Annotated in this window: 55 protein-coding genes and 2 pseudogenes (2 of these 57 only partly in view); 33 read left to right on the top strand and 24 right to left on the bottom strand. The window is 62.1% G+C overall.

Features of this window, described 5'->3' with window-relative positions:
* Positions 1–1,536, bottom strand: the 5' portion of a protein-coding gene (locus V8P77_RS05310; protein WP_335911128.1) for a methyl-accepting chemotaxis protein. It extends 462 nt beyond the left edge of the window; only the first 1,536 of its 1,998 coding nucleotides appear in the window; it begins with the start codon at positions 1,534–1,536; its stop codon lies off the left edge, out of view.
* Positions 1,537–1,957: 421 nt separating this feature from the next.
* On the opposite strand from V8P77_RS05310, the gene rpmH reads away from it, so the two are divergent.
* From rpmH to V8P77_RS05270, 8 genes are all read left to right on the top strand, one after another.
* Positions 1,958–2,092 carry a 50S ribosomal protein L34 gene (gene rpmH, locus V8P77_RS05305; RefSeq protein WP_003545006.1) on the top strand — a complete coding sequence of 45 codons (135 nt, stop codon included), beginning with the start codon at positions 1,958–1,960 and terminating at the stop codon, positions 2,090–2,092.
* A 31-nt stretch (positions 2,093–2,123) separates the two neighbouring features.
* The gene (gene rnpA, locus V8P77_RS05300; protein WP_335911127.1) at positions 2,124–2,513 is read left to right on the top strand and encodes a ribonuclease P protein component; all 390 of its coding nucleotides are present in this window, start codon (positions 2,124–2,126) and stop codon (positions 2,511–2,513) included.
* Entirely contained in the window at positions 2,513–4,303 is a 1,791-nt protein-coding gene (yidC, locus tag V8P77_RS05295; protein ID WP_335911126.1) for a membrane protein insertase YidC, read from the top strand. Before rnpA ends, yidC begins: the two co-directional genes overlap by 1 nt.
* A 154-nt stretch (positions 4,304–4,457) precedes the next feature.
* Complete coding sequence (yihA, locus tag V8P77_RS05290; protein WP_335911125.1) at positions 4,458–5,111, top strand: ribosome biogenesis GTP-binding protein YihA/YsxC; 654 nt, start codon at positions 4,458–4,460, stop codon at positions 5,109–5,111.
* 267 nt (positions 5,112–5,378) lie between these two features.
* Entirely contained in the window at positions 5,379–5,588 is a 210-nt protein-coding gene (locus V8P77_RS05285) for a cold-shock protein (protein WP_335911124.1), read from the top strand.
* Positions 5,589–5,721: 133 nt separating this feature from the next.
* Positions 5,722–5,946, top strand: coding sequence for a hypothetical protein (locus tag V8P77_RS05280; RefSeq protein ID WP_335911123.1), 225 nt, complete (start codon positions 5,722–5,724; stop codon positions 5,944–5,946).
* A gap of 120 nt (positions 5,947–6,066) precedes the next feature.
* Entirely contained in the window at positions 6,067–6,342 is a 276-nt protein-coding gene (locus V8P77_RS05275; protein WP_168275629.1) for a hypothetical protein, read from the top strand.
* Positions 6,343–6,576: 234 nt separating this feature from the next.
* Positions 6,577–7,653 carry a sensor histidine kinase gene (locus V8P77_RS05270; protein ID WP_335911122.1) on the top strand — a complete coding sequence of 359 codons (1,077 nt, stop codon included), beginning with the start codon at positions 6,577–6,579 and terminating at the stop codon, positions 7,651–7,653.
* A gap of 164 nt (positions 7,654–7,817) precedes the next feature.
* On the opposite strand, the gene V8P77_RS05265 is transcribed toward V8P77_RS05270, so the two are convergent.
* From V8P77_RS05265 to V8P77_RS05255, 3 genes are all read right to left on the bottom strand, one after another.
* Positions 7,818–8,372, bottom strand: coding sequence for a fasciclin domain-containing protein (locus V8P77_RS05265; protein WP_335911121.1), 555 nt, complete (start codon positions 8,370–8,372; stop codon positions 7,818–7,820).
* 121 nt (positions 8,373–8,493) lie between these two features.
* Positions 8,494–9,213, bottom strand: coding sequence for an anti-sigma factor (locus V8P77_RS05260; protein WP_335911120.1), 720 nt, complete (start codon positions 9,211–9,213; stop codon positions 8,494–8,496).
* Entirely contained in the window at positions 9,210–9,749 is a 540-nt protein-coding gene (locus tag V8P77_RS05255; RefSeq protein WP_335911119.1) for a sigma-70 family RNA polymerase sigma factor, read from the bottom strand. The genes V8P77_RS05260 and V8P77_RS05255 overlap by 4 nt, the downstream gene beginning before the upstream one ends.
* A gap of 143 nt (positions 9,750–9,892) precedes the next feature.
* On the opposite strand from V8P77_RS05255, the gene argB reads away from it, so the two are divergent.
* Both argB and V8P77_RS05245 read left to right on the top strand, forming a co-directional pair.
* A complete protein-coding gene (gene argB, locus V8P77_RS05250) occupies positions 9,893–10,780 on the top strand; it encodes an acetylglutamate kinase (RefSeq protein ID WP_221949524.1) in 888 nt (295 codons plus the stop codon).
* A gap of 69 nt (positions 10,781–10,849) precedes the next feature.
* Complete coding sequence (locus V8P77_RS05245; protein ID WP_335911118.1) at positions 10,850–11,998, top strand: alpha-hydroxy acid oxidase; 1,149 nt, start codon at positions 10,850–10,852, stop codon at positions 11,996–11,998.
* A 67-nt stretch (positions 11,999–12,065) separates the two neighbouring features.
* Here the strand turns inward: V8P77_RS05245 and V8P77_RS05240 are convergent, their stop codons facing one another.
* Both V8P77_RS05240 and V8P77_RS05235 read right to left on the bottom strand, forming a co-directional pair.
* Positions 12,066–12,836, bottom strand: a complete 771-nt coding sequence (locus tag V8P77_RS05240; RefSeq protein ID WP_335911117.1) for an isocitrate lyase/PEP mutase family protein — start codon at positions 12,834–12,836, stop codon at positions 12,066–12,068.
* On the bottom strand, positions 12,833–13,909 hold the full coding sequence (locus tag V8P77_RS05235; RefSeq protein WP_335911116.1) for a bifunctional transcriptional activator/DNA repair enzyme AdaA: 1,077 nt from the start codon (positions 13,907–13,909) through the stop codon (positions 12,833–12,835). The genes V8P77_RS05240 and V8P77_RS05235 overlap by 4 nt, the downstream gene beginning before the upstream one ends.
* 102 nt (positions 13,910–14,011) lie before the next feature.
* Here V8P77_RS05235 and V8P77_RS05230 point away from each other — a divergent pair, with 102 nt between their 5' ends.
* Together V8P77_RS05230 and V8P77_RS05225 are read left to right on the top strand one after the other, a co-directional pair.
* Positions 14,012–14,737 (top strand): pyrimidine 5'-nucleotidase, encoded by a 726-nt coding sequence (locus V8P77_RS05230; RefSeq protein WP_335911115.1) that lies wholly within the window; start codon positions 14,012–14,014, stop codon positions 14,735–14,737.
* Positions 14,738–14,841: 104 nt separating this feature from the next.
* On the top strand, positions 14,842–15,474 hold the full coding sequence (locus V8P77_RS05225) for an EF-hand domain-containing protein (protein WP_335911114.1): 633 nt from the start codon (positions 14,842–14,844) through the stop codon (positions 15,472–15,474).
* 73 nt (positions 15,475–15,547) lie between these two features.
* Here V8P77_RS05225 and V8P77_RS05220 read toward each other — a convergent pair whose 3' ends face one another.
* Positions 15,548–16,414 carry an LOG family protein gene (locus V8P77_RS05220; protein ID WP_335911113.1) on the bottom strand — a complete coding sequence of 289 codons (867 nt, stop codon included), beginning with the start codon at positions 16,412–16,414 and terminating at the stop codon, positions 15,548–15,550.
* Positions 16,415–16,605: 191 nt separating this feature from the next.
* Here V8P77_RS05220 and dapD point away from each other — a divergent pair, with 191 nt between their 5' ends.
* From dapD to V8P77_RS05205, 3 genes are all read left to right on the top strand, one after another.
* Positions 16,606–17,466, top strand: a complete 861-nt coding sequence (gene dapD, locus V8P77_RS05215) for a 2,3,4,5-tetrahydropyridine-2,6-dicarboxylate N-succinyltransferase (RefSeq protein ID WP_221994963.1) — start codon at positions 16,606–16,608, stop codon at positions 17,464–17,466.
* Between the two features lie 101 nt (positions 17,467–17,567).
* On the top strand, positions 17,568–18,761 hold the full coding sequence (gene dapE / locus V8P77_RS05210) for a succinyl-diaminopimelate desuccinylase (RefSeq protein WP_335911112.1): 1,194 nt from the start codon (positions 17,568–17,570) through the stop codon (positions 18,759–18,761).
* Positions 18,748–19,344: a hypothetical protein gene (locus V8P77_RS05205; protein WP_335911111.1), complete on the top strand. Its 597-nt coding sequence runs from the start codon at positions 18,748–18,750 to the stop codon at positions 19,342–19,344. The genes dapE and V8P77_RS05205 overlap by 14 nt, the downstream gene beginning before the upstream one ends.
* Before the next feature lie 6 nt (positions 19,345–19,350).
* On the opposite strand, the gene truA is transcribed toward V8P77_RS05205, so the two are convergent.
* From truA to V8P77_RS05175, 6 genes and pseudogenes are all read right to left on the bottom strand, one after another.
* Positions 19,351–20,169, bottom strand: coding sequence for a tRNA pseudouridine(38-40) synthase TruA (gene truA / locus V8P77_RS05200; protein WP_335911110.1), 819 nt, complete (start codon positions 20,167–20,169; stop codon positions 19,351–19,353).
* Entirely contained in the window at positions 20,169–21,104 is a 936-nt protein-coding gene (gene fmt, locus V8P77_RS05195; protein WP_335911109.1) for a methionyl-tRNA formyltransferase, read from the bottom strand. The genes truA and fmt overlap by 1 nt, the downstream gene beginning before the upstream one ends.
* Positions 21,105–21,124: 20 nt before the next feature.
* Positions 21,125–21,547: a type II toxin-antitoxin system VapC family toxin gene (locus V8P77_RS05190; protein WP_029873885.1), complete on the bottom strand. Its 423-nt coding sequence runs from the start codon at positions 21,545–21,547 to the stop codon at positions 21,125–21,127.
* Positions 21,544–21,828, bottom strand: coding sequence for a plasmid stabilization protein (locus V8P77_RS05185; RefSeq protein WP_164055352.1), 285 nt, complete (start codon positions 21,826–21,828; stop codon positions 21,544–21,546). Before V8P77_RS05185 ends, V8P77_RS05190 begins: the two co-directional genes overlap by 4 nt.
* A gap of 64 nt (positions 21,829–21,892) precedes the next feature.
* Positions 21,893–22,408, bottom strand: a complete 516-nt coding sequence (gene def, locus V8P77_RS05180) for a peptide deformylase (protein ID WP_335911108.1) — start codon at positions 22,406–22,408, stop codon at positions 21,893–21,895.
* 98 nt (positions 22,409–22,506) lie between these two features.
* A pseudogene (locus tag V8P77_RS05175) lies at positions 22,507–22,674 on the bottom strand (globin-coupled sensor protein); the annotation flags it as partial.
* A gap of 106 nt (positions 22,675–22,780) precedes the next feature.
* Between V8P77_RS05175 and V8P77_RS05170 the strand changes: the two are divergent.
* The 3 genes from V8P77_RS05170 to V8P77_RS05160 all read left to right on the top strand — a co-directional run bounded on the left by V8P77_RS05170 (position 22,781) and on the right by V8P77_RS05160 (position 27,674).
* Complete coding sequence (locus V8P77_RS05170) at positions 22,781–24,007, top strand: DNA recombination protein RmuC (protein ID WP_335911107.1); 1,227 nt, start codon at positions 22,781–22,783, stop codon at positions 24,005–24,007.
* A gap of 80 nt (positions 24,008–24,087) precedes the next feature.
* On the top strand, positions 24,088–24,987 hold the full coding sequence (locus V8P77_RS05165; RefSeq protein ID WP_335911106.1) for a ribokinase: 900 nt from the start codon (positions 24,088–24,090) through the stop codon (positions 24,985–24,987).
* 347 nt (positions 24,988–25,334) lie between these two features.
* Positions 25,335–27,674: a methyl-accepting chemotaxis protein gene (locus tag V8P77_RS05160; RefSeq protein ID WP_335911105.1), complete on the top strand. Its 2,340-nt coding sequence runs from the start codon at positions 25,335–25,337 to the stop codon at positions 27,672–27,674.
* A 73-nt stretch (positions 27,675–27,747) separates the two neighbouring features.
* Here V8P77_RS05160 and ptsN read toward each other — a convergent pair whose 3' ends face one another.
* The 7 genes from ptsN to lptC form a co-directional block, all read right to left on the bottom strand.
* Positions 27,748–28,212, bottom strand: coding sequence for a PTS IIA-like nitrogen regulatory protein PtsN (ptsN, locus tag V8P77_RS05155; protein ID WP_011650215.1), 465 nt, complete (start codon positions 28,210–28,212; stop codon positions 27,748–27,750).
* Positions 28,213–28,282: 70 nt separating this feature from the next.
* Positions 28,283–28,858 (bottom strand): ribosome hibernation-promoting factor, HPF/YfiA family, encoded by a 576-nt coding sequence (gene hpf / locus V8P77_RS05150; protein ID WP_017958734.1) that lies wholly within the window; start codon positions 28,856–28,858, stop codon positions 28,283–28,285.
* Between the two features lie 292 nt (positions 28,859–29,150).
* Entirely contained in the window at positions 29,151–30,065 is a 915-nt protein-coding gene (locus V8P77_RS05145) for a DMT family transporter (RefSeq protein ID WP_335911199.1), read from the bottom strand.
* Between the two features lie 136 nt (positions 30,066–30,201).
* Positions 30,202–31,761, bottom strand: coding sequence for an RNA polymerase factor sigma-54 (rpoN, locus tag V8P77_RS05140; protein WP_335911104.1), 1,560 nt, complete (start codon positions 31,759–31,761; stop codon positions 30,202–30,204).
* Positions 31,762–31,934: 173 nt separating this feature from the next.
* Positions 31,935–32,711, bottom strand: coding sequence for an LPS export ABC transporter ATP-binding protein (gene lptB, locus V8P77_RS05135; protein ID WP_003556077.1), 777 nt, complete (start codon positions 32,709–32,711; stop codon positions 31,935–31,937).
* A 40-nt stretch (positions 32,712–32,751) separates the two neighbouring features.
* Positions 32,752–33,393, bottom strand: a complete 642-nt coding sequence (locus V8P77_RS05130) for an LptA/OstA family protein (RefSeq protein WP_335911103.1) — start codon at positions 33,391–33,393, stop codon at positions 32,752–32,754.
* Between the two features lie 14 nt (positions 33,394–33,407).
* Positions 33,408–34,073 carry an LPS export ABC transporter periplasmic protein LptC gene (gene lptC, locus V8P77_RS05125; protein WP_335911102.1) on the bottom strand — a complete coding sequence of 222 codons (666 nt, stop codon included), beginning with the start codon at positions 34,071–34,073 and terminating at the stop codon, positions 33,408–33,410.
* A gap of 225 nt (positions 34,074–34,298) precedes the next feature.
* Between lptC and sppA the strand changes: the two genes are divergently transcribed.
* The 3 genes from sppA (at position 34,299) to V8P77_RS05110 (ending at position 36,071) form a co-directional block, all read left to right on the top strand.
* Positions 34,299–35,249, top strand: a complete 951-nt coding sequence (sppA, locus tag V8P77_RS05120; protein WP_335911101.1) for a signal peptide peptidase SppA — start codon at positions 34,299–34,301, stop codon at positions 35,247–35,249.
* A gap of 29 nt (positions 35,250–35,278) precedes the next feature.
* On the top strand, positions 35,279–35,578 hold the full coding sequence (locus tag V8P77_RS05115) for an integration host factor subunit beta (RefSeq protein ID WP_003544934.1): 300 nt from the start codon (positions 35,279–35,281) through the stop codon (positions 35,576–35,578).
* Between the two features lie 160 nt (positions 35,579–35,738).
* Positions 35,739–36,071: a LapA family protein gene (locus V8P77_RS05110; RefSeq protein ID WP_003544923.1), complete on the top strand. Its 333-nt coding sequence runs from the start codon at positions 35,739–35,741 to the stop codon at positions 36,069–36,071.
* Between the two features lie 34 nt (positions 36,072–36,105).
* Here V8P77_RS05110 and V8P77_RS05105 read toward each other — a convergent pair whose 3' ends face one another.
* Together V8P77_RS05105 and V8P77_RS05100 are read right to left on the bottom strand one after the other, a co-directional pair.
* Complete coding sequence (locus V8P77_RS05105; protein ID WP_335911099.1) at positions 36,106–36,540, bottom strand: GNAT family N-acetyltransferase; 435 nt, start codon at positions 36,538–36,540, stop codon at positions 36,106–36,108.
* 17 nt (positions 36,541–36,557) lie between these two features.
* Complete coding sequence (locus V8P77_RS05100; protein ID WP_335911098.1) at positions 36,558–37,013, bottom strand: SRPBCC family protein; 456 nt, start codon at positions 37,011–37,013, stop codon at positions 36,558–36,560.
* A gap of 109 nt (positions 37,014–37,122) precedes the next feature.
* On the opposite strand from V8P77_RS05100, the pseudogene V8P77_RS05095 reads away from it, so the two are divergent.
* The 6 genes and pseudogenes from V8P77_RS05095 to olsB all read left to right on the top strand — a co-directional run bounded on the left by V8P77_RS05095 (position 37,123) and on the right by olsB (position 43,679).
* Positions 37,123–37,714, top strand: a pseudogene (locus tag V8P77_RS05095) (NUDIX hydrolase).
* Positions 37,715–37,899: 185 nt separating this feature from the next.
* Positions 37,900–38,997: a class I SAM-dependent methyltransferase gene (locus tag V8P77_RS05090; RefSeq protein ID WP_335911097.1), complete on the top strand. Its 1,098-nt coding sequence runs from the start codon at positions 37,900–37,902 to the stop codon at positions 38,995–38,997.
* A complete protein-coding gene (locus tag V8P77_RS05085; RefSeq protein WP_335911096.1) occupies positions 38,994–39,854 on the top strand; it encodes a TrmH family RNA methyltransferase in 861 nt (286 codons plus the stop codon). The genes V8P77_RS05090 and V8P77_RS05085 overlap by 4 nt, the downstream gene beginning before the upstream one ends.
* The gene (gene lspA, locus V8P77_RS05080; protein ID WP_003544911.1) at positions 39,851–40,354 is read left to right on the top strand and encodes a signal peptidase II; all 504 of its coding nucleotides are present in this window, start codon (positions 39,851–39,853) and stop codon (positions 40,352–40,354) included. The genes V8P77_RS05085 and lspA overlap by 4 nt, the downstream gene beginning before the upstream one ends.
* Positions 40,355–40,409: 55 nt before the next feature.
* Positions 40,410–42,692, top strand: a complete 2,283-nt coding sequence (locus V8P77_RS05075) for a PAS domain-containing hybrid sensor histidine kinase/response regulator (RefSeq protein ID WP_335911095.1) — start codon at positions 40,410–40,412, stop codon at positions 42,690–42,692.
* Between the two features lie 108 nt (positions 42,693–42,800).
* Positions 42,801–43,679 (top strand): l-ornithine N(alpha)-acyltransferase, encoded by an 879-nt coding sequence (gene olsB / locus V8P77_RS05070; protein ID WP_017958720.1) that lies wholly within the window; start codon positions 42,801–42,803, stop codon positions 43,677–43,679.
* A gap of 149 nt (positions 43,680–43,828) precedes the next feature.
* Here olsB and V8P77_RS05065 read toward each other — a convergent pair whose 3' ends face one another.
* The gene (locus V8P77_RS05065) at positions 43,829–46,111 is read right to left on the bottom strand and encodes an NADP-dependent malic enzyme (RefSeq protein WP_168343490.1); all 2,283 of its coding nucleotides are present in this window, start codon (positions 46,109–46,111) and stop codon (positions 43,829–43,831) included.
* 113 nt (positions 46,112–46,224) lie between these two features.
* Between V8P77_RS05065 and mutS the strand changes: the two genes are divergently transcribed.
* The 4 genes from mutS (at position 46,225) to murJ (ending at position 53,893) form a co-directional block, all read left to right on the top strand.
* A complete protein-coding gene (gene mutS / locus V8P77_RS05060; RefSeq protein ID WP_335911094.1) occupies positions 46,225–48,951 on the top strand; it encodes a DNA mismatch repair protein MutS in 2,727 nt (908 codons plus the stop codon).
* Between the two features lie 12 nt (positions 48,952–48,963).
* Complete coding sequence (locus tag V8P77_RS05055) at positions 48,964–49,239, top strand: hypothetical protein (protein ID WP_003544896.1); 276 nt, start codon at positions 48,964–48,966, stop codon at positions 49,237–49,239.
* Between the two features lie 134 nt (positions 49,240–49,373).
* A complete protein-coding gene (locus V8P77_RS05050) occupies positions 49,374–52,280 on the top strand; it encodes a [protein-PII] uridylyltransferase (RefSeq protein ID WP_335911093.1) in 2,907 nt (968 codons plus the stop codon).
* A gap of 38 nt (positions 52,281–52,318) precedes the next feature.
* Positions 52,319–53,893 (top strand): murein biosynthesis integral membrane protein MurJ, encoded by a 1,575-nt coding sequence (gene murJ / locus V8P77_RS05045; protein WP_335911092.1) that lies wholly within the window; start codon positions 52,319–52,321, stop codon positions 53,891–53,893.
* 224 nt (positions 53,894–54,117) lie between these two features.
* Here the strand turns inward: murJ and V8P77_RS05040 are convergent, their stop codons facing one another.
* Complete coding sequence (locus V8P77_RS05040) at positions 54,118–54,546, bottom strand: YcbK family protein (protein WP_025392900.1); 429 nt, start codon at positions 54,544–54,546, stop codon at positions 54,118–54,120.
* Between the two features lie 188 nt (positions 54,547–54,734).
* Between V8P77_RS05040 and V8P77_RS05035 the strand changes: the two genes are divergently transcribed.
* Positions 54,735–55,133, top strand: coding sequence for a VOC family protein (locus V8P77_RS05035; RefSeq protein ID WP_335911091.1), 399 nt, complete (start codon positions 54,735–54,737; stop codon positions 55,131–55,133).
* A 130-nt stretch (positions 55,134–55,263) separates the two neighbouring features.
* Positions 55,264–56,244, top strand: the 5' portion of a protein-coding gene (gene trpS, locus V8P77_RS05030; RefSeq protein WP_335911090.1) for a tryptophan--tRNA ligase. Its footprint extends 84 nt past the window's final position; the window shows 981 of its 1,065 coding nt (coding positions 1–981); it begins with the start codon at positions 55,264–55,266; its stop codon lies beyond the right edge, outside the window.

The following is a 56,244-nucleotide window of genomic DNA, read 5'->3' as shown; positions in this document are numbered from 1 at the left end:
CGTTGCCGAACGCTGGGCGAGTTCGCGCACTTCCTGCGCCACTACCGCGAAGCCCTTTCCGGCATCACCGGCGCGGGCCGCCTCGACGCCGGCATTCAGCGCAAGCAAGTTGGTCTGGAAGGCAATCTCATCGATGACGTTGATGATCTGGCTGATTTCGCGTGAGGCCTGTTCGATGCGGCCCATGGCCTCGACGGCATTGCGCACGACGACGCCGGAGCGGCCGGCATTCTCCTTGGCTTCGGACACCATGATGGTGGCCTCATGCGCCCGCTCGGTGGAATTCTGGACGACGGCGGTGATCTCATCGAGTGCCGCCGAGGTCTCTTCGAGGGCGGCCGCCTGCTGTTCGGTGCGCTTCGACAGGTCGTCGCTGGCATTGCGCAGCTCGGCGGTGTTGCCGTTCATCGCTTCCGTCGTCTCGCGCACTTCGCGCATCGTCGCCTGCAGGGTGACGAAGGTATTGTTGACGTTCTGCTGCAGCTCGGCGAAGGCGCCCTGGAAGTTGCCGCTCATCGTCTGGGTGAGGTCGCCTTCGGCAAGGCTTGCGATGACGCGGCGGGTCTCGCCGATGCCGGCATCGACGCTCGCCAGCAGCGTATTGATGTTGCCGGCGAACTGGTTGAGGTTGTCGTCCTCGTAGTCCTTGCTGATGCGGTGGCCGAAATCGCCGGCCGCAGCCGCCGCCACGACGACGGACATGCTCGACTGCAGGTCGTCGCTCTTGGCGCGCATCGCCGCCTCCTGGGCGTTCAGGCGCTTGACGGCGAGGCCGTTCGCCTTGAAGACTGCAACCGCTGCGGCCATCTCGCCGATTTCGTCCGGACGACCGGCAAAGGGCACCTCGGCGTCGAAATTGCCGTCGGCGACTTCCTTGATGGCATGGGTGACGCGCTTGATCGGGCGGCTGAGATGGCTGGTGCCGATATAGAAGCCCATGCCGATGCCGACCGCGATGCCGATGCCGGTAATGCTGAGCACGAGCATCAGCACCCAGGAGCGGAAGCTCTCGATCTCGGCATTCACGGTCTCCAGCGCTGCCTTGTCGGTGGCGACGACGGCGTCGATTTCCGCCTGGAACGCCTTGCGGTTGGCGCGGTTGGCATCGTTGTTGCCTTGTTGGCCGGCGGCTTCGGGGCCGACTTCCGTGCCGAGGCGGGCCGTTTCCGTGCGGAAGGTGCGGAATTCCGCGGCGCGGGCGACGAGCTTGGCAAAATCGGCCTTCTGGCTCTCGGGAACGAGCGGCGCCCAGCCCGAGATGACCTTGTCGATCTCATCGAGCCCGGCCAGCAAGCCCTTGGCGAAGTTCGGCGTATCCTTGATCGTTTTGGCGGCATAGATGCCGCGCGATTCCATGACCACCGCCGTGACGAAACGATTGAGGCGTTCGCCGGCATAGGCGCGGGCGGCGGCATGCTCGTAGGCCGTAAGGTTGCGACTGTATTCGTGCATGGCGGACAATGCCGTTGCGCCGATCAGAAGTGCCACTGCGCCCATCACGCAAACCAGCAGATTAATTTTGCCACGGATCTTCAATGCAATGCCTCCTAGCTACGCCACTGCCTGGAAAGCAAATTCCCAGTCGATGCGCTGAATATCGGCGAAATTGATTAAAGTTAGATTTCTAGAATTTACGATTATGGCTTCGGAAATTATCCATTCAGAATGTATTGGGGAGGCGTAAACGCTTGAAAACCGGGGCGTTCTCTTCGCCGCGGCGCAAAACTACAACCGTTCAGGGCAACTCGTATTCCTTAACACCAAAAGTGCGAATTTACTTTCGCAGCCGGCAGTACATAGTGAAATGATCCGGCATAATTGACTTTTATGGGCTTCATCCTTATAAGCCCGCGCACGTCCGGTCACGCAAGCCTTTCATGGCCCGCCCGTTCGAAAAACAACGCTCCTTGCATTATGCAAATTCAAGAAGGGCCGCACTCCGCGGTGTTTAAAATAAATGAAGCGTACCTACCAACCATCCAAGCTTGTTCGCAAGCGTCGCCACGGTTTCCGTGCCCGCATGTCCACGAAGGGTGGCCGCAAGGTCATCGCAGCCCGCCGCGCGCAGGGCCGCAATCGTCTGTCGGCGTAAGCCGGGTTGCCCGGTAAGAGATGGCGGGCGAATGACGACCAGTGAAAAGAAACACACTGTCGGGCGGCTGAAGAGCCGCCCGCAGTTTCTTGCCGTGCGCGAGGGCGAAAAACGCCGGGGCGGCCTCTTCCTTCTCGAAGTCCTCGACCGGAAGGAACCCGACAGCCAGGCACGCGTCGGTTTTACAGTCACCAAAAAACATGGCAACGCGGTCGAACGGAACCGTATGCGCCGCCGCCTGAAAGAGGCGGTGCGGCTTCATGCGGGGTTTGCAATGCAGCCCGGACACGACTATGTGGTTGTCGCGCGCAGGGACGTGCTTGACGCGTCCTTCCATGAATTGGCCGCGGAACTGAAATCCCGCGTGGAAACCAGGCCGAAACACCGGCGCTCCGGAGACGGACGCCCCAGGAACGTATGATGGAAAACAACCGCAATTATTTCATTGCGATCGCTCTCTCGGTGCTGATCGTCCTCGGCTGGCAGTTTCTCTATATGAATCCGCGCATCGAGGCCCAGCGCAAGGCGCAGGAAGCCCAGAAGGCGCAGCAACAGACCGAGCAGGTGCAGCAGCCGACAGCCGGCGGTCAGACGCCGGCCCAGCCGAGCGGTACGGCCCCTTCCGGCCAGGCAGCCGCGACAGCGACGCTCGAGCAGGCGCTGGCAAAGACCCCGCGCGTCGTCATCGATACGCCGGCACTTTCCGGCTCTATCAACCTTGCCGGCGCCCGTCTCGACGATCTGAAGCTCAAGGGCTATCACGAGACCGTCGACGACTCGAGCCCGATCATCACGCTGTTCAGCCCGGCCGAGACCAAGGACGGCTATTTCACCGAACTCGGCTATATCGGCAGCGACGCGACAGGCGCCGTTCCCGGTGCAGCGACGCTCTGGACCGCGCCCGAGGGCGCCAAGCTCACCGAAAAGACGCCGGTGACGCTCTCCTACACCAATGACAAGGGCCTGACCTTCACCCGCACCATTTCCATCGACGAACGCTACATGTTCACCGTCGCCGACAAGATCGAGAATACCGGCCAGGCGCCCGCATCGCTGTCTTCCTACGGCCGGGTGACGCGGTACAACAAGCCGACGACGCCCTCCGTCTACGTGCTGCATGAAGGCTTCATCGGCGTGATCGGCGACGGCCTGATCGAAACCAAATATAGCGCCGTCGAGGAGGAAGCCGTCAAGCCGGCGAAATCCACCGGCGGCTGGCTTGGCATCACCGACAAATATTGGGCGGCGACGATCGTTCCGCCGCAAAGTGCGGCCTACGAGGCGCGCTTCTCCCACTTTGCCGATGGCCAGCCGCGCTATCAGGCCGATTACAAGGATGATGCCTTCACCGTTGCGCCGGGCCAATCGCTCGAGCTCAAGAACCTCGTCTTCGCCGGCGCCAAGGAAGTGCCTGTTATCGACGGCTATGAGGCCAGCTACTCGATCCCGAAGTTCGACCGGCTGATCGACTGGGGCTGGTTCTATTTCATCACCAAGCCGATGTTCAAGTTGATGGACTTCTTCTTCCGCTACTTCGGCAATTTCGGCGTGGCGATCCTGTGCACGACCATCGTCGTCAAGCTCCTGTTCTTCCCGCTCGCCAGCAAGCAGTACGCTTCGATGGCGAACATGAAGCGCATGCAGCCGAAGATGGAGGAGTTGAAGGCGAAATTCGGCGACGACCGCATGGGGCTGCAACAGGCGATGATGCAGCTCTACAAGGAAGAGAAGATCAATCCGATCGCCGGCTGCTGGCCGGTGGCGCTGCAGATCCCGATCTTCTTTTCGCTCTACAAGGTGATCTACATCACCATCGAAATGCGGCACGCACCCTTCTTCGGCTGGATCAAGGACCTTTCGGCGCCCGATCCGACGACGATCGTCAATCTGTTCGGCCTGCTGCCTTTCGAGGGACCGGCGCTGTTGCACCTCGGCGTCTGGCCGCTGATCATGGGCATCACCATGTTCGTGCAGATGCGCATGAACCCGACGCCGCCCGATCCGACACAGGCGATGATCTTCAACTGGATGCCGCTGGTGTTCATGTTCATGCTGGCAAGCTTCCCGGCCGGCCTGGTCATCTACTGGGCCTGGAACAACACGCTCTCGGTGGCCCAGCAGGGGTTGATCATGAAGCGCCACGGCGTCAAGGTCGAACTCTTCGACAATCTGAAGGGCCTGTTCCGACGAAAAGAAGTACCGTCGAAATGACGCTTGCCAAGCCCCGCTCCGGCGGGGCTTTTCATTTCCGAGCGGCGGACGAAGGAAACAAGGCATGCCGCGCAGGCGCCCGTCAAAGCTTGACATCCGCCCACAAAACCACGAAGCCCGGTAAAAGACCGAACCCAGAGATTGCAGAACCCGCATGTCCGACATCGAAAAGCCGCTCTTCGGCCACCCATGGATTTTCATCCGCGGCGTGCCATCACTGAATTTTCTGCCGCCGGAAGGGCCGCTGGAAGTTGCCTTCGCCGGGCGCTCGAATGTCGGAAAGTCCTCGCTGATCAATGCGCTGGTCGGCCAGAAGGGGTTGGCGCGCACCTCGAACACGCCTGGGCGCACGCAGGAACTCAATTACTTCGTTCCGGACGGCTATTCCGGCGAAGGAGGCGACCTGCCGCCGACGGCGATCGTCGACATGCCCGGCTATGGTTATGCGCAGGCGCCGAAGGAACAGGTCGACAAGTGGACCAAGCTGGTTTTCGATTATCTGCGCGGCCGCGCGACGCTGAAGCGCGTCTATGTGCTGATCGACAGCCGCCACGGCATCAAGAAGAACGACGACGATGTGCTTGATCTGCTCGACAAAGCCGCCGTCTCCTACCAGATCGTGCTGACCAAGACCGACAAGATCAAGGCGGCGGGTGTGCCGAAGCTCATTGCCGAAACGGTGGAAAAGATCCGCAAGCGCCCGGCCGCCTATCCGGGCGTGCTGTCCACCTCGTCCGAAAAGGGCGATGGGCTGGACGATCTGCGCCAGGCGATCGCCGAAACCCTCGGCATCGCCCGTTGGAAGTAGGAAGGCCTGAGCACCGGGACGCGAAGCCATGTTTGGTGTAAAGGTCGCCGAGACATCCCAGCGTTGATGCGCGCACCAACAGAAAACTAACGGTTGACGTCGCAGGCTTGATGAGCTAGATAGCGACCATCGAATTTTGCTTGCTGGCTTGGTTATCGCGCGATTGGCACCGCGCCCTGAACGAACTTCCTTTCAAAAATCGCTATCACCATCCGCATCGCCTTGGCGTTGCGGTTCTTCAATATTGCTATGAAAGGGTTCATCATCATGACCACTGGCACAGTTAAATGGTTCAATTCCACCAAGGGCTTCGGCTTCATTCAGCCTGATGACGGCGGCGCTGACGCCTTCGTCCACATCTCTGCCGTCGAGCGTGCTGGAATGCGCGAAATCGTCGAAGGCCAGAAAATCGGCTACGAGCTTGAGCGTGACAACAAGTCGGGCAAGATGTCCGCTTGCAATCTCCAGAACGCTTAAATCGATATCTGCTTCCCTTTGACCACGGATGTACTGGCACTGCCGGAAGCACGCTATCAATCCAAGGCCAGGCGATTTGCCTGGCCTTTTTTGTTTTCGCTCGCGTGTCGAGCCCATCTATATCGGAGCCAACATGACAGAAACATACAGCAAGTCTCGCCAGCGGGCGGAGATTGCCTTCGGCAACGTCCAGACCCAGTTCTTCGCGAAGAACCAGGCGGCCGAAGAGCTCGAATCCGACGCCCAATCGCAACAGGCAAAGACGTTGCGGCTTCGGGAGGCCCGGCTTGCGAGGGAACATAGTAGCCGGGTGTCGGCAACCTCTGCCCTCATTGCGAAACGCGCCAGAGCCCGCTGAGATCGCACAAGGATCGGCAAGGCTCGAGATTTAAACGCGTCTGAAATGACGGGCTTGCAGATCACGCGTTGCAGCATGGCCGAAGGCGTGCTGGCATTCACTTGCACCAAGGAAGCGTCGATGGCAGAGACTGCGAACGAAATTCAATCGATCAATACGGCTTGGCAGATCGCCATTCAGGAAATCCTGCGCATGGTGATCAGAGATATGTATCACGGCGGCGGCGAAGCTTCGTTCAAGACCCATATCAAGCGTATCGAAGAAGCGGCCGTCGATAGTATCTACACGGATTTGCGGCTGCGCGGGACCGATGAATGGACGGAAGTGCTAGTCAAGGAAAGGGCGAGCAATTTCGTCACGACCCTGCTGACGTCATTTACGTATGACAGAGCTTAAAAATGTCGCGCAAGACTAGGCAGAAAAAAGACCTAAAGCGCGAAGAGTTTGGCTCTGAGTGGCTGTTCCGCGCCGTTTTGCAGCACTCCAGAAGACGCCGACAGATCTTCGCTGCGATCACGAAACCGATCGCGGAGGTTGATCAGCACCGATTGCGCTTGCCTCCTCCCGGTTTTTCAAGCAACCGTCAAATCGCGCCCGTGCAAGAAAAGTCGCCCCCTTGAGTGATCGTTGATGACTGACACCAAAGACCAGCCCCTTTCGCCCGAAGGTGTGGGCAACCTGCCTCACCTTGCCGAAGCCCTTGATGATAGCCGGTTTCGACATTTCCTCGATCATGTCCCATTCGCGGTGGCCGTCTCCGAACTCGGTGGCAACGAGCCGCTGATCTACGTCAATCTCGAATTCGAACGGCTGACAGCGCTCGGGGCAACCCAGGTTCAGGGAAAGCCCTGGCCGGACATTGAATTGAATTCTATCGCCGTTTCCGGAGAGGTGCCGCTCACAGCCGCGGTGACCTCTGCGGAGGAGTACATTGGCGCCTTCTCGCTCGCCGCCGAACCCGAGAGCACCGTCATTATCGATGTCTGGTCGAATACGATCGTCGACGATGACGACACGCCGCTTTTCCGACTGGTGGCCTTTGCTGCCCGCAATGAGGCGACGGCCGCTGAGAGTTTCAGCGAACTGCTGACGGAGAAAGATGTCCTTCTGCGGGAACTTCAGCATCGCGTGAAGAACAATCTTCAGATGATCACAGCGCTCATCCGAATGGAGGCGCGCAATGCTCAGCAGAATGAGGAAAGCGAGAGGTTTGCACGGCTTGCCGGGCGGATTGAAGCCCTGGCTCTGCTCTATCGCTCGCTGTCGGACGAAGAGAAAGGCGCCACGGTCGATCTTGGCACCTATGTCAGCCAGATTGCCGCCTCGGTGATGGCGGCCCATGCCGTGGAGGGGATCCGGCTTGACATGAAGGTCGATACCTGGCCGGTTTCGGTCGATGTCGCCATGCCGGCCGGGCTCGTCATCAACGAACTTCTCACCAATACGCTGAAGCATGCCTTCTTGGGGAGTGATGGCGGCGAGATCATGCTCCGCTGTGTGGTCGGCGATACCGGGTGCAGGATCACCGTTGCTGATAACGGGGTCGGTCTTCCCCAAAACGTGACTTGGCCGCAGCCGGGAAAGTTGAGCGCGATGATCGTACAGTCGCTGAAGCAGAATGCCCGCGCCGAGGTTGAAGTCAGCTCGTCCCCCGACACCGGGATGAGTGTCTCCCTCGTCTTCCCGAGAGCGGAAGCGGCCCCATAGAGCGCCGCGCGTTTTTCAGACGCGCTAAGGACGCTCTATCGCTTTGAATCTGCGCGTAATCCTTTCCGAAATTCCGATTTTCGGGGTTATGCGCTAGCCACCTCATCGATATGTGTTTGGGGCGCCCGAAGAGCGCCCCAATGCGTCTGCCGATACGAGTGGGCTTACATCTTCGGCAGCAGCACCTTGTCGACGACATGGATGACGCCGTTCGACTGCTTGACGTCGGCGATCGTCACATGGGAGACGCCGCCGTTTTCGTCGATCAGAGTGATCTTGCCCATGCTTTCCTTGGCTTTCAGCACGCAGCCGCCGACGGTCTTGATGTCGTGCTCGCCACCGTCATCCTTGATCATCTTGGCAACGGTCTTGGCCATCGCGTCGGCGGCAACGACGTGGCAGGTCAGAACCTTGGTGAGCGTTGCCTTGTTTTCCGGTTTCAGCAGCGTATCGACGGTGCCCTTCGGCAGGGCGGCGAAAGCTTCGTTGGTCGGCGCAAAGACGGTGAAGGGACCCTTGCCCTCGAGCGTGCCGACGAGGCCTGCTGCCTTGACAGCTGCGACCAGCGTCGTGTGGTCCTTGGAGTTCACGGCGTTCTCGATGATGTTCCTGCTATCGAACATCGCCGCACCGCCGACCGTCGGGTTCTTCGCGGCGGCGAAGGCGACTGCTGACATGGCGGCGGCAAGCGCGAAGCCGCGCAATACGGACTTGATCATGATTTTCTCCTCACCGGAAACCGTCCGCCGGCTTTATGCCTCAGCGTCGTCCGGACATTTCGAAGTACGGAAGGCCGCGCCAAGAGTTTCAGAGAGGAGACATATTTTACCGCCGGCGCGATTATGGCCGGCGCAGGGGACCGCTTGCAATCACCGGACCAGTCGCCTGGCCGGTCGGCGAACCGCCGAAGGGTTCGAGACTGACGGCAAGCGTTGCGCCATCGGCTAACATACTGCGCAGTTCGGCGGGAATGACAAGTTCACCGCTTTCGCCCGGCTGGAAGACGCCGAGCGATCTCGTCATGCCGCTGCCCGGGACCAGCCAAAGTTCCAGCGACTTCTCCTCCGGCTTGCCGGCGGCGACCGGCACGATCTTCAGCCGGCCGCTCTGAAGCTCGTAGGAGGCAAGAAGATTGATGGTGCTGTTCTGGCCCGAAAGCGAGGCTACCAGTGGTGCAGGCCCCTGCGGCTCCGGCACCACTCCGGAGGCGAAGATGACGGCGCTGGCGGCGACGACGATGCAGGCGAAGCTCAGCGAGCGCCAGAAAACGGCGGAATTCCAGAGCCCCTGCGAAAAGGAGGGGGGCTTCTGGCCATCGCCGAACAGCCGCGCTTCGATCTGCTTGAAGGTTTCCCGGTTCGGAGCAACGCCTTCGTACTCGTCGTTGAAGGCAGAGAGATTGGTTTCCCAGCGGCTGACGATCGCAGCGAAGGGGCGGTCGTGGCGCATGCGCTCTTCCACCACCCGGCGATCCTGCAACGACAGGACGCCAAGCACATATTCGCCGGCGAGAACCTCGTCGCGGGAGCGGTCTCCCTTGCTTTTGTCGGGCGATGTCATCGTTCCATGCACTCTCTCAGTTTCAAGAGGCTGCGCCTGAGCCAGGTCCGCATCGTATTCAGCGGAACACCAAACTGATCGGCCAGTTCCTGATAGCTCAGCCCTTCGACATAAGCCCGTTTCACCGCGACCGCACGATCAGCTTCCAACTCTTCCATGCAGGTGTCAATCCGCCTTCCTTCATCCTTTGTCACCGTCTGCATTTCCGGGTCGGGTCCGGCATCGGCAAGATCGTAGACCGTGTCCAATTCGTCGGCGACGGGCCTGCGCGCCCGCAGCGCATCGATCGACCGGTTGCGGGCAATCGCCGCCAACCATGCCGAGGACGAACCCGAGGCGACGGAGAAGCTGTGAGCGCGTTGCCAGATGCTGATATAGACTTCCTGCAGAGCTTCTTCGGCTTCCGTGCGATCCTTCAAGATACGCAGGCAGATCGAGAAAAGTTTCGGTCCGGTCTGATTGTAGAGGGCCACGAAAGCCCTGCGATCGCCGAGTGCGACGCGGCCGATCAGGTCTGCGATCTCATCGCCTTGCATGCCGTTCCTCATCTCAAGCTTGCGTGCGCCAGACCGTAACGGCGTCCGGCTCCGCGACAGATACGAAAAACTATTGCCCTCTGGATTATTCCCTCTGCCAGAAACTTGCGATAAAAGGCCGCGAACAATTCTGCGGGGTTCCCATGAACGAAACCGAAAGCGAAATGCAGGCGCGGCTTCTGGCCAAGGCACTGCCCTTCATGCAGCGTTACGAGAACAAGACGATTGTCGTGAAATATGGCGGCCACGCCATGGGCAATCCCGAGCTGGGCAAGGCCTTTGCCAGCGACATCGCGCTCTTGAAGCAATCGGGCGTCAACCCGATCGTCGTTCACGGCGGCGGCCCGCAGATCGGCGCCATGCTAAGCAAGATGGGCATCGAATCGAAATTCGAGGGCGGGCTTCGCGTCACCGACCAGAAGACGGTCGAGATCGTCGAGATGGTGCTCGCCGGCTCGATCAACAAGGAAATCGTCGCGCTCATCAACCAGACCGGCGAATGGGCGATCGGCCTTTGCGGCAAGGACGGCAACATGGTCTTCGCCGAAAAGGCGCGCAAGACCATCAAGGATCCGGATTCGAACATCGAGCGCGTGCTCGATCTCGGCTTCGTCGGCGAAGTGGTCGAGGTCGACCGGACGCTGCTCGATCTGCTCGCCCGCTCCGAAATGATCCCGGTCATCGCACCCGTGGCGCCCGGCCGCGACGGCGCCACCTATAATATCAATGCCGATACTTTCGCCGGCGCCATTGCCGGTGCGCTGAACGCCACCCGACTGCTATTCCTGACCGATGTGGCCGGCGTGCTCGACAAGAACGGCCAGCTCATCAAGGAGCTTTCCGTCGCTGAAGCGCATGCGCTGATCGCCGACGGCACGATCTCCGGCGGCATGATCCCGAAGGTCGAGACCTGCATCGATGCGATCAAGGCCGGCGTGCAGGGTGTCGTCATCCTGAACGGCAAGACCGCCCATTCCGTCCTGCTCGAGATCTTCACCGAGCATGGTATCGGAACGCTGATCGTTCCCTGATCGAGGCTGCGCTCTTCACTTGCGAAGGGCGGATCTTCTGCACACGGGAACAGGGTATCGAGGACAGAAATGCGCCTGACAGACTGCTATAATTTTCACGATTTCCGGCGCATGGCCAAACGGCGTCTTCCCGGGCCGATCTTCGACTATATAGACGGCGGTGCCGATGACGAGGTGACGTACCGGCGCAATACCGCGGCCTTCGAGGCCTGCGATCTGGTGCCTGACGTATTGCGCGGTGTGGCCGAGGTCGACATGTCGGTGACCGTCATGGGGCAGAAGCTCGCAATGCCGGTCTATTGCTCACCGACGGCGTTACAGCGCCTTTTTCACCACCAGGGAGAGCGGGCGGTCGCGGCCGCGGCTGCAAAACACGGGACGATGTTCGGCGTCTCCTCGCTCGGTACGATCAGCCTGGAGGAAGCCAGACAGATCAGCAACGGGCCGCAGGTCTATCAGTTCTATTTCCACAAGGACCGCGGCCTCAACCGCGAGATGATGGTGCGAGCGAAAAACGCCGGCGTGCAGGCGATGATGCTGACGGTCGACAGCATCACCGGCGGCAACCGCGAGCGCGACAAGCGCACGGGCTTTGCCATTCCCTTCAAGCTCAATCTTGCCGGCATGACCCAGTTCGCGATCAAGCCTTCCTGGGCGATCGACTGGCTGACGCACGAGCGCTTCCGTCTGCCGCAGCTTGAAAACCACGTCAAGATGGATGGCGGCGCGCTGTCGATCAGCCGATACTTTACCGAGATGCTGGACCCCTCGATGTCCTGGGATGACGTGGCGGAGATGGTGCGCGAATGGGGCGGGCCATTCTGCCTTAAGGGCATCATGTCGGTCGAAGACGCCAAGCGCGCGGCCGAGATCGGCTGCAGCGGTATCGTGCTTTCCAATCATGGCGGGCGCCAACTCGACGGCTCGCGCAGCGCATTCGACCAGCTGGCCGAGATCGTCGACGCCGTCGGCGACCGGATAGACGTGATGATGGATGGCGGCGTGCAGCGGGGAACGCATGTTCTCAAAGCATTGTCGCTGGGGGCGAAGGCCGTCGGGCTCGGGCGCTACTATCTCTTCCCGCTTGCTGCTGCCGGACAACCCGGCGTCGAACGGGCGCTGGAGACGATGCGCACCGAGATCGAGCGCGGCATGAAGCTGATGGGCTGCACCTCGGTCAGCCAGCTCAGCCGGCGGAATCTGCGCTTCCGGTCCTGAGCGGAACGGAATTGCATTCCGGGCCGCAGCCTTTCGCGCCAGATCTGCGGCCCTCGGGCATTCGATCTCAGAGCAGGCTATAAATCGCCGCTGCCTCCTGTTTCAACTTTTCCATCATCGATCGGTAAGGCCCCGGACCATAACTGACACGGCCGACGCCGAGTTTTGCCAGCGTCTTCACGTCCGGAGCGCCTGTCCGCATCATAATGTTGACCGGCAGCGGCGATGCCGCACAAATCTTCTCGATCAAGGCAGGATCGATCAAACCAGGCACGAAAAAGCCGCTGCCACCGGCGGCCGCATAGGCCTTGCCGCGCTCGATCGCCTCGTCCACCAGACCGGCATGTTTGGAAAGATCGCTCTCGGCCAGGAAGAGATCGGTGCGGGCGTTGATGAAGAAGGGGACGCCCTTCCCTTCGGCCATGGCGCGAATGGCGCTGATGCGGGCCGCCTGCCTCTCGATAGGATAGAGCCCGCCACCGCCGACCACCTGATCCTCGAAATTGATGCCGACGGCGCCGGCCTCCACCAGCTTGGCGACATTGGCGGCGGCACCCTCAGCCTCAGCCGAATAGGCGCCTTCGAAATCGACTGAAAGCGGCAGGTCGACGACAGCGGTGATGGATTTCGCCGTCTCCACCAGCACCGACATCGGCAACTTCTCGCCGTCGGCATAGCCATGGGCAGCGGCGACCGACCAGCTTCCTGTCGCAAGCGCCTTGGCGCCGGCATCGGCGACCGCCTTGGCCGTGCCGGCATCCCAGATATTGTAGAGAACAACCGGGTCGCCCTTGCGGTGCAGTGCGCCGAATGCCCGGGCCTTTTCGTTCTGGTTCATGCAGTCTCCTCCACGTTAGGTGCTTGTGCTCTGATCTTCTCTTCATGCCGCAGCAGCCATTGCTTGCGCCAGAGCCCGCCGCCATAGCCGGTCAACGAACCATCCGCGCCGAGGATGCGATGGCAGGGAACGATGATGGCAAGCTGGTTGGCGCCGTTGGCGCGACCGACGGCACGCACGACTTCCGGCCTTTCCATTTCCCTTGCGAGATCGCCATAGGCGCGCGTCTGGCCGGCGGGAATTTCCATGAGCTTAGCCCAGACATGTTTTTCGAAAGGCGTGCCGCCGAGCGCCAACGGCGTCTTGAAGACGGTGAGCCGCCCTTCGAAATAATCCCGGATCTCCGCCGCGATCTGGTCGATCGCCGGCGTGCGGCCGATCGCGACCGACGAGCGGACGCGCTTCTGCAACGCCTCGAGCTCGGTCGGCAGCGCCTTACGGTCGTGGAATTCGAGAAGATGCAGATACGTCTGGTCGGCGACGGCGATCATCGGCCCCAGCGGCGTGTCGAACCAGTTGGCAAAGAGCAGTTCGCGGTTCTGCGACAACGCCGGCGCCTTGCCGACAAGCCGCTGGAAAGCCGTCCGGAAACCGCTTGAGGAGTCATATCCCGCATCGAGCTGCGCATCGATGACGCGCGCGCCATCGGCCAGTTGCCGGGCCGCCTCGCCCAACCTGATATAGCGGACGATATCGTGGAAGGTCATGCCGAGCCGACGTTTGAAGGCGCGGCGCACGGTCGAGGGATCGTGGCCGCGGCGCACGAGCTCGTCCTCGGTCCAGCGCAGTTGCGGCTCGCGGTCGAGCGCTGCAAGCAGCTCGTCGACGATCGGCTCCCTGCCCGGCTGCTCCAGCGGTCTGCAGCGTTGGCACGGGCGGAAGCCGGAATGCATGCAGGCGGCGATCGTGTCGAAGAAGAGCGTATTTTCCCGCTTCGGCTTGCGCGCCGGGCAGGTGAGGCGGCAGAAGATGCCTGTCGTCTTGACGCAGACATAGGCTTGGCCCTCATAATCGGCGCTGCGCGCGATCAGGGCATCATAGAGCGTATCGTCATCGGGGCGTTCGAAAAGCATGACCGCTTTCTAGCATTCCATGCCTGCGCCGTCCGCCGAAAATCGGGCGTCTATTCTTTCTTGCCGATTTCCTTGGCGGATAAGCCGTGCCATAAGACCGCCATGACCAAGATCGATCGCACGCCCGATAGAGCCGATTTCCAGCACATCACCGACTGGGTCTTCGACCTCGACAACACGCTCTATCCGCATCATGTCAATCTCTTCGCGCAGATCGACAAGAACATGACCGCCTATGTCGCGGCACTCCTGCAGATGGAGCGGGAAGAGGCGCGCAAGCTGCAGAAGCAATATTACCTCGAGCATGGCACGACGCTGCAGGGCCTGATGATCCATCACGGCATCGACCCGAACGATTTCCTCGAAAAGGCGCATGCGATCGATTACACGGCGCTGACGCCGCAGCCGGAACTCGGCGAGGCGATCAAGGCGCTGCCGGGGCGCAAGTTCATCTTCACCAATGGCAGCGTCAAACATGCCGAAATGACGGCGGAGGCGCTCGGCATTCTCGAGCATTTCGACGACATCTTCGATATCGTCGCTGCCGATTACGTGCCGAAGCCGGCGCAGGCGACCTACGACAAGTTCACGGCGCTGAAGCGCGTCGAAACCACCAAGGCGGCGATGTTCGAGGATCTGCCGCGCAACCTGACGGTGCCGAAGGCGCTCGGCATGCAGACCGTGCTGCTGGTGCCGCGCAATCTGGAAGAGACGGTCGTCGAATGGTGGGAAAAGACCAGCGGCGAGGAGGATCATATCGATTTCGTCACCGACGATCTCGCTGCTTTTCTCCGCAGGATTATCGGCCTCGGCAAGATTACCGGCTGAAGCATTACGAAGTTTTCATTCAGCTTACCGATGTTTAACTGGGTCTTTCGGGCCTGCTGCCATAACTTCTTTCGTGAGGCGACACCTTACGAAAGGCAAACACGATGTTCCGCAACAAGCTGATACTGGCAGCACTTTCCTCCACCCTCATCTTCGGCGCAGCCGCCGGGGCAGGCTTTGCCGCACCCGGCGACGGGCCGCGCCAGCATCCTGGCATGGGCCGGCCCGGTCCGCGCTCTGATGCCTTCCGCGAGACCACCTATGTCCGCATGCTCAAGCAGTTCGACGCGAACAAGGACGGACAGGTCTCCAAGGACGAGGCGACCGCCGGCCTCGACAAGATCTTTGCTGCGATCGACACCAACAAGGACGGTTCGCTGACACCGGGCGAAATCCGCGCGTACCGGCAAACGCAGATGCAGGCGATGAAAGATCAGCGCAAGCAGGATGCCGACGAAAACAAGGATGCGAATGCCGCAGCCGAGACGGCAGACAATAACGACCAGGGACGGTCGCCGCGCGATGGTCACGACGGCCATGACGGACATCGCTGGATGCGCCATGGCGGCAACTTCATGCGCGCCTCGATGATGATGCGCCGGGTCGACACCGACGAGAACGGCCAGATTTCCAAACAGGAAGCCACAGCCGCCTTCGACAAGCTGTTTACCCGGATGGACCGCAACAAAGACGGTGTCATCTCGATCGACGACATGCCGGACCGGCCGCTCCTGTAAGGCCGCGCGACAACTTATCTTGTTATCTTGCCTCGGCGGGGAAAGGCTCCGCAGTTTCGTGCCTCTGGCGCGTCTATTCGCGGTGCTCGTAGAAATCCTGGACGATCTTCCATGCCGCTTCGGCCGTGTCGACGAAGCTGATCAGCTTGACGTCGTCGGGTGCGATCGTGCCGAATTCGGCCAATGCCTCGAAATTGATGATGCTGCGCCAGAACGCCTTCCCGAAGAGGATCAGCGGCAGGCGCTCCATGCGGCCGGTCTGGATCAACGTCAGGCATTCGAAGAATTCGTCGAGCGTGCCGAAGCCGCCGGGAAAGACCGCTATCGCCTTGGCGCGCACCATGAAGTGCATCTTGCGGATGGCGAAGTAGTGGAAGTTGAAGCTGAGTTCCGGCGTCACATAGGCGTTCGGCGCCTGCTCGTGCGGCAGCACGATGTTGAGGCCGATCGAAGGGGCGCCCTCGTCGGCCGCGCCGCGATTGCCGGCCTCCATCACGCCGGGGCCGCCGCCGGTGACGATGACATATTCGTGGAAATTGAAGGTGGCAGAATATTTCGAGCAGAGCCGGGCAAATTTGCGCGCCTCGTCATAATAGACGGAGGCCGCCTCCAGGTTGACGCGCTGGATATCGTTGCGGGCGGCCCAGGCGCTCTGGCCAGGGGCGGGAATGCGCGCGCCGCCGAACATGACGACGGTCGACTTGATGCCGCGTTCAGTCAGCATCATTTCCGTCTTCAGCAACTCCAGCTGCAGGCGGATCGGCCGCAACTCCTCGCGGCAGAGGAAATCTTCGTCGACATAGGCAAGGCGATAGGCAGGCGACAGCGTCTGCGGCGTCTTCGGCACGGCCTCGGCGCGCTGCTTATCGGTCGAACTACTCTTCAACGGGTCCCATACGCCATCCTTGCGCCGCGAACCGCCGTTTCGTCCCTTCGCCATGTCGAAATCCTTTCAGTATTGCCGGCCACGAAGCCGGATATGTCGCTATAACGCCTTGAATCCAGATATGATCTTGTTGGAAAAATCATTCCGTTCTACGGCTTCATGCTGTAGAGCAGGGGGAAACCCGCCAACCGCATTCCGGAGACCCCGCCGTCTCCACGATAAAGATCGAAGTTTAAGGAATTCTCATGAGCGCCACCGACCTCGCATCCCTCGAAAAGATCATCGAAGCCGCCTTTGACAATCGCGACAATGTGAACACGTCGACGAAGGGCGAGGTTCGCGATGCGGTCGAAGCAGCGCTCGATCTGCTCGATGCCGGCAAGGCCCGTGTCGCCGAACGTTCCGCCGACGGCGCCTGGTCGGTCAATCAGTGGCTGAAGAAGGCCGTGCTGCTGTCCTTCCGCCTCAACGACATGGACGTGGTGAAGGGCGGCTCGGGCAATTCCACCTGGTGGGACAAGGTTCCTTCGAAATTCGAAAACTGGGGCGAGAACCACTTCCGCGCCGCCGGCTTCCGCGCCGTGCCGAACTGCGTCGTGCGCCGCTCGGCTTACATCGCACCGAACGCGATCCTGATGCCCTCCTTTGTCAATCTCGGCGCCTATGTCGGCGAAGGCACCATGGTCGATACCTGGGCGACGGTCGGCTCCTGCGCGCAGATCGGCAAGCATGTGCATCTCTCCGGCGGCGTCGGCATTGGCGGCGTGTTGGAACCGATGCAGGCCGGCCCGACGATCATCGAGGACAATTGCTTCATCGGCGCCCGTTCCGAGGTGGTCGAAGGCTGCATCATCCGCGAAGGCTCGGTGCTTGGCATGGGCGTCTTTATCGGCAAGTCGACCAAGATCGTCGACCGCGCCACCGGCGAGGTGAGCTACGGCGAAGTGCCGCCCTATTCCGTCGTCGTCGCCGGCTCGATGCCGTCGGGTAATGCGACGATGGGCAACGGCCAGCCGGCGCCGCATCTCTACTGCGCCGTCATCGTCAAGCGCGTCGATGAAAAGACCCGCTCGAAGACCGGCATCAACGAGCTGCTCAGAGATTGATGACACCGGGACGTTGATCCGGTAAACAGACGGCGTCTTTTTACGCGAGGCGGCCCCGCCTTGCCATGTCTTTGCCATTCCCGCCGGATAGTTCGACCGCCATGACCGCTACCGACCCCGTCGCCAATCTCCAAACGCTGATTCGCTGCCCGTCCGTGACGCCCGCCGAAGGCGGCGCGCTCACGGCGCTGGAGGCGATGCTTGCGCCGCTCGGCTTTTCGGTCGACAGGGTGAAGGCGAGCGAAGAGGGAACGCCCGACATCGAAAACCTCTATGCCCGCCTCGGCAAGGACGGCCCGCATCTGATGTTTGCCGGCCATACCGATGTCGTGCCGGTCGGCGACGAAGCCGCCTGGACGCATCCACCCTTTGCCGCCCAGATTTCGAAGGGCGAGCTTTTTGGCCGCGGCGCCGTCGATATGAAGGGCGGTATTGCCTGTTTCGTTGCCGCCGTCGCCCGCCATATCGAGAAAAACGGGCCGCCCAACGGCTCGATCTCCTTCCTCATCACCGGCGACGAAGAAGGCCCGGCGATCAACGGCACGATCAAGCTGCTGCAATGGGCGGCCGAGCGCGGCGAGCGCTGGGATGCCTGCCTTGTCGGCGAGCCGACCAATCCGGACAGGCTCGGCGACATGATCAAGATCGGCCGGCGCGGCTCGCTGTCGGGCAGAATCACTGTTCACGGCGTGCAGGGCCATGCCGCCTATCCGCATCTTGCCGACAATCCGGTGCGCGGCATGCTGCAGCTGACGCAGGCGCTGATGGACCCGCCGTTTGACGGCGGCACCGGTGATTTCCAGCCGTCGAACCTCGAAGTGACCACGGTCGACGTCGGCAATCCGGCGACCAACGTCATCCCGGCCAAGGCATCGGCAAGCTTCAACATCCGCTTCAACGATAGCTGGACCGTCGAAACGTTGCGTGCCGAAATCCTGCGCCGTCTCGACGCCGCCGCAGGCAACGGCGCGCTGCGGCCGGGCCGCGAACCGGTGGCCTATGATATCGTCTGGGCCGACCGGCCGAGCCATGTCTTCCTGACGCGCAACAATGCGCTGATCGCCTCGCTGTCTTCAGCCGTCGAAAGCGTTGCCGGCCAGTCGCCGCGGCTTTCGACCACCGGCGGCACATCGGATGCGCGCTTCATCAAGGATTATTGCCCGGTCGTCGAGTTCGGGCTCGTCGGCCAGACGATGCACATGATCGATGAACGCGTCGCTGTCGCCGATCTGGAGACGCTGACGGCGATCTACGAAACCTTCATCGCCCGCTGGTTCGCCAATGCCGGGCTTTAGGGAGGTTCAATATTATCTGGCCGGCCTCTGGCTGCTGATCCGGCTGGATCCGCGCGGCTTCCGCTACCTCGACATGTCGGAGCGCGGCGTCAACCGCTCGTTCTGGGCGATGCTCTGGTGCCTGCCGCCGATGGGTATTTCCTGGCTCTGGTGGCGACAGGCCTTCCTGCGGTCGATGCCGCCGGAAGCCGATGTCGACTTTGCCTTCTATTTCAGGCTCGGCCTCGTCGAGGTCGCCAACTGGTTCGTGCCGCTGATCTTTGCCGGGCTGCTGCTGCTTGCCTTCCGTATGGGCGAGCGTTTCGCGCCCGTCGTCGTCAGCATCAACTGGCTCGGCGTGCCGCTCTCCTATATCAACGGGCTGCTGCTGGCGCTGGTGTTCTTCCTGCCCGGCTCCGTCGGCCTCGTCTCGCTGCTGCTGCTTGCCTTCATGCTGGCGCAGGTCTTCGTGCTGGCGCGCATCCTGCGGATGATCTGCCATGGCCATGCGCTGATGACCGGGGCGCTGACACTGGTGCTGCTCGTGCCATCGATGATCCTTTCGGAATATCTGCAGCACTTCCTCGGCATCTATCCCGTCTGATCAAGCTTACGAAGGATCGTCTGCATCCCCGTCATCGGTATCGGCATCGATGACAGGCCTGCGGCGGTCGGGGATCACGTCGGGATAATCCACCTGCATGAAATAGAGCCCGTCCGGTGGCGCCACCGGACCGCAGGCCTTGCGGTCGCGCGCCTCCAGTGCCGCCTCGACATCCTCAGGCGTCCATTTGCCTTCGCCGGCGAGCTTCAGCGTACCGGCGAAGGAGCGGATCTGGTTGTGAAGAAAACTCTGCGCCGTGGCGCGGATCTCGATCAGCTCGCCGCTGCGCGTCACATCCAGCCGGTCGAGCGTGCGCACCGGACTGTTTGCCTGGCAATGGGCGGCGCGGAAGGTGGAGAAATCGTGCCGGCCGACCAGCCTCTGGGCGGCGGCATGCATGACCTCGTGGTCGAGCACCTTCGGCACCCACCAGGCCTTGCCGGCTTCGAGCGCCAGCGGTGCGCGGCGGCTGACGATGCGATAGAGGTAATGGCGCCGCAGCGCCGAAAAGCGGGCATCGAAGAATTCGGGAGCCGCCTCGACGTCGAGTATGGAGACACGCTCGCCGGCAAGCCTCAGATGCGCGTTCAAGGCATTCTGCAGCTGGTAGGACGACCACTCCTTCGAAAGATCGGCATGGATCACCTGCCCCATGGCATGTACGCCGGAATCGGTGCGTCCGGCGCCGCGAACCGATACCGTCTCACCGGTTAGCGACAGCATTGCCGCCTCGATCGCGCCCTGCACCGAAGGGCCGTTCTCCTGCCGCTGCCAGCCGACATAGGGGCCGCCGTCATATTCGACGGTCATGCGGAAACGCGGCATCAGGACAGCCTCGTGCCGGCCGCAAGCTGCGTGCCCCTGAGGAAATCGGCCGCCGCCAGCGGCTTGCCGCCGGCCTTCTGCAGCCTGATCAACCGCACCGCGCCCGAGCCGCAGGCGACCACGAGATCATCCGTCAGCAATTGCCCGGCAGCACCCTGCCCCTCAGCCAGTTCGGACGCCAACACCTTCACCCGCTCCGGCTTGCCACCGGTCTCGAGCTCGAACCAGGCCCCCGGAAACGGCGCCAGGCCGCGGATGTGATTGTGCACATCCCCGGCATCCCTGGAAAAATCGATGCGCGTCTCGGCCTTGTCGATCTTGGCGGCATAGAGCACGCCGTCTTCCGGCTGCGGCGTCAGCGGCAGGTCGTTCATTTCGAGTTTCACCATGGCCTCCGCCATCGCCTTGGCACCGACCAGCATCAGCCGGTCGTGCAGTTCGCCAGCCGTCATGTTCGGGCCGATCTCGACCTCGCGAATGAGTGCCACGGCGCCGGTATCCAGACCCTTGTCCATCTTCATCACCATCATGCCGGTCTTTGTGTCGCCGGCCATGATCGCCCGCTGGATCGGAGCAGCACCGCGCCAGCGCGGCAGCAGCGAGGCATGACCGTTGTAGCAGCCATCGCGGGTGCCGTTCAAAATCGCTTCCGGCAGCAACAGTCCGTAGGCAACGACGACGCCGACATCGGCATTCAGGTCCCGAAACCTCTCGCGCTCCCCGGGGTCTTTGAAATTGACTGGGGTGAAGACCGGCAGGCCGAGCAGTTCGGCCGCCTGATGCACCGGCGATTTCTGCAGATCGAGCCCGCGCCGCCCGCCCGGCCGCGGCGGCTGCGTATAGACCGCAACGATCCTGTGGCCGGCATCGACGAGCAGGCGCAGGGTCGGAACCGAGAACGCCGGGGTTCCCATGAAGATGATGCGAAGAGACATTTTATCTCGCCAATTGAGGATCAACCGTCTTCAAACGGGTTTACGAGCTTGAGATCAAGCCCCTCGAAATCTCGGATATTGCGGGTCGCAAGCGTCGCGCCGTTGGCAAGGCAGATGGCCGCAATCATAGCATCCTGGACCGAAATCGGCCGCCCCATGCTTTCGCGTTTCGCCCGCAAGCGACCGGTTGCCATGGCCGTTTCCAAATCCCAGCCGGCGATACGATCGCGAAACTGGCCTTTCACCAAATTCTCGATCGCGCGAAAGAAGCGGTCCGATCCTGTCTTCAAGAAAACCCTTTCGGCTCCGTAAATCTGCTCCATCAAGCCAACCGTGCAAAGCCAGATTCTCGAGCCATCCTGCTGCAATATCCAGGCCTTCACCTTTTCATTCGGCAATGGCCTGGCGAACTCGGAAATCACATTCGTATCGAGAACGATCATTCGAAATCCTCGAACGGCCGGCCGAAATCCTTTTTCCGCGCGGCCTCGATTTCGTCCATGATTGCAGCAAATTCATCGTCGACTGCGTTTTCGCTGACGAAAGCGGCGCGTATTGCTTCGTATGCCGACAAAGTCGCGGGCTTTGCTTCTGCTTTTCTTTTCAGCGCTTCCCGCAAAAGCTCCTTAGCCTCGTCAGAAAGGCTGTTGCCGCTCCGCTGCGCCGATTCCGCAATGTCTCGCTTCATTGCTTCGGAAATATTTCTGATCAGAAAATCACCCATTCGGCACCTCCATCATGATATCAGTGATATCATAGTGGATCGCCGGTGAATTTTCAACGCAACGTCAGAGCGCCTTGGACTTCGCCGCCTTGGTGAATTTCTTGATCACCATCTCCCGCTTCAGCCGCGAGATGTAATCGATGAAGAGCACGCCGTTCAGGTGGTCGATCTCGTGCTGCAGGCAGGTGGCAAGCAGCCCGTCGGCTTCCACGGTCTGTTCCTTGCCGTTGCGGTCGAGATATTTGACCGAGACGACAGCCGGGCGCTCGACCTCGGCATAATAATCCGGAATCGAAAGACAGCCTTCCTCATAGACGGAACGCTCGTCGGAGGATTTGATGATCTCAGGATTGATGAAGACCTGCGGCTGCTTTTCCTCGCCCTCGCGCGCGATGTCGATGACGAGCATGCGGCGCGGCACGCCGATCTGGATGGCGGCAAGGCCGATGCCCGGCGCGTCGTACATGGTTTCCAGCATATCGTCGGCAAGACGCTGCAGGTCGGAATCCACCCGCTCGATCGGCTTGGACAGCTGGCGGAGAACGGGATCGGGAAGAATGATGAGTGGCTTGATGGTCATGGCGTTCCCATAACCCATCTTTTCCGACTATGGAATTATCCGGCAGGCGGGGAATACGCTTTTTTGCATCCCCGTCTGGAATTTTGCCATATTCAACCTCATGCCGCCTGATGGGCAGCAGCGGCAAAATGGTCTTCCGGCCGGGAGCGGAAACGCCGCAGCAGCTCGACCAGCGTCTCCACCTCGTCCTTGAGGCGGCGCGTTTCCGCCGAAGAGTGCTCGACCATGTCCGAATTCTGCTGGGTGATCGCACCCATGTTTCGGACTTCTCCCCAAGGGAGGAAGAGCAGCGGCTTGCGAAGATATTGAGGATCGTCAATTCTGTTCACGTTTTGATCTATAAATCGCCATTTCTTCTGTTATGCTTGCGGCATGACCATCCATTCCGAATCGCTCGCCCTTGCCCTTGCCTCGATCAGCCCGGCCATGCTGGCGCTTGTCGGTGGCGTTCTCGCCGCCCTCGCCCTGCTGGTGATCGTGCTTCTGCTGCGCGGCGCCAGCCTTCGTCGCGAGCAGGCGGAGGAAGCGAGCTTTCGTGCTCAGGAAAACGAAGCGCGGATGGCCGAGCTCTTGAAGATCCAGGCGGAGATGCAGGGCCGCATCGCGGCGATGACCGAGGTCTTCGGCGCGCGGCAGAGCGAACTCAACCAAACGATCAGCCAACGCCTCGACGGCATGTCGCAGCGCATGAGCACGACGATCACCGAGCAGACGAAATCGACGCATGATAACCTGCAGCGGCTGCAGGAGCGGCTGGCGGTCATCGATGCCGCGCAGAACAATATCCAGACTCTCGCCAAGGATGTCGTCGGGCTGCAGGCCATTCTCTCCAACAAGCAGACGCGCGGCGCCTTCGGCCAGTCCAGGATGGAAACGATCGTCGCCGATGGTCTGCCGATGGGCGCCTACGCCTTCCAGCAGACGCTCAGCAACGGTTCGCGGCCGGACTGCACGATCCGCATGCCGAACGGCGCGCCGCCGCTGGTGATCGACGCGAAATTTCCGCTCGAAGCCTGGAACGCGATTCGCGACGCCGGCAGCCCCGAGACCGGCAAGATCGCCGGTCAGCAATTCCGCCGCGACATGGAGGTCCATATAAGGGACATTTCCGAGAAATATCTGATCCAGGGGGAAACCCAGGATACGGCCTTTCTCTTCGTGCCGTCCGAATCGATCTTCGCCGAGATCCACGAGCATTTCGAGCCGGTGGTGCAGAAGGCGCACCGCGCCCGCATCGTCATCGTCTCGCCGTCGCTGCTGATGCTGTCGATCCAGGTCATCCAGGCCGTGCTCAAGGATCAGCGCATGCGGGCGCAGGCGCATCTGATCCAGGGCGAGGTGGCGATCCTGATGGACGATCTCAGCCGCCTCGACGAGCGGGTGCGCAAGCTGCAAGGCCATTTCGCCATGGCGCAGAAGGATATCGACATGGTGGTCACGTCAGCCGACAAGCTCACCAAGCGCGGCGCCAGGATCGAAGCGCTGGAATTCGAGGCGGGTGGCGGCGATGCCAAGCCCGCCCGCGACAGCGAAGCCGCGGCCAAATCGGTGGTAAGCCGCACCGGTCTTCTGAAGCTGCGGGTGGTTGACGAGGAGTGACCGGTTCGGGCAGTGTCGCGCCCGCATGAAACAGTAGGAGCATGATTTCGCCCGCATGCTCCAGAAGACGGGACACATTCATGATCACAGTTTTCGGGTCCATCAACATGGATCTCATCGCCACGACCGAGCGCCTGCCGAAGCCCGGCGAGACGGTGGCCGGCAACGGCTTTGCCACGGCCGCCGGCGGCAAGGGCGCCAACCAGGCGCTGGCAGCGCGCCGCGCCGGCCGCTACGTGCATATGGCTGGCGCCGTCGGCAAGGATGCCTTCGCTGCGGAGGCACTGGCCCTGCTCGATGATGCAGGTACCGACCTTTCTCTGATCAAACATGTCGACGGCCCCACAGGCACGGCGCTGATCCTTGTCGGCGGCGACGGCGAAAACATGATTGCCGTCGTTCCCGGCGCCAACGGCCAGGTCACGCCTGCCGATGCCGAGACGGCGATCGGCCGCATGAACGAAGGCGATATCCTGATGCTGCAGCTCGAAGTGCCGGCTGCTGCCGTCGAACGCGCGCTGTCGGCCGCCCGCGCCAAGGGCGTCACCAGCATTCTCAACCTCGCGCCACTGATCCCCGATGCGCCGCGTCTCGGCCGGCTCGCCGATATCGTCATCGCCAACGAGACCGAGTTCGAACGGCTCGCCGGGCAGGAGAGCATGGACGCCCAGGCGCGCGAGGCCGCCCTTATGCACCTCCATGCGGAGACCGGCCAGACGCTGATCGTAACGCTCGGCGCTGACGGGGTCATCGCCATTCGCGACGGGGCGATTTCAAGGGCGCAGGGGCTCAAGATCGAACCTGTCGATACGGTCGGCGCCGGAGACGCTTTCTGCGGCTATTTCGCCGCCAGCCTCGACGACGGCCTCGATTTTGTCTCGGCGCTGCGCCGTGCGGCGGTTGCGGGTTCGCTCGCCTGCCTCAAGGCCGGGGCACAACCGTCGATCCCCTTGAGCGAGGAAGTCGCAGACAGGATATAGGCGCGTCTCTTTGCGAAACGGCCGCCGGAACGCCCTGTAATTCAGGGCGTTCCGGCGATTTTCCTGGCTCCGATCGATAGAGTTTTCATTCAAATTTAAGAGATTTCCGGCGATGTTCCTCATGGCCGCCGGCGCCTCCCACTTTCTGGAATCCGGCCGTCCACTGCATAATTCCTTAAATCGGAATCGATTTAAGGATAAAATTATGCAGCGATTCAAAGTGCTACAGCGTCCTTTGCGCGTCTGAAAAGACGCGCGGCGCTGTCGGCGGCTGCTCCATGACGGGGCGAGCCTTTGCTCCTGCGCCGGAGAATGCCCGTTCGGCGCATCCTTGCCCGAGGACCCTTATGTTCATTTTTCGCATGAAATCGCTTGCGGCGAAACTCATCGTCATCACTGGCATCGCCATCGCGCTTGTTCTCATCGTTTCGAACTTTTTCCTCATCGGCCAGACCCGGGATCGCGTCCAGACGCTGACGATGGATCAGGCCAACCTGGAGGCAAAATCGATCGCCAATGAAATCGCCGCCAATGTCGGCGAACTCGCCAGCGCCGCGCGCACCATGTCGGGCGTCATCGGCCGCGGCCATGAAGGCAAGTCGCTCGATCGCAAGGGCATGATCAACGTGCTGAAGGCCAATCTCGAGCAGAACGCCTTCGCCTTCGGCAGCTGGTTCTGCGAGCAGCTCGGCGCGCTTGACGGCAAGAGCACCGAGATCGCCAACAATAATGACGAAGGCACCAACAAGAACGGCGCCTTCACGCCTTACTGGTCGAAGACCAAGGACGGCGGCATTCAATATTCGACCTTCGACAATGATTATACCGCCGCATGGTGGAAGCTTGCCGCCGACAGCGGCAAGGGCGCGATCACCACGCCCTATATGGCCGAAGGAACCGACGTGCCGACGCTGCTGACCTCGATCGCCTATCCGGTCATGTCTGCTGGTAAGATGATCGGCGTCGGCGGCGTCGACATTTCGCTGAAGTCGTTGACCGACAAGCTGCAGGCGCTGCATCCTTTCGGTTCGGGCCGCGTCACGCTGCTGTCGCAGGCCGGCAACTGGATCGTCGCGCCGATCCCCGACCTGATGACCAAGGAATATGACGGCGAGGGCGCCCACATCGTCAAGTCGGCGCTGTCGAGCAAACAGCCCGGCCTCGTCAGGAACCTCACCTATGACGGCCTCGATCCCTTCGATCGCGTCGTCTATCCGTTCTCGGTTCCCGGCGTCAACGCCACCTGGGTCGTGCTCGTCGACGTGCCGCACACGGCGATCAACGCGCCGGTGCGGGACCAGACCTACATGATGATCATCAACGGGCTGATCGTGCTTGGTGCGGTGATGCTGGCGCTCTATTTCGCCGTCCGCTCTTTCGTGCAGCGGCCGCTCGGCGGGCTGGTCGCCAGCGTCAAGGCGCTGAGCGACGGCCAGTATGGCGAACCAGTCGCCGCCCAGGACCGCAGCGACGAAGTCGGTTCGGTCGCCAAGGCGCTCGAAGGCTTCCGCTTCACCCTCGCCGACAGCCGCCGCCTCGAAGACGAGGCCGCAGACCAGAGACAGGCGGCCGAGGCCGAGCGCAGCCGCTCGGAATCGGAGCGCCAGGAATCGGTGTCACTGCAGCGCCATATCGTCTCGATCGTCGGCGCCGGCCTTTCCGAGCTGTCACAGGGCAATCTCAGCCACCGCATCACCGACGAGTTCCCCGGCGAATACGGCAAGCTGAAGCAGGATTTCAACGCCGCGCTCGCGAGCCTCGAAGAGACCATCAACACGATGAACCTCAGCGTCGCCAGTATCGGCTCCGGCACCGGTGAAATCAGCAACAGCGCTTCCGACCTCGCCAAGCGCACCGAGCAGCAGGCAGCCAGCCTGGAAGAGACGGCGGCCGCGCTCAACGAACTCACTGCGCAGGTCGATTCCAGCGCCGAGAATGCGCGCACGGCGGCCGACAACGTCAACCTCGCCTGCCAGGATGCCGAAAAGTCCGGCGAAGTGGTGCAGAAGGCGATCGCCTCGATGCAAGGGATCGAACAGTCCTCGACGGAGGTTTCGCGGATAATCGGCGTCATCGACGAGATCGCCTTCCAGACCAACCTGCTCGCCCTGAACGCTGGCGTCGAGGCGGCCCGTGCCGGGGAAGCCGGCAAGGGTTTTGCCGTCGTCGCCCAGGAGGTGCGTGAACTCGCACAGCGCTCGGCCAATGCCGCCAAGGAGATCAAGACGCTGATCAACAGCTCAGCCGTCCAGGTCAAGGAGGGCGTCGATCTCGTCGGGCGCGCCGGCGGCACGCTGCACAAGATCGCCGAACAGGTGATGGGCATCAACGACCTCATCCGGCAGATCTCGGCATCGGCCAGCGAACAGGCTGTCGGCCTGAAGGAAATCAATCAGGCCATGAACCAGATGGATCAGGTGACGCAGCAGAATGCGGCCATGGTAGAGGAAGCGACCGCTGCCAGCGTCGCGCTCAACGACGAGGCACAAACGCTGAAGGCGCTCGCCACGCGCTTCAACGTCTCGGGTTCGGGCAAAGCCGCGGCCCTTGCCTCAGTCGCGCAAAGGATGCGGGCACCGGCGACTTCAGCCCTTTCGCCTCGCGCGAGCGCCCCGGCGGTCCGCCGCCCCGTTGCCCCGTCGCGCGGATCCGCTGCCGTGGCGCAGGACAGCTGGGAAGAGTTCTGATCGTTCAGCCCCTCGTAACGCAAAAGGCGCCTGGGATATCAGGCGCCTTTTCACATTCGGGGATAATACAGCGTCAGGCGGCGTTCGACGTCTGCTCTTCGTTGAGGAAGGCGTAGATCGCCGAGGCGGACTCGGTGGCACGGAGCTTGGCGACCAGATCGTGATCGCGCAGTACGCGGGCGATCCGCGACAGTGCCTTGAGATGATCGGCGCCCGCGCCCTCCGGCGCAAGCAGCAGGAACACGAGATCGACCGGCTGGTCGTCCAGCGCCTCGAAATCGACCGGCTGTTCCAGTCGGGCGAAGATGCCGACGATCGAATGGATGTTTCCCAGCTTGCCGTGGGGAATGGCGATGCCGTTGCCGACGCCGGTCGAGCCCAAGCGTTCGCGCTGCAGGATGACGTCGAAGATCTCGCGCTCGGAAAGCCCCGTGATCCTGGCGGCTCTTGCAGCCAATTCCTGAAGCAACTGTTTCTTGGAATTTACTCTGAGGGCGGGAATGATCGCATCCTGATGGAGCAAATCTGCCAATGCCATTTCTTTTTCCTTCTGTCGCCGGGATCAAATGCAAGGAGCGGCGGCAATACCGCCGCTCACCACCCTGATCTCAGCCTTTGATACTGGCTGAATCGATCCAGCCAATATTTCCGTCGTGCCGACGGTAAACGATGTTCAGATGTTCCTTGCCGGGGCTGCGGAACAGGAGAAGCGGCTCGTCAGTCATGTCGAGCGCCATCACGGCGGTGGCGACCGACATGGTCTTCAGCTGCTTCGTGCTTTCAGCGACGATCGCCGGAGCGAAATCGTCGGCGATTTCATCATCGTGATCAGGAACGGAATCCATAACCGTGTAGGAGACCTCTGCAAAACCATTCAGATGGTTTCCGGCGTGATGGTCCTTCAGCTTGCGCTTGTAACGCCGCAGCCGTTTCTCGATCCGCTGGGAAGCGGCGTCGAAAGCCAATTGCGGGTCAGTCGCCTCGCCGGCTGCATGCAGTACCACCCCGCTGTCGAGATGCAGCTTGCAATCCGCCGAGTAGCGAGAACTCGCCTTTTCCACGGTCACCTGGCCGGAATATCCCCCGTCGAAGTATTTCGTGATGGCCATACCAATTTGGTCCTCGATCTTTTGACGGAAGGATTCACCAATTTCCATATGTTTCCCGGATACACGCACACTCATGGAGTTTCCCTTCTTATGGTCGTTTGCGGGTATCAGTTTACGCCAAGCCTCAGGTTCATCCAAGCACTTCGCACAATCTCAAGCAAGATCGGCTTATGCCTGCGGGTCCTTGGTGCCCTTCTGATGCCGGGGATAACTCCAGACGCCGTTCGCGGCATCGATTGCGGCGGGCTTCTAGCCACAGCGTGCCCAAAAGTCAATAGGGCGCCGAATCACCATCAGCGGCACTCGATTAACGTGCAGCGGGCACCTTGCCGGGCAAGGCAAACCGCCAATTGTCATTTCATCCACTTTACGCGCTTCGCGCCTGCGTTGTGCCGCTTCTTGCGGGGATGGTCATGGCAGCGACACCTGATATGACGCAGACGAGTCCGATCCAGGCCGTCGGGCTCAGCCTCTCGCCAAGGAAGACGATGCCGATCGCAACGCCGATCGGCACTCTGAGATAGGCTTGCGAGGTGGTTCCGACCGAACCCAGCGTCTGGACGAGACGGAAATAGATCACAAAGGCGAGAGCGGTCGAAAAGGCGGAGAGGGCCAGCAGCGCCAGCATCGATGCCAGGGAGGGATCAAGCTCCCATGGTCGATCGACGATGAGGCTCACCGGCAAGAGAATGACCGCGCCTGAGATCAACGAGCCGGCCGCCGGCACGGCGGGGTCGAGCCCCTTGAAGTTCTTGCCGAAAATCGCGGCACCTGCATAACAGATGGTCGCCAGGATGATGGCAAGCTGCGCCATCAGGCTTTCGCCGAGACCGCCGAGCGCTTCGACGCCGATGACGAGGCAGATGCCGGCAAGTCCGGCCATGACGCCGAAAAGCCGCCGCAGCGTCACCTGCTCGTGGCGGATCAACAGCACCGTCAGCAGGAAGGCGAAGATCGGCGTTGCCGAATTCAGGATCGCCGCCAATCCGGCATCGACGGACTGTTCCGCCCAGGCGATCAGCGTGAAGGGGACGACGCTGTTCAAACAGGCCTGAACGAAAAACCGTCGCCAGGTGGCACGATCGCGCGGCAGACGGACACGCCGGTGGCGCAGGACGGCCAGTAGAATGCCGCCGGCAATCAGCGTGCGGGCGGCGATCAACGTTATCGGCGGGATCGTCTCGACGCCGATCTTGATGAAGCTATAGGAGGAACCCCAAAGGGTCGCTAGCACCAGCAACAGGAAAAGCTCCCTGGCAAGGTTCGGATTTTGCGGCGTCATCGTCGGCTTTTCGATGCTCTTCAATAAAATTCAAAGGGTTGCAGCACCGTTTGCGCGTCTGAAAAGACACGGCGCTGCAGAGGAATAACGGGATTTTCAGGCTAGATGCTTCGATCCAGGTCGAAGCATGGCAGCATCAGAAGCCGGCGACCTTGGCGAGCGCCCGCTTCTCGCGGCGGCGCTGGACCGAAGAGGCGATATTCATCGCTTCCCGGTATTTCGCAACCGTGCGGCGGGCGAGATCGACACCGCCCTTCTTCAGCATGTCGACGATATCATCATCGGAAAGCACCGCCTCCGGGCTCTCCTGCAGGATCAGCGCACGGATCTTGTGACGCACGGCCTCGGCCGAATGGCTGTCGCCGCCGGCGACGGCGCTGATCGAGACGGTGAAGAAATATTTGAGTTCGAAGAGGCCGCGCGGCGTCAGCATATATTTGTTCGACGTGACGCGGCTGACGGTGGATTCATGCATCTTGATCGCCTCGGCAACCGTTTTGAGGTTCAGCGGGCGCAGGTAATCGACGCCGTGCAGCAGGAAGGCGTCCTGCTGGCGGACGATTTCGCTTGCCACCTTCATGATGGTTTTTGCCCGCTGGTCGAGGCTGCGCGTCAGCCAGTTGGCGCTCTGCAGGCAGTCGGTGAGGAAGGCGTGGTCCTCGCCGTTCTTCGTCACACGGGAAAAATAGGACTGGTTGACCAGCACGCGCGGCAGCGTATCCGGATTGAGCTCGACCAGCCAGCCGCCGTCCGAGGCGGGCCTGACGACTACATCCGGCGTGATCGCTTCGGAAACACCCGCTTCGAAGCCGCTGCCGGGCTTAGGATTGAGCTGACGGATCTCGCCGAGCATGTCGAGAAGATCTTCCTCGTCGACGCCGCAGAGCCGCTTCAGCGTGGCAAAATCACGCCGGGCGAGCAGTTCGAGGTTTTCGACCAGAGCCTGCATGGCCGGGTCGTATCGGTCCTTCTGCCTGAGCTGGATCGCTAGGCATTCGGCGAGGCTGCGGGCGAAAACACCCGGCGGATCAAGGCTCTGGAGGGTGGCGAGCACGCGCTCGGCCTGTGCGAGACTCGTGCCCAGCCTCTCGCCGGCCTCGACGATATCGGCCTGCAGATAACCGCAGTCGTCGAGCTGGTCGACGAAATTCTGCGCGATCAGCCGGTCGGCCATGTCAGGCAGGACGAAGGGGATCTGCTGGGCGAGATGATCGCGCAGCGACACCTGGCCGGCGACGAAATCGTCGAGATCGTAGTCGGCGCCCTCGCCGCTGCCCGGCATCGACTTCCACTGGCTGACGAGTTCCGGCGCATCGAGGCGCTGCGGGGCTCCGTCATCAGGAAAGACATTGGTGTAATTGGCGTCGAGTTCGTCGTTCAGCCGGCTGGTGCTGGCGCTGCCGCCATTATCATACCAGTCGCTGGAGAGCGCCTCGGCGCGGTTGTCATAGCCATCGTCGGAGCCGGCATCCTCGGGCTGATGAGCATACTCTCCATCTTCGGCATCGCCACGTTCGCCGCCCGCCTCGCCGTCATTCGACGGAAATTCGAGCAGCGGGTTCTTCTCCACTTCCAGGGCGATGAACTGGTTGAGTTCGAAATGAGTCATCTGCAGCAACTGGATGGATTGCATCAGTTGCGGTGTCATCACCAGGGACTGGGTCTGGCGCAGGAAAAGATTGGCGGACAGTGCCATGACGGACGCGAAACTCCCCTCGATTCCTCCGGGAAACCGCGTCCGATCAAGGCTTCAGGCCACGGAAATCCAAGTTGGCCCAAAAATTGCTTTTTTATTGTATTTGGTCAAGCGGAACTATGACGGCACGGTGAATTTCTGCCGATCCGGCCTAAAATCATCCGGATCCGGGGTCAGAGGCTGAAATTGTCGCCGAGGTAGAGCCGGCGCACTTCCGGATTGTTGACGATGTCGTTCGCCCGGCCATGGGTCAGCACCTCACCGGCATGAATGATGTAGGCGCGGTCGATAAGGCCCAGCGTCTCGCGCACATTGTGGTCGGTGATGAGGACGCCGATGCCGCGTGCCGTCAGGTGGTGAACGAGATTCTGAATGTCGGCGACCGAGATCGGGTCGACGCCGGCAAAGGGCTCGTCGAGCAGCATGAAGGTCGGGTCGGTCGCAAGCGCACGCGCGATTTCGAGGCGGCGGCGCTCACCGCCGGAAAGGGCGACGGCGGCACTCTTGCGCAGTTTCTGGATATGGAATTCTTCCAGCAGCTCGTTCAGCTTCTGCTCGCGCTCGGCCTTGTCCTTCACATGCACTTCGAGGACGGCGCGGATATTCTCTTCCACCGTCAGGCCGCGGAAGATCGAGGCTTCCTGCGGCAGATAACCGACGCCGAGACGCGAGCGGCGGTACATCGGCATGGTCGTGACGTCGTTGCCGTCGATCTCAATCGTGCCTTCATCGACCGGCACCAAGCCGGTGATCATGTAAAAACAGGTGGTCTTGCCGGCGCCGTTCGGGCCGAGCAGGCCGACGGCCTCGCCACGGCGCACCACCAGCGAGACGCCGTTGACGACGCGCCGCGTCGCATAGGTCTTCGTCAGACCTCGCGCGATCAGCGTTCCCTGATAGCGGCTCTTGTCGGCGGCACCCGCAGCTTGTGGCCCGGGCTTGCCGAACATGGTGGATAGCGATGATAATTTCACGTGGGAGGCCGGCTTCTCAGTTCTGCTTCTGCTGCTGCGCATTCGGCTGCGATTTCGGATCGAGCTGAATCTGGACACGCCCGCCGCAGCTTTCAAGCTGCGCCTGACCGGTCTGCATATGAACCGTCAGCTTGCAGCCGGTAAAGACGTTCGGCCCGTCCGACAGAATAACCTTATTCCCTTCATCCGCCGTGAGGATGAATGTCTGCGAGGCCATGTCGAAATTGCCGTCATCGGCGGTCGCCGTCTGCGTGCCCGAGCTCAGGAAGACCTTGTCCGTCACCAGGATCTTGTCGATATCGGCACTTCCCGATGCAAGCGAGGCCGACTGTTCCGGCTGCGCTGCGGGCTGCGCGCCGTCAGCAGCCGGCTTTGCCGCCTTGTCCTTGTAATAGACGGTCATCTTGCCGGACTGCATCGTCGTCGTCCCCTGGACGACCTTGACGTTGCCGGTGAAGAGCGCGGTGTGTTCCTGGTCGTGGATCTCCAGCTTGTCGCTTTCGATCTGGATCGGCTGGTCGTTGGACAGCTTCATGCCCGGCATCGTGGCCGTCGCCTGCTGCGCGCCGGCGCCCGTGGCCGTCAGAATGAGGGCAAATGCGCCGGCAATGAATGCCATGCCTATCTTGCAAGTGGAAATGCGACAATCTTTTGTCATGATGACCCGGCTGGTTAAGTGCCCTGTTTATGGATGGTGGATGGATCGACATTCATGCGAACATTCCCCTCGAATGTGATCACCCGCCCCTTATCGGTTATCTGAAGCGTCTTCGCAACAATGGAGGCATTGTCCTTGGTGATGGTGACGGGGTCGTCGCTCCGCATGTTTCCGCCCTTGATGTCGAGCTGCGCGGACTGGAAATTCGCATTGAGGCCACTGCTCAGCACTAGGGTGAAGGGAGCCGTCATATGCAGATTGTCGGTGGCGCGGTTGTAATCGGCGGTCGAGGCGACGACGCGGGCGATCAGGCCGTCATTCATCGGCACGGCGGCCTTGATGGTCTCGAGCGTGATGAGATCGGGATTGCGGATATCCTGCAGCGCCCTTTCGGCCAGCATCGAATAATTGATGCCGTCGGAATTGCGACCTGATATCGCCGGCTTTTCCATCACGACCTTGCCGTTCTCGATCTTGGCGCCTTCCATCTTGATGTTCTCGGGCAGATAGGTGCGGATCACTGTCACGGCGCCGACGGCGACTGAAACGATAAGGGCTGCCACCGGCAGCAATATCTTCAGCCGCCGCACGCGGGCGGAATGGAACAACGCATCGCCATAGGCGCTCCTGCCAGACCCTGAATAGGCGGCATGTCCGTTGTTCTTCAGGGTATCGAGCATAGGCCTCGTCCATGTGCGGTGATCGCCGCGCCTCGATAACAAAGCCGGCAGCCAATCACAGTTCGTTTCGCATTATTACATTGGCTTGCCAATATGGAATTTTTTCTGCAACAAGCAACACAACGGAAAAACATTGAAAAGTGGCATTCGTACGGGCCGCTGCCATCCTATTTCACCGGATCGATCGGCGGCATGCCGAAGCCGGTTCCATCGCTGGAGGTTTCTATGGACAGTTCGATCATCGCGGATCGCCGGCGGTTGCGCCGCAAGCTGGGCTTCTGGCGCCTCGTCGCGGTGGCCCTCATCGTGGCACTTGGTTTCGCCTTCTACCGCTTTGCCCTCGGCGGTGCCGGGACGCAGCGCCCGCACATCGCCCATGTGACGATATCCGGGCTGATCGTCGACGACGACGAGCTTCTCGAGCGGCTGAAGAAGGTCGAGACCAGCGAACAGGTGAAGGCAGCGGTGATTTCGATCTCCTCGCCCGGCGGCACGACCTATGGCGGCGAAAAAATCTTCAAGGCGATCCGGGCGATATCAGCCAAGAAGCCTGTCGTCTCCGACGTGCGCACGCTTGCCGCCTCGGCCGGCTACATGGTCGCCACCGCCGGCGATACGATCATTGCCGGCGACAGTTCGATCACCGGTTCGATCGGCGTCATCTTCCAGTATCCGCAGATCCAGCCGCTGCTCGACAAGATCGGCGTTTCGCTGCAGGAGATCAAGTCCTCGCCGCTGAAAGCCGAGCCCTCGCCCTTCCACGAGGCGAGCGAGGAAGCCAAGGCGATGATCCGCAACATGGTGGTCGACAGCTATAACTGGTTCGTCGACCTGGTGGCCGACCGGCGCAAGCTGCCGCGCGACGAGGTGCTGAAACTGGCCGACGGCACGATCTACACCGGCCGCCAGGCGCTGAAGGTGAAACTCGTCGATACGATCGGCGGCGAGTCCGAGATCCGCGCCTATCTGACGTCGCGCGGCGTCGACGCCGATCTGCCGATGGTGGACTGGGACAAGAAGAGCAATACGCCCTTTCTGCTCGCTGGGGCTGTTTCTCGGTTGATTACGATCTTCGGTTATGATGATCTCATGAAAACCCAGGATATCAATGGAATCCTGCCCCCAAAGTTGCTTCTTGACGGGCTGCTTTCAGTTTGGCAGGTTGGCCACGATTGATAAGAAATCAATAATTTAAGGGGGCGAAGGTGATCAAGTCCGAATTGGTGCAGATTGTTGCGGCACGCAACCCGCATCTCTATCATCGCGACGTCGAGAATATCGTCAACGCGGTTCTCGACGAGATCACGGATGCACTGGCTGCGGGTAACCGAGTTGAATTGCGCGGCTTTGGCGCCTTTTCGGTCAAGAACCGCCCTTCGCGCTCCGGCCGCAACCCGCGGACCGGCGATACCGTCTTCGTCGAGGAGAAGTGGGTTCCCTTCTTCAAGACCGGCAAGGAGCTGCGCGAGCGGCTTAATCCCGGCCAGGCCGACGAAGAGGATTGAGCCGTCGCTGCCTGCGGCGAAATCGCACTTGAACTCGACGGTCGTTTTCCTATTCTGCTAACGCATCGTGCTTTCCGCGTCTTACAAAGACGCGTGGCGCTGCAAGCATGAAACGCGCCCTTCGAAAAGACCGGCGCAATCTGCCGCGTGGAGACCTCAAATGGCCAAGAAGATCGTCAACCTGTTGATTTTGCTGCCGCTCGGTGTCATCCTCATCGTCTTCTGCGTCGCCAACCGGCAGAGCGTCACGCTCGCCTTCAATCCGTTCCGGCCGGAAGATCAGGTGCTTGCAGTTTCCGCACCCTTCTTCGTCTTCCTGGTCGTCGCGCTGATCGCGGGCATGCTGATCGGGGCGGCAGCCACCTGGTTCAGCCAGGGCAAACACCGCAAGCGCGCCCGCACCGAGGCCAAGGAAGCCATCCGCTGGCAAAGCGAGGCCGACCGCCACAAGAACCGCGCCGAGGAAATCGCCGGGCAGCTGCCGGCCCGGTAAGACCTGATTCGATATTTCGAAGGCCGGCTGCCCGTCAAACCGGGAAAAAGCTCAGTTCCTCATAATCGCCTTCCGGCGACGCGCCGTTGCCGGTCACGTGGAAACCGTGGGCGAGGTAGAACGCCTTTGCACGCCGGTTCTTCACCAGGCATTTCAGCCGATACCGGTGCTGCGGCCATTCCGGCAGGGCGTGCAGCAGCGCCGTGCCTGCGCCCTGACCCTGGAATTCCGGTTTTAGGTAGAGCATGTGGATGAAATCGTCCTCCGGCCAGAGCGACAGGAAACCGGCGACGCTGCCGCTTTCATGCGCGCAGACGAAGACCGTCTCGCCATTGGTATGGGCGGCGAAATCCTCGCGATGGAATTTGCCCGGATCGACCCAGACGAATGTTTCGCGGCGCACGGAAAGGTAAATCTCCGCAAGCACTTCCTGGTCTTCCGCCCGCGGCGGCCTGATGATCCACCTCATCTCCGCCCGCGCCAAGCCTAACCCGCCGCCATCTTCGCGACGACGGCGGCATTGAAGTCCGAAAAGAACCCTTCGGCGAGCTTCTGCGAAGTCGAATCGAGCAGGCGGGCGCCGAGCTGGGCGAGCCTGCCGCCGAGTTCAGCCTTCGACCGGTAGTGCAGGATCGTCTCGGCGTCCCTTTCCTCGAGCACGATATCAGCGCTGCCCCTGGCGAAGCCGGCAAGACCGCCCTTGCCTTCGGCCGACAGCGTATAACTCTTCGGTGCGTCGACATTGGAAAGCGTCAGCAGCCCGTGGAAGGTGGCAGACAGCAGGCTGAACCTGACCTTGATCGTCGCCTCGAAGACATCAGGCGACAGCCGTTCGATGCTCTGGCAGCCTGGAATGCAGCCGCGCATGATCTCGGGATCGTTGAGTGCTGCCCAGACGACGCGCCGCGGCGCGGCGATGCGTTCTTCGCCGGTGAAATCCATTCGATGGCCCCATCTTCGATTCGCTCATCTTATCCCAGCGGGAAAGCGCTTTGCCAAGACGGAAGGGAATGTTATCTGCGGGCTTGCCACCCGGAACGGGGAATTGACGATGAATGACGAACTGAAGCCCTGGAGCGTGACGGCAAGCCGCATCACCTATGAGGACCGCTGGATCCGGGTCCGAAGCGACGATTGCGTCACCGCCGATGGAATCGTCGTCGCGCCCTTCCATGTGCTCGATTATCCCGACTGGATCAATGTCATCCCTGTGATGCCCGACGGACGCGTGCTGCTGACGCGGGAATATCGGCATGGCCGCGGCGAGATCGTGCTCGGTCTGGTCGCCGGCAGCCTCGAACCCGGCGACAGCAAGACCGGCGATGCGGCGATGGCGGCGGCGGAGCGCGAACTCCAGGAAGAGACCGGCTATGAAGCCTCGACCTTCGTCAAGCTGCTCACCTCCTATCCGAATGCCGCTAATCACAGCAACGCGGTAACGAGCTGGCTGGCGCTCGGGCTGAACCGAGCCGGCGAACCGTCTTTCGATCCCGGCGAGAAGGTCGAGCTGCTATTTGCGGATCTTGCTGCCATCCTCGGCGAACTGCAGTCCGGGCGCGGTCATCATGCAGTCTATGCATGTCGCAGCCCTCTATGCGGCGGAAAGCTGGCTTCGCACACAGGCCTCCGAGGGCTTGAAATAGGCGCCGCGCCGGGAAAACCCTGTCCGCTTGCCCGGGCTGGCCGGCAGCGCAGTTGATCCGCCCCGCTTTTCTGGGCTACTGCATATTCAAAGTGCCGCAGCGCGCTTTGCGCGTTTCAAAAGACGCGCGGGCCTGCAGCCGACGCAAAGCCGATAAGACACCCGACAGAGACGCGGAAGAGCACGTTGAAACAGAGAGAGGGCCGGCCGGGCCAGAAGAAAACATCAGGTCCTTCCGGTGAAAGCCGCAGGGACGATCGGTCAGGCCGGCCGCCGAAGCCGGTCGCGCGGCCCGCGGCAACCCGTGAGGCGGTGCGCGAGGCTGCCGTGCCTGCCGCCGTCGTGCGTCCTCTGATGACACGCAGCGGCGAGCGTCCGACCGAGCGCGTGCCCGTCATCCTCGAATCGCTCGGGGCCGGCGATTTCCATCTGATCGACAGCGGCAACGGCGAAAAGCTCGAGCAATACGGCCCCTATCGCATCATCCGTCCGGAAGCCCAGGCGCTGTGGCGGCCTTCTCTGGCGCCCCAAGTCTGGGAAAAGGTCGATGCCGCCTTCACCGGCGACACCGACGAGGAAGGCACCGGCCGCTGGCGCTTCCCGAAGGAGGCGCTCGGCGAGACCTGGCCGCTCAATCTGCTCGGCGTCGATTTCCTCGGCCGCTTCACCTCCTTCCGCCATGTCGGCGTCTTCCCCGAACAGATCGTCCACTGGAGCTGGATGAAAGAGCAGGTCGAAAAGGCCGGCCGGCCGCTGAAAGTGCTGAACCTCTTCGGTTATACCGGCGTCGCTTCGCTGGTTGCCGCCGCAGCCGGCGCCGAGGTCACCCATGTCGACGCCTCGAAGAAGGCGATCGGCTGGGCGCGGGAAAACCAGGCGCTCGGGCGCATGGAGAAACTGCCGATCCGCTGGATCTGCGAGGATGCGATGAAATTCATCCTGCGCGAGGAACGCCGCGGCAGCCAGTACGATATCATCCTCACCGATCCGCCGAAATTCGGCCGCGGCCCCAATGGCGAAGTCTGGCATCTTTTCGAGCATCTGCCGTTGATGCTCGATGTCTGCCGCGAAATCCTGTCGCCGAAAGCAGTAGGCCTGGTGCTGACGGCCTATTCGATCCGCGCCAGCTTCTATTCGATCCACGAATTGATGCGCGAGACGATGCGGGGCGCCGGCGGTGTGGTCGAATCCGGCGAGCTGGTGATTCGCGAAGCCGGCACCGACGGCAAGACGCAGGGCCGCGCGCTTTCCACCTCCCTCTTTTCCCGCTGGGTGCCGAAATGAGCAAGGACTTCCACGATCAGGGACCGCGCAGGGTCGGACAGGTGAAGGAAGTCACCTCGCTCGCCAATCCGATCATCAAGGACATCAAGGCGCTGACGAACAAGAAGTCTCGCGAGGAAAGCGGTACTTTCCTCGCCGAAGGACTGAAGCTCGTCATCGATGCGATCGAACTCGGCTGGGCGATCCGCACGCTGGTCTATGCCAAGGCCGCCAAGGGCAAGCCGCTGGTCGAGCAGATGGCGGCAAAGACCGTCGCCTCGGGCGGGCTGGTGCTCGAGGTCAGCGAAAAGGTGATCGCCTCGATCACCCGCCGCGACAATCCGCAGATGGTCGTCGGCATCTTCGAGCAGCGCTGGGCGCCGCTGAAGGGTATCCGACCGAGCGAGGGCGAGACATGGGTGGCGCTCGATCGGGTACGCGACCCCGGCAATCTCGGCACCATCATCCGCACGGCCGATGCGGCTGGGGCTTCCGGCATCATACTTCTCGGAGAAACGACCGATCCCTTCTCGCTCGAAACGGTGCGGGCAACCATGGGCTCGGTCTTTGCCGTTCCGGTCGCGCGGGCGACGCCTGAGGAATTCATCGCCTGGCGGAAATCGGCCGGCGTTTCCGTCGTTGCGACGCATCTTGCCGGCGCGGTCGATTACCGGACGATCGACTACCGGAAAAAGCCCGTCGTGCTGTTGATGGGCAACGAGCAATCCGGCCTGCCGGAACAGCTTGCCAGGGAGGCCGACGCGCTTGCCCGTATTCCGCAGCAGGGCCGCGCCGATTCCTTGAACCTCGCCGTCGCCACTGCCGTCATGCTTTTCGAGGCACGCCGCCATCTCCTCTCACTTGCCGAGGGCAAATGACCGAACAGACGCATGCACGCCCGGCGCTGTTTTCGCGCCCGGCACCGATCCTCTTCTTCATCGTCGTCGCCGTTCTGATCGACCAGGCCGTCAAGATCGCCGTTGATCATTACCTGCCGCTGCAGGAGGCGGTGCCCGTCGTTCCGATGCTGGCGCTCTACCGCACCTATAATCTCGGCGTCGCCTTTTCGATGCTATCAGGCATGGACGGCTGGTTCATCGTCGGCATGCGGCTCGTCATCGTCGCCTTCGTCATCTGGCTGTGGTACCGCACGGCGAAGGATCGCTGGATCGCCCATCTCGGTTATGCGCTGATCATCGCCGGCGCGATCGGCAATCTCGTCGACCGCTTCGCCTATGGGCATGTGATCGATTACATTCTTTTCTACACCGAGAGCTGGTCCTTCGCGGTCTTCAATCTCGCCGACAGTTTCATCACCATCGGGGCCGGCTGCGTCATTCTCGACGAGCTGCTTTTGCCGAAAAAGGCCGGCCGCTAAAATCTTATCGAAATCCTGAAGGCATTCGGAACGGGCCTCATGTTAGCCAGATAGCATGCAGAACCTGGGACAGTTGCAGGAAAGATTGTCCGCCGCCTTCGGTGGACCCGCCGCCAAGCCGCTTGAGAAGCGGATGGAGGTCTTTTCCCCACGGCCGAACGCAGCCGCACCCCGGGGCGCCGATGACCGCCAGGGCGGGCCTGCACCGACACGGCGCCTGCTGTTCTACTGGCTTGGCGGCGCCGGCCTTCTTGCCGCAACGATCCTGATGCTGCTTGCCCACGCCGGCGATCCGCTGCTGCTTTCGGGTGGTCTCGTCATCCTTGGCCTGGCCGTCATCGCCAGCTATGCCCTGTTGATGGTTCGCTCGCGCAGGGTCGGGCAGCGCCCCGGTCAACCCATGCCGGATTGGAACGCCGGCGTAAAGCTGTTCGCCGACGTGCACGACGTGCTCGGCGACATCACGGTCAGCCGCACCATGGACCGGCGCATCATCTCCGCCAACGATACCTTTCGCCGCCTGACCGGACGGCTGCGTCCGGAAGGACGCACCTGCGAGGAGATCGGGATTGCCTTCCGCCCCGGCCCGGTACCGCATTGCTACGATGTCGAGATTTCGACGCCGGAGGGCCAGCGCATCTTCCTTTGGCGCGATGTCGTCACCCGCGACCCGGCGAACGGCCGCCTGCTGCTGCAGAGCGTTGCCCGCGACGTGACCGACGAGCGGCTGATTGCGCAGGGCCGCGAGGAGGCCCGTCAGAAGGCCGAATATAACAGCGCCGCCAAATCGAGGCTGCTTGCCACCGTCAGCCACGAGGTGCGCACACCACTTTCCGGCATCCTCGGCATGACGCATCTGATCGCCGAGACGCGGCTGACGCAGGAGCAGCAGAACTATCTCGCGAATATCCGCCAGTCCGGCCATGCATTGACGCAGCTCGTCGAGGATCTGCTCGATTTCTCCACCATCGAGGTCGGCCGCTTCGCGCTGCACCCGCGCTCGGAATCGCTGCGCAAACTCCTGGAAAGCGTCGTCGAGATGCTCGCCCACCGGGCGCATGAGAAGGGGATCGAGATCGGCGCCACCGTGTCATCCGACGTGCCCGAAAATATGAGCTTCGACCCGGCGCGGCTGCGCCAGGTTCTGTTCAACGTTATCGGCAACGCCGTGAAGTTCACCCAGGTCGGCGGCGTTTTTATCCGCGTGTCGCTCGACGGCGACGACCTGTCGATCACCGTGACCGACAGCGGCCCCGGCATGACGGCGGAGGAGCAGGCGCGCGTCTTCGGCGAGTTCGAGCAGGGCGGGAGCGTTGCCGACAAGAGCAGCGGCACCGGGCTCGGCCTTGCCATCTCCGCCCGCATCATGCGCGAATTCAATGGCGCGCTGACGGTTGCCAGCGAAATGGGCAGAGGCAGCGAATTCACCATCCGCTTCCCTGTCGATATCGGCAGCGAGCGCCCCGACCGGCGAAACACGCTGCTTGCCGGCAACAGTGTCGTACTGCTGGCGCCGGCAGGTGCGGCGCGCACTGCCATCGCCGAAACGATCACAGCGCTCGGCGGTCTCTGCCATCTCGTCGGCGACGGCGAGACGGCGCGGGCAACGCTGCTCGAACTGGCAAAGGGCGGACGGCGGCCGACCGACATCATCATCGACCACCGCATGTCGGCGGAATTTTCCGCCCATCTTGCCGATCGCGCCGAAATCGCCGCACTTGGCCTGCGCAAGGTCCTGCTCGTCAATCCGGAAGAGCGCAGCGCCCATCCGCTTGACCTCTTCGATGCCTGGCTGATCCGGCCGCTGCGCGAACAGTCGCTGATCGACGTGCTGCGCGGGCGTATGCGCGGCATGGAGAAACGCGACGCGCTGAACGATAACCAGCCGGGCTTCGGCCTCTCGGTGGCTGAGACGCTGGTTGCCGCCGGCGGGCTCAGCATCCTGCTCGGCGAAGACGATCCGATCAATGCCATGCTGGTGCGTGTCGTTCTGGAAAAGGGCGGGCACAAGGTGCGCCATGTCGAAGATTTCGAGACACTGCTCGACTATGCACTCTGCGAGGCGAATGCCCGGCCCGATATCATCATCAGCGATCTCTCGATGCCGGGTGGCAACGGCATCGACATGCTGGGACGCCTGCGTGGCCACGAGCGGCGGCTCGATCTCGCCCCGATGCCGGTGATCGTGCTGACTGCAGACAAGAGCGACGAATCACGCCGCCAAGTCTTGCTCAACGGCGCCAACCGCGTCATGATAAAGCCGGTCGATCCGGTGCGGCTGCTGACTGAAGTTCAGGCGGTCGCCGCCCTTTCCGCCCGCCGGGCAGAGGCGCGGTGAGCGCCTCAGAAACCGGCACGCTTCTTGCGCGTGGAAACTCAAAATGTCACTTTCCTGTCGTAGAGAAGTGTTTTATGGCGTCGATAAGCCGGTAACGGGAGAATCGTTATGTCCGCCATCGACATCCTGAATCGTGACACCACCGCCGAGGCTGCGCGGCCCTCGACGGCTGCTGTACAGAAGGACGGCGATATCCTCGGCCGCATCGGCAATCTGGAGACCCGCCTTGCCCGCACGGCACGCGAGATCGATGCCGCCCAGGCCGTGCGCTACCGCGTCTTCGTCGACGAAATGAAGGCGCAGCTGCCGTTGGACGCCATGCGCCGCCAGCGCGATGTCGACGCCTATGACGCCGTCTGCGATCATCTTCTCGTTCTCGACCGCTCGATCGAGGGCGACCCGGAAGACCAGATCGTCGGCACCTACCGTCTGCTGCGTCAGGATGTCGCTATCGCCAATGGCGGTTTTTACTCGGCTTCCGAATTCGAAATCGAGGGCCTTATCGCCAAACATCCGGACAAGCGCTTCATGGAGCTCGGCCGCTCCTGCGTGCTGCCGGAATACCGCACCAAGCGCACCGTCGAGCTCCTGTGGCAGGGCAACTGGGCCTACGCGCTGAAGCACGGCGTCAGCGCCATGTTCGGCTGTGCCTCTTTCCCCGGCGTCTATCTCGAAAGCCACGCGCTGGCGCTGTCCTTCCTCTACCACAATGTGCTGGCGAAGAACGAATGGGCCGTCGGCGCCTTGCCGCATCTGGCCCGCAACATGGACCTGATGCCGGTCGAGGCCATCAACCCGAAGCGGGCGCTGATGGCCCTGCCGCCGCTGATCAAGGGCTATCTGCGCCTCGGTGCGATGGTCGGCTCCCATGCGGTCGTCGATCATGCCTTCAACACGACCGACGTGCTGATCGTGCTGCCGATCTCCAGCATTTCGGACCGTTATCTGAATTATTACGGCGCCGACGCCGGCCGCTTTGCGAGCTAGGGTAATTCAGACGAAGCAGCGTTGAGGGGTCGGTCTTGAGGTCCCCCAGCGAATTGAACTCCCGTGCATGTCTCAATCACCGAAAAATATGTGCCCGGCGGAGGCGCTGCTAGCCGAGCACATATCTCTGTTATAGGCGCGGAAGACTACTAACCCGCCCCGTAGGCGGCGATCGCCGCCATGTTGACGATGTCGCTGTCCTTGGCGCCCATCGAGGTGATCTGCACCGGTTTGTCGAGACCGACGAGGATCGGGCCGATCACCGTGGAGCCGCCGAGTTCCTGCAGCATCTTGGTCGAGATCGAGGCCGAGTGGAAGGCCGGCATGACGAGCACGTTGGCCGGCCCGGAAAGGCGGCAGAAGGGATATTGCTCCATCACCTTGCGGTTCAGAGCGACATCGGCCGCCATCTCGCCGTCATATTCGAAATCGACGCGGCGCTTGTCGAGGATCTTCACCGCCTCGCGCACCCGCTCGGAGCGTTCGCCCGAGGGATGGCCGAAGGTGGAATAGGCCAGCATGGCGACCCGCGGCGGATAACCCATGCGCCGCGCCAGACCGGCGGCCTCTTCGGCGATATCGGCAAGCTCCTCGGCCGTCGGCATGTCGTGCACCGCGGTATCGGCAACGAAGACCGTGCGGCCGCGGCAGAGCGCCAGCGATACGCCGATAACGCGGTGGCCGGGCTTCTCATCGATGCAGCGGCGCACGTCTTCGAGCGCCGTCGAATAGTTTCGGGTGATGCCCGTCACCATGCCGTCGGCATCGCCGAGCGCCACCATGGTGGCGGCGAAGTGGTTGCGGTCGTTATGGATCAGCCGCTGGGCGTCGCGGTGAAGGTAACCGTGCCGCTGCAGCCGGGCATAGAGATAGTCGATATAGGCCTCGACCCGGGTCGAAAGCCGCGCATTGACGATTTCGAGGCCCGGCCGGTTGAGATCGATGCCGGCGCGTTCCGCCGTCGCCCGGATCAGGTCCTCGCGGCCGAGCAGGATGGCGGTGCCGAGCTGCTGGTTGGCGTAGGACATCGCCGCACGCAGGACCTGTTCTTCCTCGGCCTCGGCAAAGACGATCCGCTTCGGACGGCGGCGGACGCGCTCGTAAAGGCTGGCGAGCGTCGAGGCGATCGGATCGCGGCGAGCCGAAAGCTCGCGGGCATAACCGGCCATGTCGGTGATGACCTTGCGGGCGACGCCGCTTTCGATCGCAGCTTGCGCGACTGCCACCGGGATCGCCGAGATCAGCCTGGGATCGAAGGGAACGGGGATGATGTATTGCGACCCGAAACGCGGCCGGTTGCCCTGGTAGGCGGCAACGACGTCATCGGGAACGTCCTCGCGGGCTAGGTTTGCCAACGCATTGACGGCAGCGATCTTCATCGCGTCGTTGATGGTGGAGGCGCGGACATCGAGAGCGCCACGGAAGATATAGGGAAAGCCGAGGACGTTGTTGACCTGGTTCGGATAGTCCGAACGGCCGGTCGCCATGATGGCGTCGTCGCGGATGCGCGCCACCTCTTCCGGGGTGATCTCGGGATCGGGATTGGCCATGGCGAAGATGATCGGCCGCTCCGCCATCGAGCGGATCATCTTGGCCGAAAACGCGCCCTTCTGCGACAGGCCGAAAACGACGTCTGCGCCTTTCATCGCCTCTTCCAGCGTGCGCGTGTCGGTCTTTGCCGCATGCGCCGATTTCCACTGGTTCATGCCCTCGGTGCGGCCTTGGTAGATGACGCCCTTGGTGTCGCAGAGGATGACGTTCTCAGGCGCAAAACCCATCGCCTTGATGAGTTCGACGCAGGCGATCGCCGCCGCACCCGCGCCGTTGCAGACGAGCTTCGTCGTCTTCAGGTCGCGGCCGGTCAGCTCCAGCGCGTTGATCAGGCCGGCGGCGGCGATGATCGCCGTTCCATGCTGGTCGTCATGGAACACCGGAATGTCCATCAGCTCGCGCAGCCGGCTTTCGATGACGAAACAATCCGGCGCCTTGATATCCTCGAGGTTGATGCCGCCGAAGGAAGGACCGAGGAAGCGCACGCAGTTGATGAACTCGTCGACATTTTCCGTATCGATCTCGAGGTCGATGGAATCGACATCGGCGAAGCGCTTGAACAGCACCGCCTTGCCTTCCATGACGGGCTTGGATGCCAGCGCGCCGAGATTGCCGAGGCCGAGGATCGCCGTGCCGTTGGAAATAACCGCAACCATATTGCCGCGCGCCGTATAATCGTAGGCCGTCTGCGGATCGGCGGCGATCGCCTTCACGGGCACCGCAACACCCGGCGAATAGGCAAGCGAGAGGTCGCGTTGCGTCGCCATCGGCTTGGTCGGGTTGATCTCCAGCTTGCCGGGCCGGCCCATTGCGTGAAAATCGAGCGCCTCCTGGTCGGTAACCGAGGTCACCGGCCGGTCCTTCTTATCGATATCGGGCATAAATCCTCCAACGTCCTGTGGGCGACGCTTTGCTCTTCCTCAAATGCTGTTGTCATCTATAGCGGCGCGCGGATAGGGTTGGCACCTGTTTTTTTGGGAAAAACTGCACCTCCGTGAACGCACGAATAGACACAGGGAATGAAGCCTTTTCGGCGGCCGAGCTCGCCACGGCGGAAAGCCGTGCCTCGGCGACGCCGATGATGGAGCAATATATCGAGATCAAGGCGAACAATCCGGGTTCGCTTCTGTTTTATCGCATGGGCGATTTCTACGAGCTGTTCTTCGAGGATGCGCTGGAGGCCTCGCGCGCGCTCGGCATCACGCTGACCAAGCGCGGCCAGCACATGGGTCAGGATATCCCGATGTGCGGCGTTCCGGTGCATGCAGCCGATGATTATCTGCAGAAGCTGATTTCACTCGGCTTCCGCGTCGCCGTCTGCGAGCAGATCGAGGATCCCGCGGAAGCGAAAAAACGCGGTGGAAAATCCGTCGTCAAGCGTGACGTCGTGCGCCTCGTCACTCCAGGCACGATTACCGAGGAAAAGCTGCTTTCGCCCTCGGAATCAAACTATCTGATGGCGCTGACCCGTATTCGCGCCAGCGGCGAGGCCTTACTGGCGCTTGCCTGGATCGATATTTCCACAGGCGTCTTCCGGCTTGCCGAGACCGAAGCCTCGCGGCTGCTTGCCGATATCCTGCGCATCGATCCGCGCGAGCTCATCCTGCCCGACACGATGTTTCACGATCCCGAACTCAAGCCGGTCTTCGACGTGCTCGGCCGCACAGCCGTGCCGCAGCCTTCCGTGCTCTTCGACAGCGCCAGCGCCGAAGGCCGGATCGCGCGTTATTTCGGCGTTTCGACACTCGACGGCTTCGGCACCTTCTCGCGCGCCGAACTTGCGGCCGCAGCCGCCGCAGTCGCCTATGTCGAGAAGACGCAGATTGCCGAGCGTCCGCCGCTTGGAAAGCCGGAGCGGGAAAGTGCGGCCTCGACGCTGTTCATCGATCCCGCCACCCGCGCCAATCTCGAACTTGCCCGCACGCTCTCCGGCGATCGCAACGGTTCGCTACTGAAGGCGATCGACCGCACCGTCACGGGCGGCGGCGCCAGGCTTCTTGCCGAGCGGCTGATGTCGCCGCTGACCGACCCCGCCCGCATCAATGCGCGGCTCGATTCGATCGGCTTCCTGATCGACGAACCCCTGCTCTGCGGCAATCTGCGCGACACGCTGAAACATGTGCCCGACATGCCGCGCGCCCTGTCTCGCCTGGCGCTCGACCGCGGCGGCCCGCGCGATCTCTCAGCGATACGCCAGGGCCTTGACGCGGCGGGCGGAGTTGCGGCCATGCTCGGCAAGGCGATGCTGCCCGAAGAGCTCGGCCAGGCGCTGTCCGGCCTGCAGGCCCTTCCCGCGGCACTGGAAAAGCTGCTTGCCGAGATGCTCGCCGACGAATTGCCGCTGTTGAAACGCGATGGCGGCTTCCTGCGCGACGGCGCCAACGCCGAGCTCGACGAGGTCCGGGCACTGCGCGACCAGTCGCGTCGCGTCATCGCCGGCCTGCAATTGCAATATGCCGAGGAAACCGGCATCCGGTCGCTGAAGATCAAGCACAACAACGTCCTCGGCTATTTCATCGAAGTGACCGCCGGCAACGCCTCGCCGATGACGGAGACGGCGGACGCGAAGGCCCGCTTCATCCACCGCCAGACGATGGCGAACGCGATGCGCTTCACCACGACCGAACTTGCCGACCTCGAAAGCCGCATCGCCAATGCCGCCGACCAGGCGCTGACGATCGAGCTCGAAGCCTTCGACAGGATGACGGCGGCCGTCGTTGCCGAAGCCGAGGCGATCAAAGCGGGCGCTCGGGCGCTTGCCGTCGTCGACGTCGCCGCAGGCTTGGCGCTTCTCGCCGAGGAGCAGGCCTATTGCCGCCCGCAGGTCGACGGCTCGAAGATGTTTGCCATCGAGGGCGGGCGCCATCCGGTCGTCGAGCAGGCGCTGCGGCGGCAGGCGGGCGGCCCCTTCGTCGCCAACCATTGCGATCTCTCGCCAAGGACCGGCGACCGGGACGGGGCGATCTGGCTGCTGACCGGCCCGAACATGGGCGGCAAGTCGACCTTCCTGCGCCAGAACGCGCTGATATCGATCCTGGCGCAGATGGGCTCCTTTGTGCCCGCGACATCAGCCCATATCGGCATCGTCGACCGACTTTTCTCGCGTGTCGGCGCCTCCGACGATCTGGCGCGCGGGCGCTCCACCTTCATGGTCGAGATGGTGGAAACGGCTGCGATCCTCAACCAGGCGAGCGACCGTTCCCTCGTCATTCTCGACGAGATCGGCCGCGGCACCGCCACCTTCGACGGTCTGTCGATCGCCTGGGCCGCCGTCGAGCACCTGCATGAGGCCAATCGCTGCCGCGGCCTCTTCGCCACGCATTTCCACGAACTGACCGTGCTTTCGGAAAAGCTTGGCCGGCTATCGAACGCGACGATGCGCGTCAAGGAATGGGACGGCGACGTCATTTTCCTGCATGAGGTCGGGCCGGGTGCGGCGGACCGCTCCTATGGCATCCAGGTCGCGCGCCTTGCTGGGCTTCCGGCCTCGGTCGTGGCGCGGGCGCGCGACGTGCTCACCCGCCTGGAAGATGCCGACCGCAAGAACCCGGCGAGCCAGTTGATCGACGACCTGCCGCTCTTCCAGGTGGCGGTGCGCCGGGAGGAAACCGCCCGCGGGACCTCCAAGGTCGAGGAGGCGCTGAAGGCGATGAGCCTTGACGATATGACGCCGCGCGAGGCCATGGATGCGCTTTACGACCTCAAGAAGAAGCTGAAATAGGAGTAGCGCGCCATGTTCATGGAAAAACTGGTTCGCGAAACCGAGCGTCTCTCGCTCATCTGTTCCATGCTCGATACGATGCGGCGCGCCGATAAGGACCGCAATGCCCGCGGCTGGACGTCTCCGATCGGCATGCTGAAAATCACCCGCTGCTGCGCCGTGATTTCCGAGCTCGGAACCTCGATTGCCAAGGCCGGCTATCGCGAATGCGACAGACAGGCGCTCGAAGAGATCATGCGCGAGACACGGCAGGTGCTGCATCTGCTGAATGCGCGGGCCGCCGGCTGAAGATTTCGGGACGCCCGGCGCCTTGCGTCAAAGCGCCCGTGCATCTTGCGGCGAACCAACACCATTTCGCCAAATTTAAAGGTTCTTGCAGTATGAAGGCCCGTGTCAATCGCCGGGCAAAGGGGCTATAGCGCATGCAGACGAAACAAGCGGCAGGCCGTGAACCGGCAGTCCGGCATGAACAGGAAACCGCCCCGGCGACAGCGATGCGCGACCTCGATTTCCCCAATATCCTCGACGTCGAGCTCTTGCAGAAGCAGTGTGACGCCGTTGCCGAGGCCAACCGAAACCGGCCCGACGTCCTGCGCGCCGATCTTCTGGCGGTGCTGAAGAAGGCGAGCACCGAAGGCCGGCAGAAGGCACGCGAGGCACTTATGGCCGATGGCGGCGGGCTCAATTGCGCCTACCGGATTTCCTGGCTGCAGGACCAGATCACCACCGTCCTCTACAATTTCGCCACCGCCCATATCTTTCCGCAGCAGAAGGACAAGTTCGCGGTCACCGCCGTCGGCGGCTACGGCCGCGACACGCTGGCGCCCGGCTCGGATATCGACCTGCTGTTCCTCTTCCTGCCGAGGCCGGCGGAAGAGACGCACAAGGCGGTCGAATTCATGCTCTACGTGCTCTGGGACATGGGCTTCAAGGTCGGTCACGCCACCCGCACGTTGGAGGAGTGCATCGCGCTTTCCAAATCCGACATGACGATCCGCACCGCCATCCTGGAGATGCGCTACATCTGCGGCCTGCAGCGGCTGGAAACCGAGCTCGAGACCCGCTTCGACAAGGAGATCGTCACCGGTACCGGGCCTGAATTCATCGCCGCCAAGCTTGCCGAGCGCGACGAGCGCCACCGCAAGGCGGGCGACACGCGTTATCTCGTCGAACCGAACGTCAAGGAAGGCAAGGGCGGGCTTCGCGACCTGCACACGCTGTTCTGGATCTCGAAATATTATTATCACGTGCGCGACCAGGCGGAGCTGGTCAAGCTCGGCGTGCTCTCCAAGCACGAATACCGCCTGCTTGAAAAGGCCGACGATTTTCTCTGGGCGGTGCGCTGCCACATGCACTTCCTGACCGGCAAGGCCGAGGAGCGCCTGTCCTTCGATATCCAGCGCGAGATCGCCGAAGCCTTCGGCTATCACACCCGCCCGGGCCTTTCGGCCGTCGAGCGCTTCATGAAACACTATTTCCTCGTCGCCAAGGATGTCGGCGATCTCACGCGCATCCTCTGCGCCGCACTTGAAGACCAGCAGGCAAAGTCGATCCCGGGCCTCACCGGCGTCATCAGCCGCTTCACCCATCGCAACCGCAAGATCGCCGGCAGCGTCGAATTCGTCGAAGACCGCGGCCGCATCGCGCTGGCCGACCCCGAAGTCTTCAAGCGCGATCCCGTCAACATCATCCGGCTCTTCCACGTCGCCGACATCAACGGGCTGGAATTCCATCCGGACGCGCTGAAGCGCGTCACCCGTTCACTCGCCTTGATCGACAATGCCTTGCGGGAAAACGACGAGGCGAACCGGCTGTTCCTGTCGATCCTGACGTCGAAGCGGGATCCGGCGCTCATCCTGCGCCGGATGAACGAGGCCGGCGTGCTCGGACGCTTCATCCCAGAATTCGGCAAGATCGTCGCGATGATGCAGTTCAACATGTATCACCACTATACGGTCGACGAACATCTGATCCGCACCGTCGACATTCTCTCCGAAATCGACAAGGGGCGCGCCGAGGATCTGCACCCGCTCGCCAATAAGCTGATGCCGGGCATCGAGGATCGCGAGGCGCTCTATCTCGCCGTGCTCCTCCACGACATCGCCAAGGGCCGGCAGGAGGATCATTCGATCGCCGGCGCCCGCGTCGCCCGCAAGCTCTGCGCCCGCTTCGGCCTGTCGCAGAAGCAGACGGAAATCGTCGTCTGGCTGATCGAAGAACATCTGACCATGTCGATGGTGGCGCAGACCCGCGACCTCACCGACCGCAAGACAATCACCGATTTCGCCGACCGCGTGCAGTCTCTCGACCGGCTGAAGATGCTCTTGATCCTGACGATCTGCGATATCCGCGCCGTCGGTCCGGGTGTGTGGAACGGCTGGAAGGGCCAGTTGCTGCGCACGCTCTATTATGAGACCGAGCTGCTGCTCGCCGGCGGCTTTTCGGAGGTCTCCCGCAAGGAGCGGGCCAATGCCGCGGCCGACGCGCTGCGGGCCGCACTCGCCGACTGGAGCCAGAAGGACCGCAACATCTATACCAAGCTGCACTACCAGCCCTATCTGCTCTCCGTGCCGCTGGAGGACCAGATCCGCCACGCCCATTTCATCCGCCAAGCTGACAAGGCCGGCCAGGCGCTCGCCACCACGGTGCGCACCGACAGTTTCCACGCGATCACCGAGATCACCGTGCTGTCGCCCGACCATCCGCGGCTGCTCGCCGTCATTGCCGGCGCCTGTGCCGCAGCCGGGGCCAACATCGTCGATGCGCAGATCTTCACGACATCGGACGGACGGGCGCTCGACACGATCCATGTCAGCCGCGAATTTACCGACGATGCCGACGAACTGCGCCGGGCCGCGACGATCGGCCGGATGATCGAGGACGTGCTGTCCGGCCGCAAGCGCCTGCCCGAGGTCATCGCCACGCGCGCGCGCAACCGCAAGAAGAGCAAGGCCTTCGTCATTCCGCCGTCGGTCAACATCACCAACAGCCTGTCGAACAAGTTCACGGTCATCGAAGTCGAATGCCTCGACCGGCCGGGGCTGCTGTCGGAGATCACCGCCGTCCTTTCCGACCTGTCGCTCGACATCCAGTCGGCCCGCATCACCACCTTCGGCGAGAAGGTGATCGACACCTTCTACGTCACCGATCTGGTCGGCCAGAAAATTTCCGGGGACAGCAAGCGCGCCAACATCACCGCCCGGATGAAGGCCGTCATGGCCGAAGAAGAAGACGAGCTGCGCGAGCGCATGCCCTCCGGCATCATCGCACCCGCCGCCACCGCCCGGACCCCGCCTGCCAGCGAAAAGAAGGCCGGTTCCCCTATATGAGTCTGAACGCATGAGCCCCCACGCATGAGCCCAAACGCATGAGCCTGGTCAAGAAATTCGCGACCGTCGGCGGCGCCACCCTCGGCAGCCGCATCTTCGGCTTCGCCCGCGAAACGCTGATGGCTGCGGCCCTCGGCACCGGACCGATGGCCGACGTCTTCTACGCCGCCTTCCGCTTTCCGAATCTCTTCCGCCGGCTGTTTGCCGAGGGCGCCTTCAACGCCGCCTTCGTGCCGCTCTTTGCCAAGGAGATCGAGGCGAACGGCACGGATGGCGCCAAACGCTTTTCGGAAGAAGTGTTCGGCGTGCTGTTTTCGGTGCTGCTGCTCATCACCATCGTGATGGAGCTTGCCATGCCGCTCTTGGTGCGCTTCGTCATCGCGCCGGGCTTTGCCGACGATCCCGAAAAGTTCTCGATCACCATCCGCATGGCGGCGGTGATGTTTCCCTATCTGATGTGCATGTCGCTGACGGCGATGATGAGCGGCATGCTGAATTCGCTGCATCATTTCTTCGCCGCCGCCATCGCGCCCGTCTTCCTCAACGTGGTGATGATCGGAGCGCTGCTTTATGCGCTCTATACCGGCGCCGATCCGCTGGCGACGGCCTGGTACCTCTCCTGGGGCGTTCTTGCCGCCGGCGTCCTGCAGCTTGCCGTCGTTTATGTCGGCGTGCTTGCGGCCGGCATGAGCATCGGCTTCCGTTTCCCGAAGATGACACCGAATGTCAAGCGGCTGCTGATCCTGGCTGTGCCGGCGGCGGTGACCGGCGGCATCACCCAGATCAACCAGCTGATCGGCCAGGCGATTGCGTCGTCCCGCGACGGCGCGATCGCAGCACTGCAATATGCCGACCGCATCTATCAGTTGCCGCTCGGCGTCGTCGGCGTCGCCGTCGGCGTGGTGCTTCTGCCGGAACTTGCCCGGGCGCTGAAGGGCGGCAACCTGCGCGAGGCCGGAAACCTGCAGAACCGCTCGATCGAATTCGTGCTGTTCCTGACGATCCCCGCCGCTTTCGCGCTCTGGATCCTCTCCGACGAGATCATCCGCGTGCTCTATGAGCGCGGCGCCTTTTATCAGGAAAACACCGCCGTCGTCGGCTCGATCCTGGCGATTTACGGCATCGGCCTGCCGGCCTTCGTGCTGATCAAGGCGCTGCAGCCCGGCTTCTATGCCCGCGAAGACACCAAGACGCCGATGCGCTTTTCGGCCATCGCGGTGGCGACCAACTGCGCCACGGCGCTGACCCTCTTTCCCTATATGGGCGCGCCCGGCATCGCCGTTGCCGAAGCCACGGCCGGCTGGATCAGCACCGTGCTGCTGTTTGCCACGCTTTTGCGCCGTGGTCACCTGACATGGGAATGGGCGCTGGCAAAGCGCACCGCTTTGCTGGTCGTCGCAGCGGCAGTGATGGGTGCGGCCATTGTCTTCCTCAAGCAGTATTTTGCACCCTGGCTTGCCTCCGGCGCGCCGCTTCTCACCAAGATCGGCACCCTCGGGCTGCTGATCGCAATCGCCATGCTGATCTATTTCGCCGCCGCCTTCCTGGTCGGCGGGGCAAATCTCGGCATGATCCGACGCAATCTGAACCGCAAGCCGGCGCCGGATGGGTGAGGCTTGGGGGATTACCGACACCAGCCCCTCATCCGGCTGCCGCCACCTTCTCCCCGCTTGCGGGGCGAAGGGACATGCCGCGCCCTCTCCGTTTCCCACTCGCTCTCGTAGGGCACGTCCCCTCGCCCCGTTTTTACGGGGAGAGGGTTAGGGTGAGGGGCAGTCATCAGCGCCAACCGGACAGCAGTGGCACAAGGCCGAGCAGCATTTTTCCTAGAATTTCTTCAGCAATCCACCCATCGTCGCTGCGGTCCGACATCGACATGAATGATGCCGTTGCAATAGCTGCCGATGCCGCCGATGCCCGGCGCGCTTCTTGCGGCAGCAATGATCGTGCGCTCCGACAGGCCGGGCATCCTGAAATCGGCCGCCAGGCATTTCCCGTGCAGGGAGCCATGGCGGCGGGGATGCGGCCTGTGGCCAGAGGTTATCACCGGGCGTCGCCCGGTCTTCGCGGCGATATGCGACAGGATCGCTCGCAGGCGCCCCGGAAAGCAACTGGCACGAACGCTGACGGTCTGGACCGTGTAGGCGAGACGTGCCTGAGGTTTTGGAAGATGAATGGCATGCCTTTTCATGTCTTGACCGACGGCAGCCGTTGCTGATTGTAGGGCGAAAAGGCCTGCCATGGCGAGCAAAATTGCGTTCTGCATGGTCGCTCCGATCGGCTATCCCAGCGACCCCAACGGCGCCGGCACCAGGCGCAGGATTTTCGGTTCAAAAAAAGCTTTTTTGTGAAATTTTATACTCAATTGTGAGTAAGGCAGTTGATCAATTCGGCTTAAAATCCGGGAAATTTCCGCTCACAACTGGAATAAACATCTCAAACGCGAGGCAGCACATGACGATCCAGTCTCTTTTTCTCGTTACCCTCGTGGTCGACGATTACGACCGCGCCAAGGCTTTTTACTGCGATAGTCTTGGTTTCGATTGCCTTCAGGACGAGCCGCAGCCGGAGGGCAAGCGCTGGGTAGTGGTGAAGCCGAGGGGTGGGGATGGAGCCGCCTTTCTCCTGGCGCAGGCGGCAGACGAGACGCAGCGCGCGGCCATCGGCAATCAGACCGGCGGGCGTGTCGGCTTCTTTCTGAAGACCGACGATTTCGCCCGCGACCATGCCGCGATGCTGGCAGTCGGCGTGCGCTTTCTGGAAGAGCCGCGTCACGAGGTTTACGGCACGGTGGCGGTGTTTGCGGATCCCTACGGCAACACTTTCGATCTGATCCAGCACACTGCCGCCTGAGCCCCTTGATTGCGACCGGTTGCCCGTGCATAAGCCGCGGCGTTAACAACATGGGCGAACAGCCCTGCTGCATTCTGCAGCAATTTAAACTGTGACAGCGTGGGCCCTCCACCAGCCTATTGAGGACGACATGAACGAATTCAAGAAACTCGTATTCTCCGGCGTACAGCCGACCGGCAATCTGCATCTCGGCAATTATCTCGGCGCGATCCGCCGGTTCGTGGCGCTGCAGGAAGGCAATGACTGCATCTACTGCGTCGTCGACATGCATGCGCTCACCGCCCAGCTCGTGCATGAGGACATGCCGAGCCAGACGCGCTCGATCGCCGCCGCCTTCATCGCCGCCGGCATCGATCCGGAAAAACATATCGTCTTCAATCAGTCGGCCGTGCCGCAGCATGCCGAACTCGCCTGGATCTTCAACTGCGTCGCCCGCATCGGCTGGATGAACCGGATGACGCAGTTCAAGGACAAGGCCGGCAAGGACCGCGAACAGGCCTCGCTCGGCCTTTACGCCTATCCGAGCCTGATGGCCGCCGACATTCTCGTCTATCGCGCCACCCATGTTCCTGTTGGCGAGGACCAGAAGCAGCATCTGGAGCTTGCCCGCGACATCGCGATGAAGTTCAACCTCGACTATGCCGAGCATATCAGCAGGACCGGTTACGGCGTCGACATCACCGTCGGCAACGAGCCGGTGCATGCCTATTTCCCGATGGTCGAGCCGCTGATCGGCGGACCGGCACCGCGCGTCATGTCGCTGCGCGACGGCACCAAGAAAATGTCGAAGTCGGACCCCTCCGATCTCTCGCGCATCAATCTGATGGACGACGAGGACGCGATCTCGAAGAAGATCCGCAAGGCCAAGACCGATCCGGACGGCTTGCCGAGCGAGATCGACGGGCTGCAGGGCCGTCCGGAAGCCGACAATCTGGTGGCGATCTATGCCGCACTCGCCGACAAGTCGAAGGCGGACGTGCTTGCCGAATTCGGCGGCCAGCAATTCTCCGTCTTCAAGCCGGCGCTGGTTGACCTGGCAATCAACGTGCTCGCGCCGATCACCGGCGAAATGCGCCGGCTGATGGACGATACCAGCCATATCGACGCGATC

It is taken from the genome of Rhizobium aouanii (assembly GCF_037002925.1).
Lineage (GTDB): Bacteria > Pseudomonadota > Alphaproteobacteria > Rhizobiales > Rhizobiaceae > Rhizobium > Rhizobium aouanii.
This window is presented reverse-complemented; position numbering and strand designations above follow the sequence as displayed.

Coding starts and splice junctions, on each gene's coding strand:
- V8P77_RS05050 (WP_335911093.1), top strand. CDS start 49,374: ATGCAGACGAAACAAGCGGCAGGCCGTGAACCGGCAGTCCGGCATGAA.
- V8P77_RS05265 (WP_335911121.1), bottom strand. CDS start 8,372: ATGATCAAGTCCGTATTGCGCGGCTTCGCGCTTGCCGCCGCCATGTCA.
- V8P77_RS05040 (WP_025392900.1), bottom strand. CDS start 54,546: ATGCAGAACGCAATTTTGCTCGCCATGGCAGGCCTTTTCGCCCTACAA.
- yidC (WP_335911126.1), top strand. CDS start 2,513: ATGGAAAACAACCGCAATTATTTCATTGCGATCGCTCTCTCGGTGCTG.
- def (WP_335911108.1), bottom strand. CDS start 22,408: ATGACCATCAAGCCACTCATCATTCTTCCCGATCCCGTTCTCCGCCAG.
- V8P77_RS05240 (WP_335911117.1), bottom strand. CDS start 12,836: ATGAACCAGAACGAAAAGGCCCGGGCATTCGGCGCACTGCACCGCAAG.
- truA (WP_335911110.1), bottom strand. CDS start 20,169: ATGCCGCGTTTCCGCATGACCGTCGAATATGACGGCGGCCCCTATGTC.
- fmt (WP_335911109.1), bottom strand. CDS start 21,104: ATGTCTCTTCGCATCATCTTCATGGGAACCCCGGCGTTCTCGGTTCCG.
- V8P77_RS05190 (WP_029873885.1), bottom strand. CDS start 21,547: ATGATCGTTCTCGATACGAATGTGATTTCCGAGTTCGCCAGGCCATTG.
- V8P77_RS05225 (WP_335911114.1), top strand. CDS start 14,842: ATGTTCCGCAACAAGCTGATACTGGCAGCACTTTCCTCCACCCTCATC.
- V8P77_RS05230 (WP_335911115.1), top strand. CDS start 14,012: ATGACCAAGATCGATCGCACGCCCGATAGAGCCGATTTCCAGCACATC.
- V8P77_RS05220 (WP_335911113.1), bottom strand. CDS start 16,414: ATGGCGAAGGGACGAAACGGCGGTTCGCGGCGCAAGGATGGCGTATGG.
- V8P77_RS05035 (WP_335911091.1), top strand. CDS start 54,735: ATGACGATCCAGTCTCTTTTTCTCGTTACCCTCGTGGTCGACGATTAC.
- ptsN (WP_011650215.1), bottom strand. CDS start 28,212: ATGGCATTGGCAGATTTGCTCCATCAGGATGCGATCATTCCCGCCCTC.
- V8P77_RS05160 (WP_335911105.1), top strand. CDS start 25,335: ATGTTCATTTTTCGCATGAAATCGCTTGCGGCGAAACTCATCGTCATC.
- lptB (WP_003556077.1), bottom strand. CDS start 32,711: ATGTTCGGCAAGCCCGGGCCACAAGCTGCGGGTGCCGCCGACAAGAGC.
- rnpA (WP_335911127.1), top strand. CDS start 2,124: ATGACGACCAGTGAAAAGAAACACACTGTCGGGCGGCTGAAGAGCCGC.
- V8P77_RS05280 (WP_335911123.1), top strand. CDS start 5,722: ATGACAGAAACATACAGCAAGTCTCGCCAGCGGGCGGAGATTGCCTTC.
- V8P77_RS05185 (WP_164055352.1), bottom strand. CDS start 21,828: ATGGGTGATTTTCTGATCAGAAATATTTCCGAAGCAATGAAGCGAGAC.
- V8P77_RS05085 (WP_335911096.1), top strand. CDS start 38,994: ATGAGCAAGGACTTCCACGATCAGGGACCGCGCAGGGTCGGACAGGTG.
- V8P77_RS05100 (WP_335911098.1), bottom strand. CDS start 37,013: ATGGATTTCACCGGCGAAGAACGCATCGCCGCGCCGCGGCGCGTCGTC.
- V8P77_RS05075 (WP_335911095.1), top strand. CDS start 40,410: ATGCAGAACCTGGGACAGTTGCAGGAAAGATTGTCCGCCGCCTTCGGT.
- V8P77_RS05235 (WP_335911116.1), bottom strand. CDS start 13,909: ATGCTTTTCGAACGCCCCGATGACGATACGCTCTATGATGCCCTGATC.
- rpmH (WP_003545006.1), top strand. CDS start 1,958: ATGAAGCGTACCTACCAACCATCCAAGCTTGTTCGCAAGCGTCGCCAC.
- V8P77_RS05170 (WP_335911107.1), top strand. CDS start 22,781: ATGACCATCCATTCCGAATCGCTCGCCCTTGCCCTTGCCTCGATCAGC.
- V8P77_RS05205 (WP_335911111.1), top strand. CDS start 18,748: ATGCCGGGCTTTAGGGAGGTTCAATATTATCTGGCCGGCCTCTGGCTG.
- lspA (WP_003544911.1), top strand. CDS start 39,851: ATGACCGAACAGACGCATGCACGCCCGGCGCTGTTTTCGCGCCCGGCA.
- V8P77_RS05110 (WP_003544923.1), top strand. CDS start 35,739: ATGGCCAAGAAGATCGTCAACCTGTTGATTTTGCTGCCGCTCGGTGTC.
- V8P77_RS05165 (WP_335911106.1), top strand. CDS start 24,088: ATGATCACAGTTTTCGGGTCCATCAACATGGATCTCATCGCCACGACC.
- V8P77_RS05255 (WP_335911119.1), bottom strand. CDS start 9,749: ATGCAAGGCGATGAGATCGCAGACCTGATCGGCCGCGTCGCACTCGGC.
- yihA (WP_335911125.1), top strand. CDS start 4,458: ATGTCCGACATCGAAAAGCCGCTCTTCGGCCACCCATGGATTTTCATC.
- V8P77_RS05105 (WP_335911099.1), bottom strand. CDS start 36,540: ATGAGGTGGATCATCAGGCCGCCGCGGGCGGAAGACCAGGAAGTGCTT.
- sppA (WP_335911101.1), top strand. CDS start 34,299: ATGGACAGTTCGATCATCGCGGATCGCCGGCGGTTGCGCCGCAAGCTG.
- olsB (WP_017958720.1), top strand. CDS start 42,801: ATGTCCGCCATCGACATCCTGAATCGTGACACCACCGCCGAGGCTGCG.
- dapD (WP_221994963.1), top strand. CDS start 16,606: ATGAGCGCCACCGACCTCGCATCCCTCGAAAAGATCATCGAAGCCGCC.
- murJ (WP_335911092.1), top strand. CDS start 52,319: ATGAGCCTGGTCAAGAAATTCGCGACCGTCGGCGGCGCCACCCTCGGC.
- lptC (WP_335911102.1), bottom strand. CDS start 34,073: ATGCTCGATACCCTGAAGAACAACGGACATGCCGCCTATTCAGGGTCT.
- rpoN (WP_335911104.1), bottom strand. CDS start 31,761: ATGGCACTGTCCGCCAATCTTTTCCTGCGCCAGACCCAGTCCCTGGTG.
- V8P77_RS05065 (WP_168343490.1), bottom strand. CDS start 46,111: ATGCCCGATATCGATAAGAAGGACCGGCCGGTGACCTCGGTTACCGAC.
- hpf (WP_017958734.1), bottom strand. CDS start 28,858: ATGAGTGTGCGTGTATCCGGGAAACATATGGAAATTGGTGAATCCTTC.
- V8P77_RS05285 (WP_335911124.1), top strand. CDS start 5,379: ATGACCACTGGCACAGTTAAATGGTTCAATTCCACCAAGGGCTTCGGC.
- argB (WP_221949524.1), top strand. CDS start 9,893: ATGAACGAAACCGAAAGCGAAATGCAGGCGCGGCTTCTGGCCAAGGCA.
- V8P77_RS05055 (WP_003544896.1), top strand. CDS start 48,964: ATGTTCATGGAAAAACTGGTTCGCGAAACCGAGCGTCTCTCGCTCATC.
- V8P77_RS05260 (WP_335911120.1), bottom strand. CDS start 9,213: ATGACATCGCCCGACAAAAGCAAGGGAGACCGCTCCCGCGACGAGGTT.
- V8P77_RS05275 (WP_168275629.1), top strand. CDS start 6,067: ATGGCAGAGACTGCGAACGAAATTCAATCGATCAATACGGCTTGGCAG.
- V8P77_RS05130 (WP_335911103.1), bottom strand. CDS start 33,393: ATGACAAAAGATTGTCGCATTTCCACTTGCAAGATAGGCATGGCATTC.
- V8P77_RS05270 (WP_335911122.1), top strand. CDS start 6,577: ATGACTGACACCAAAGACCAGCCCCTTTCGCCCGAAGGTGTGGGCAAC.
- dapE (WP_335911112.1), top strand. CDS start 17,568: ATGACCGCTACCGACCCCGTCGCCAATCTCCAAACGCTGATTCGCTGC.
- V8P77_RS05145 (WP_335911199.1), bottom strand. CDS start 30,065: ATGACGCCGCAAAATCCGAACCTTGCCAGGGAGCTTTTCCTGTTGCTG.
- V8P77_RS05245 (WP_335911118.1), top strand. CDS start 10,850: ATGCGCCTGACAGACTGCTATAATTTTCACGATTTCCGGCGCATGGCC.